The sequence below is a fragment of the Streptomyces sp. NPDC057963 genome, assembly GCF_042887155.1.
In the GTDB taxonomy this organism is placed as follows: Bacteria; Actinomycetota; Actinomycetes; order Streptomycetales; family Streptomycetaceae; genus Streptomyces.
The window spans coordinates 338,690-394,638 of sequence record NZ_JBHVPX010000005.1; the positions used below are offsets into that span (position 1 = coordinate 338,690).

The 55,949-nt window shown below is 71.5% G+C and carries 49 protein-coding genes and 1 pseudogene (2 of these 50 running past the window's edge); 23 read left to right on the forward strand and 27 right to left on the reverse strand.

Going from position 1 to position 55,949, the window contains the following annotated elements; all coding sequences use genetic code 11:
- The 4 genes from ACFVT1_RS14635 to ACFVT1_RS14650 form a co-directional block, all read right to left on the reverse strand.
- Positions 1–484, reverse strand: the 5' portion of a protein-coding gene (locus ACFVT1_RS14635; RefSeq protein WP_389795113.1) for a beta-ketoacyl-[acyl-carrier-protein] synthase family protein. 740 nt of this gene lie to the left of the window's left edge; 484 of the gene's 1,224 nt are visible here — the first part of the coding sequence; the start codon lies at positions 482–484; its stop codon lies off the left edge, out of view.
- On the reverse strand, positions 481–759 hold the full coding sequence (locus ACFVT1_RS14640; protein ID WP_389795115.1) for an acyl carrier protein: 279 nt from the start codon (positions 757–759) through the stop codon (positions 481–483). Before ACFVT1_RS14640 ends, ACFVT1_RS14635 begins: the two co-directional genes overlap by 4 nt.
- A 260-nt stretch (positions 760–1,019) precedes the next feature.
- Positions 1,020–2,891: an acyl-CoA dehydrogenase gene (locus ACFVT1_RS14645; protein WP_389795117.1), complete on the reverse strand. Its 1,872-nt coding sequence runs from the start codon at positions 2,889–2,891 to the stop codon at positions 1,020–1,022.
- A 13-nt stretch (positions 2,892–2,904) separates the two neighbouring features.
- Positions 2,905–4,182 (reverse strand): beta-ketoacyl-[acyl-carrier-protein] synthase family protein, encoded by a 1,278-nt coding sequence (locus ACFVT1_RS14650; protein ID WP_389795119.1) that lies wholly within the window; start codon positions 4,180–4,182, stop codon positions 2,905–2,907.
- A 198-nt stretch (positions 4,183–4,380) separates the two neighbouring features.
- Between ACFVT1_RS14650 and ACFVT1_RS14655 the strand changes: the two genes are divergently transcribed.
- Positions 4,381–5,673 carry a hypothetical protein gene (locus tag ACFVT1_RS14655; RefSeq protein WP_389795121.1) on the forward strand — a complete coding sequence of 431 codons (1,293 nt, stop codon included), beginning with the start codon at positions 4,381–4,383 and terminating at the stop codon, positions 5,671–5,673.
- Positions 5,674–6,005: 332 nt separating this feature from the next.
- Here the strand turns inward: ACFVT1_RS14655 and ACFVT1_RS14660 are convergent, their stop codons facing one another.
- The 5 genes from ACFVT1_RS14660 to ACFVT1_RS14680 form a co-directional block, all read right to left on the reverse strand.
- Positions 6,006–6,941: a carbohydrate kinase gene (locus tag ACFVT1_RS14660; protein ID WP_389795123.1), complete on the reverse strand. Its 936-nt coding sequence runs from the start codon at positions 6,939–6,941 to the stop codon at positions 6,006–6,008.
- 676 nt (positions 6,942–7,617) lie between these two features.
- A complete protein-coding gene (locus ACFVT1_RS14665; RefSeq protein WP_266744486.1) occupies positions 7,618–7,881 on the reverse strand; it encodes a type B 50S ribosomal protein L31 in 264 nt (87 codons plus the stop codon).
- A gap of 139 nt (positions 7,882–8,020) precedes the next feature.
- A complete protein-coding gene (locus ACFVT1_RS14670) occupies positions 8,021–8,908 on the reverse strand; it encodes an ABC transporter substrate-binding protein (RefSeq protein WP_389795125.1) in 888 nt (295 codons plus the stop codon).
- Positions 8,909–9,629: 721 nt separating this feature from the next.
- Positions 9,630–10,256 (reverse strand): GNAT family N-acetyltransferase, encoded by a 627-nt coding sequence (locus ACFVT1_RS14675; protein ID WP_389795127.1) that lies wholly within the window; start codon positions 10,254–10,256, stop codon positions 9,630–9,632.
- A gap of 250 nt (positions 10,257–10,506) precedes the next feature.
- Positions 10,507–11,382: a LysR family transcriptional regulator gene (locus tag ACFVT1_RS14680; RefSeq protein WP_389795129.1), complete on the reverse strand. Its 876-nt coding sequence runs from the start codon at positions 11,380–11,382 to the stop codon at positions 10,507–10,509.
- A gap of 80 nt (positions 11,383–11,462) precedes the next feature.
- Between ACFVT1_RS14680 and ACFVT1_RS14685 the strand changes: the two genes are divergently transcribed.
- On the forward strand, positions 11,463–12,728 hold the full coding sequence (locus ACFVT1_RS14685; RefSeq protein ID WP_389795131.1) for an MFS transporter: 1,266 nt from the start codon (positions 11,463–11,465) through the stop codon (positions 12,726–12,728).
- Here the strand turns inward: ACFVT1_RS14685 and ACFVT1_RS14690 are convergent.
- From ACFVT1_RS14690 to ACFVT1_RS14700, 3 genes and pseudogenes are all read right to left on the reverse strand, one after another.
- Positions 12,718–13,035, reverse strand: coding sequence for a cupin (locus ACFVT1_RS14690; protein WP_389795133.1), 318 nt, complete (start codon positions 13,033–13,035; stop codon positions 12,718–12,720). The two genes, ACFVT1_RS14685 and ACFVT1_RS14690, sit on opposite strands and share 11 nt — an antisense overlap.
- Before the next feature lie 233 nt (positions 13,036–13,268).
- Positions 13,269–13,790 (reverse strand): annotated as a pseudogene (locus ACFVT1_RS14695) (alpha-amylase family glycosyl hydrolase); the annotation flags it as partial.
- Between the two features lie 288 nt (positions 13,791–14,078).
- Positions 14,079–14,627 carry a GNAT family N-acetyltransferase gene (locus ACFVT1_RS14700; RefSeq protein ID WP_389795135.1) on the reverse strand — a complete coding sequence of 183 codons (549 nt, stop codon included), beginning with the start codon at positions 14,625–14,627 and terminating at the stop codon, positions 14,079–14,081.
- Between the two features lie 238 nt (positions 14,628–14,865).
- Between ACFVT1_RS14700 and pgm the strand changes: the two genes are divergently transcribed.
- The gene (gene pgm, locus ACFVT1_RS14705; RefSeq protein WP_389795137.1) at positions 14,866–16,506 is read left to right on the forward strand and encodes a phosphoglucomutase (alpha-D-glucose-1,6-bisphosphate-dependent); all 1,641 of its coding nucleotides are present in this window, start codon (positions 14,866–14,868) and stop codon (positions 16,504–16,506) included.
- Between the two features lie 104 nt (positions 16,507–16,610).
- Here pgm and ACFVT1_RS14710 read toward each other — a convergent pair whose 3' ends face one another.
- Complete coding sequence (locus ACFVT1_RS14710) at positions 16,611–18,296, reverse strand: PHP domain-containing protein (protein ID WP_389795139.1); 1,686 nt, start codon at positions 18,294–18,296, stop codon at positions 16,611–16,613.
- 530 nt (positions 18,297–18,826) lie between these two features.
- Between ACFVT1_RS14710 and ACFVT1_RS14715 the strand changes: the two genes are divergently transcribed.
- The 4 genes from ACFVT1_RS14715 (at position 18,827) to ACFVT1_RS14730 (ending at position 24,476) form a co-directional block, all read left to right on the forward strand.
- Entirely contained in the window at positions 18,827–20,932 is a 2,106-nt protein-coding gene (locus ACFVT1_RS14715; RefSeq protein WP_389795141.1) for a SpoIIE family protein phosphatase, read from the forward strand.
- A gap of 152 nt (positions 20,933–21,084) precedes the next feature.
- The gene (locus tag ACFVT1_RS14720; RefSeq protein ID WP_389795142.1) at positions 21,085–21,696 is read left to right on the forward strand and encodes a TetR/AcrR family transcriptional regulator; all 612 of its coding nucleotides are present in this window, start codon (positions 21,085–21,087) and stop codon (positions 21,694–21,696) included.
- Between the two features lie 96 nt (positions 21,697–21,792).
- Complete coding sequence (locus tag ACFVT1_RS14725; RefSeq protein ID WP_389795144.1) at positions 21,793–23,496, forward strand: acyl-CoA dehydrogenase family protein; 1,704 nt, start codon at positions 21,793–21,795, stop codon at positions 23,494–23,496.
- Positions 23,497–23,624: 128 nt separating this feature from the next.
- Entirely contained in the window at positions 23,625–24,476 is an 852-nt protein-coding gene (locus tag ACFVT1_RS14730) for a hypothetical protein (RefSeq protein WP_389795146.1), read from the forward strand.
- Positions 24,477–24,636: 160 nt separating this feature from the next.
- On the opposite strand, the gene ACFVT1_RS14735 is transcribed toward ACFVT1_RS14730, so the two are convergent.
- Genes ACFVT1_RS14735 through ACFVT1_RS14750 form a run of 4 tightly spaced genes read right to left on the reverse strand, consistent with a single transcriptional unit; the run spans position 24,637 to position 26,419 of the window.
- The gene (locus tag ACFVT1_RS14735; RefSeq protein ID WP_389795493.1) at positions 24,637–24,840 is read right to left on the reverse strand and encodes a DUF6629 family protein; all 204 of its coding nucleotides are present in this window, start codon (positions 24,838–24,840) and stop codon (positions 24,637–24,639) included.
- The gene (locus ACFVT1_RS14740; protein WP_389795148.1) at positions 24,768–25,880 is read right to left on the reverse strand and encodes an XdhC family protein; all 1,113 of its coding nucleotides are present in this window, start codon (positions 25,878–25,880) and stop codon (positions 24,768–24,770) included. The genes ACFVT1_RS14735 and ACFVT1_RS14740 overlap by 73 nt, the downstream gene beginning before the upstream one ends.
- Positions 25,873–26,094, reverse strand: coding sequence for a hypothetical protein (locus ACFVT1_RS14745; RefSeq protein WP_389795150.1), 222 nt, complete (start codon positions 26,092–26,094; stop codon positions 25,873–25,875). Before ACFVT1_RS14745 ends, ACFVT1_RS14740 begins: the two co-directional genes overlap by 8 nt.
- A 25-nt stretch (positions 26,095–26,119) precedes the next feature.
- Positions 26,120–26,419 carry a DUF1876 domain-containing protein gene (locus ACFVT1_RS14750; protein WP_389795151.1) on the reverse strand — a complete coding sequence of 100 codons (300 nt, stop codon included), beginning with the start codon at positions 26,417–26,419 and terminating at the stop codon, positions 26,120–26,122.
- Positions 26,420–26,616: 197 nt separating this feature from the next.
- On the opposite strand from ACFVT1_RS14750, the gene ACFVT1_RS14755 reads away from it, so the two are divergent.
- The 3 genes from ACFVT1_RS14755 (at position 26,617) to ACFVT1_RS14765 (ending at position 30,875) form a co-directional block, all read left to right on the forward strand.
- Positions 26,617–27,447, forward strand: a complete 831-nt coding sequence (locus ACFVT1_RS14755; RefSeq protein WP_389795153.1) for a PP2C family protein-serine/threonine phosphatase — start codon at positions 26,617–26,619, stop codon at positions 27,445–27,447.
- A gap of 57 nt (positions 27,448–27,504) precedes the next feature.
- A complete protein-coding gene (locus ACFVT1_RS14760; protein WP_389795155.1) occupies positions 27,505–28,524 on the forward strand; it encodes an MASE1 domain-containing protein in 1,020 nt (339 codons plus the stop codon).
- Positions 28,525–29,330: 806 nt separating this feature from the next.
- Positions 29,331–30,875: an exopolysaccharide biosynthesis polyprenyl glycosylphosphotransferase gene (locus tag ACFVT1_RS14765; RefSeq protein ID WP_389795158.1), complete on the forward strand. Its 1,545-nt coding sequence runs from the start codon at positions 29,331–29,333 to the stop codon at positions 30,873–30,875.
- 114 nt (positions 30,876–30,989) lie between these two features.
- On the opposite strand, the gene ACFVT1_RS14770 is transcribed toward ACFVT1_RS14765, so the two are convergent.
- Positions 30,990–31,973, reverse strand: a complete 984-nt coding sequence (locus tag ACFVT1_RS14770) for a GDP-L-fucose synthase family protein (RefSeq protein ID WP_389795160.1) — start codon at positions 31,971–31,973, stop codon at positions 30,990–30,992.
- Positions 31,974–32,087: 114 nt separating this feature from the next.
- Here ACFVT1_RS14770 and gmd point away from each other — a divergent pair, with 114 nt between their 5' ends.
- Genes gmd through ACFVT1_RS14795 form a run of 5 tightly spaced genes read left to right on the forward strand, consistent with a single transcriptional unit; the run spans position 32,088 to position 37,183 of the window.
- Complete coding sequence (gmd, locus tag ACFVT1_RS14775; RefSeq protein ID WP_389795162.1) at positions 32,088–33,101, forward strand: GDP-mannose 4,6-dehydratase; 1,014 nt, start codon at positions 32,088–32,090, stop codon at positions 33,099–33,101.
- The gene (locus tag ACFVT1_RS14780) at positions 33,098–33,409 is read left to right on the forward strand and encodes a hypothetical protein (protein ID WP_389795164.1); all 312 of its coding nucleotides are present in this window, start codon (positions 33,098–33,100) and stop codon (positions 33,407–33,409) included. The genes gmd and ACFVT1_RS14780 overlap by 4 nt, the downstream gene beginning before the upstream one ends.
- Entirely contained in the window at positions 33,406–35,667 is a 2,262-nt protein-coding gene (locus ACFVT1_RS14785) for a LamG-like jellyroll fold domain-containing protein (protein WP_389795166.1), read from the forward strand. The genes ACFVT1_RS14780 and ACFVT1_RS14785 overlap by 4 nt, the downstream gene beginning before the upstream one ends.
- Complete coding sequence (locus ACFVT1_RS14790) at positions 35,664–36,359, forward strand: hypothetical protein (RefSeq protein ID WP_389795168.1); 696 nt, start codon at positions 35,664–35,666, stop codon at positions 36,357–36,359. Before ACFVT1_RS14785 ends, ACFVT1_RS14790 begins: the two co-directional genes overlap by 4 nt.
- Positions 36,356–37,183, forward strand: a complete 828-nt coding sequence (locus ACFVT1_RS14795; protein ID WP_389795170.1) for a glycosyltransferase family 2 protein — start codon at positions 36,356–36,358, stop codon at positions 37,181–37,183. The genes ACFVT1_RS14790 and ACFVT1_RS14795 overlap by 4 nt, the downstream gene beginning before the upstream one ends.
- Here ACFVT1_RS14795 and ACFVT1_RS14800 read toward each other — a convergent pair.
- Positions 37,155–38,342: a glycosyltransferase gene (locus tag ACFVT1_RS14800; RefSeq protein WP_389795172.1), complete on the reverse strand. Its 1,188-nt coding sequence runs from the start codon at positions 38,340–38,342 to the stop codon at positions 37,155–37,157. The two genes, ACFVT1_RS14795 and ACFVT1_RS14800, sit on opposite strands and share 29 nt — an antisense overlap.
- A gap of 105 nt (positions 38,343–38,447) precedes the next feature.
- Between ACFVT1_RS14800 and ACFVT1_RS14805 the strand changes: the two genes are divergently transcribed.
- Positions 38,448–39,962 (forward strand): hypothetical protein, encoded by a 1,515-nt coding sequence (locus tag ACFVT1_RS14805; protein WP_389795174.1) that lies wholly within the window; start codon positions 38,448–38,450, stop codon positions 39,960–39,962.
- Here the strand turns inward: ACFVT1_RS14805 and ACFVT1_RS14810 are convergent.
- From ACFVT1_RS14810 to ACFVT1_RS14820, 3 genes are read right to left on the reverse strand one after another with little or no spacing between them, the layout of a single operon-like run.
- Complete coding sequence (locus tag ACFVT1_RS14810) at positions 39,931–41,175, reverse strand: hypothetical protein (RefSeq protein WP_389795176.1); 1,245 nt, start codon at positions 41,173–41,175, stop codon at positions 39,931–39,933. The genes ACFVT1_RS14805 and ACFVT1_RS14810 overlap by 32 nt on opposite strands.
- Positions 41,172–42,845, reverse strand: coding sequence for a lipopolysaccharide biosynthesis protein (locus ACFVT1_RS14815; RefSeq protein WP_389795178.1), 1,674 nt, complete (start codon positions 42,843–42,845; stop codon positions 41,172–41,174). Before ACFVT1_RS14815 ends, ACFVT1_RS14810 begins: the two co-directional genes overlap by 4 nt.
- Complete coding sequence (locus ACFVT1_RS14820; RefSeq protein ID WP_389795180.1) at positions 42,842–44,107, reverse strand: glycosyltransferase; 1,266 nt, start codon at positions 44,105–44,107, stop codon at positions 42,842–42,844. The genes ACFVT1_RS14815 and ACFVT1_RS14820 overlap by 4 nt, the downstream gene beginning before the upstream one ends.
- Before the next feature lie 210 nt (positions 44,108–44,317).
- Here ACFVT1_RS14820 and ACFVT1_RS14825 point away from each other — a divergent pair, with 210 nt between their 5' ends.
- Entirely contained in the window at positions 44,318–44,767 is a 450-nt protein-coding gene (locus ACFVT1_RS14825) for an adenylyltransferase/cytidyltransferase family protein (RefSeq protein WP_389795182.1), read from the forward strand.
- On the opposite strand, the gene ACFVT1_RS14830 is transcribed toward ACFVT1_RS14825, so the two are convergent.
- Complete coding sequence (locus ACFVT1_RS14830) at positions 44,733–45,464, reverse strand: CDP-alcohol phosphatidyltransferase family protein (RefSeq protein ID WP_389795184.1); 732 nt, start codon at positions 45,462–45,464, stop codon at positions 44,733–44,735. The genes ACFVT1_RS14825 and ACFVT1_RS14830 overlap by 35 nt on opposite strands.
- Before the next feature lie 175 nt (positions 45,465–45,639).
- Entirely contained in the window at positions 45,640–46,332 is a 693-nt protein-coding gene (locus ACFVT1_RS14835) for a ribonuclease H (protein WP_389795186.1), read from the reverse strand.
- Between the two features lie 132 nt (positions 46,333–46,464).
- Between ACFVT1_RS14835 and ACFVT1_RS14840 the strand changes: the two genes are divergently transcribed.
- The 4 genes from ACFVT1_RS14840 to ACFVT1_RS14855 all read left to right on the forward strand — a co-directional run bounded on the left by ACFVT1_RS14840 (position 46,465) and on the right by ACFVT1_RS14855 (position 51,828).
- A complete protein-coding gene (locus ACFVT1_RS14840; protein ID WP_362198436.1) occupies positions 46,465–46,656 on the forward strand; it encodes a DUF6381 family protein in 192 nt (63 codons plus the stop codon).
- Positions 46,657–47,433: 777 nt separating this feature from the next.
- On the forward strand, positions 47,434–48,600 hold the full coding sequence (locus tag ACFVT1_RS14845) for an acyltransferase family protein (protein WP_389795188.1): 1,167 nt from the start codon (positions 47,434–47,436) through the stop codon (positions 48,598–48,600).
- A gap of 268 nt (positions 48,601–48,868) precedes the next feature.
- Positions 48,869–50,086: a cytochrome P450 gene (locus ACFVT1_RS14850; RefSeq protein ID WP_389795190.1), complete on the forward strand. Its 1,218-nt coding sequence runs from the start codon at positions 48,869–48,871 to the stop codon at positions 50,084–50,086.
- Between the two features lie 437 nt (positions 50,087–50,523).
- Complete coding sequence (locus ACFVT1_RS14855; protein ID WP_389795192.1) at positions 50,524–51,828, forward strand: alpha/beta hydrolase family protein; 1,305 nt, start codon at positions 50,524–50,526, stop codon at positions 51,826–51,828.
- Positions 51,829–51,917: 89 nt separating this feature from the next.
- Here ACFVT1_RS14855 and ACFVT1_RS14860 read toward each other — a convergent pair whose 3' ends face one another.
- Complete coding sequence (locus tag ACFVT1_RS14860; RefSeq protein ID WP_389795194.1) at positions 51,918–52,352, reverse strand: VOC family protein; 435 nt, start codon at positions 52,350–52,352, stop codon at positions 51,918–51,920.
- 563 nt (positions 52,353–52,915) lie between these two features.
- Between ACFVT1_RS14860 and ACFVT1_RS14865 the strand changes: the two genes are divergently transcribed.
- Positions 52,916–53,872, forward strand: coding sequence for a PmoA family protein (locus ACFVT1_RS14865; protein WP_389795196.1), 957 nt, complete (start codon positions 52,916–52,918; stop codon positions 53,870–53,872).
- 371 nt (positions 53,873–54,243) lie between these two features.
- On the opposite strand, the gene ACFVT1_RS14870 is transcribed toward ACFVT1_RS14865, so the two are convergent.
- On the reverse strand, positions 54,244–55,002 hold the full coding sequence (locus ACFVT1_RS14870) for an SDR family NAD(P)-dependent oxidoreductase (RefSeq protein ID WP_389795198.1): 759 nt from the start codon (positions 55,000–55,002) through the stop codon (positions 54,244–54,246).
- A gap of 151 nt (positions 55,003–55,153) precedes the next feature.
- Here ACFVT1_RS14870 and ACFVT1_RS14875 point away from each other — a divergent pair, with 151 nt between their 5' ends.
- The gene (locus ACFVT1_RS14875) at positions 55,154–55,801 is read left to right on the forward strand and encodes a TetR/AcrR family transcriptional regulator (RefSeq protein WP_389795200.1); all 648 of its coding nucleotides are present in this window, start codon (positions 55,154–55,156) and stop codon (positions 55,799–55,801) included.
- Positions 55,802–55,888: 87 nt separating this feature from the next.
- Here ACFVT1_RS14875 and ACFVT1_RS14880 read toward each other — a convergent pair whose 3' ends face one another.
- Positions 55,889–55,949 carry the final stretch of a hypothetical protein gene (locus ACFVT1_RS14880; protein WP_389795201.1) on the reverse strand. Its footprint extends 1,241 nt past the window's final position, so 61 of the gene's 1,302 nt are visible here — the last part of the coding sequence; the start codon falls outside the window, past its right edge; the stop codon is at positions 55,889–55,891.

The following is a 55,949-nucleotide window of genomic DNA, read 5'->3' on the forward strand; positions in this document are numbered from 1 at the left end:
ACGCGGTGCACGGTGCCATGCTGGGGCCGGTGGCCCGCAGTTGGATCGCGATCTCGGCCGCCGGCATGTTCGGGATGGTGAGCAGGATGCCCGACGGCGAGATGGCATCCGGTCCGAACCGGTCGAGTACGACGGCCTGTTCGGTCAGTGAGGCGGAGCCTCCGCTGCTGGTGCCGACGACCACCGCGACCCTGCTTTCCTCCCACCGCGCCGGGTCGAGTCCGGCGTCGGCGACCGCCTCCCGGGCGGCGAGGACGGCGAACTTGACGTACCTCCCCATCCGGAAGGAGGTGCGGCCGCCGATCGCGGCGTCCAGGTCGATCCCGTCGACCGTGCAGGCGAAATCGATCGCGCACCCTTCGAGTGCCGCGACGGTACGCACCGGCGAGACTCCGGCGCACACGCCTTTCCAGGTGGATTCGGTGTCGTTGCCGACCGGGGTGATCATTCCCAGGCCGGTGACGGCGATGGCGGGCTTGTTCATCGGGCGTTGCTCATCGGTGCCTCGCCGCCCGCCTGCGCCCCGCCGTCGGCAGCCGCGTCGATGAACCGCGTGATGTCGGCCAGGGTGGCTCCCTTGGGAAGCCTGTCGAAGTCCCCGTCGCCGCCCACCGCCTCCCTGATGAGGACGGCGAACTCCGCGACGGCGAGGGAGTCCATCTCCAGGCTGTCCATCGTGGAATCCGGCCGGATCTCGGCGGCGGGCACTTTGAAGGTGTGTGTCAGCACCTCGGTGATCTTTGGATGAATCGTACTCATGGGCTTCCTCTCCCTCGTTCGGTACGGCTGCCGGGGACGGTGGGCGCATCGTCCCGACGCCGAATCAACTGGGTGACGTGCCTCCAGTTACGCCTTGTGGCGAACCGATTCGGCACCGTTCTTCCGCGGCTGTGCGCCCCATCGGGCCAGAACGGCCCCGGTACCCCAGAAGGCGAGCAGCACGGCACGGACGCCGAGGGTCCCCGCCACCTCCCGTACCCGGCGGGTCCGCGGGGCCGTTCCTGCCCTGGTCACGGCCCTCACAGCTGCCCCGGAGCCGTTGTCCCCGCGGCGTGCGATTGCCAGGAGGCCGCCGGGTCGTCGTACGCGTCGACGTAATCGGCCCCCGCGATGGGCCAGTCGGCCAGCAGTTCCCGGGGAAGCGCGAAGGAGTCGGCGAGGGTGGGCAGTCGGGGGGCCACGACGGCGATGAGCCGATCCACCATGTCCGGCAGACCGCTGACCTGTTCGGCCGTCAGATGTCCTGCCGCCAGCAGGTCACCGCTGTTCCTGGTGATCCGGTCGAGGGCGAACAGCCGGTGCAGTGCGACCAGTTGTTCACGGGCGGGTCCGTCCGGCAGGCCGGCCACCGCGTCCGTGTACGCCTCGGCCGCCTGCCGGTGGGCGTGGGCCTCGACGCCGCGCAGGGCGGGCCCGGACGCGGCGTTCCACCGTCCCAGCGGATCGCCGTGGGGGGCGCGGCCCATCCGCTCCCTGGCCCGGCCGAACCAGATCGCCTCCAGGGCCGCCAGGAGCCTGCCGAGGAACCGCGTGTCCGCGAGATCACCGGATTCGCCGGCGGAGGGGATTGCGTTCCCCGCCGGTTCGGTGGCGAAGAGCATTTCGGCGGCCGCCTTGGCGTGGATGGCCAGGTTGTCGCCCTCGGCGGTGATGGCGCCCTCCACTCCGGTGATGAGTTCGCTCATGCCGTTGTTCTCCAGGAGTGCCTGGGCACCGCATCGTTCGCGGCATTCGACGATCACGGACCTGGCCTGCCAGGTGATCCAGCCCTTGGCCACGGCGACCAGCCGTTCCGCCTCCTCCGGCCCCGCGCCCGAGCCGTCCTCCCGCCGCTCCCAGCGGTCCAGCGCCCTGCGGTGCAGCAGGCTCATCGCGAAGACGGTGGCCATGGCCAGGGCGAGCGGGCCGTGGTGGCTGCGGTGGGCGATCACCGGTACCTGCCGTGAGCCGCGCGGCCCGGAGATGTACCGGTGGCCGCCGTAGCGGACGGCGACGGCGAGCGTCGCGCGCGCACAGCCGACCGCACAGGCGCTCATCGAGATCTTGCCGGACGTGACGCGCCCGATCGACGCAAGGAGGCGACGCCTCCGGTTGCCGACGGCGCTGCTGAACCCGCCGTCGCCGCCGATCCGTCCATGGTCCCCGCCGAGCAGCGCGTCGCGCCCCACGAAGACCCGGTCGAACGAGGTCAGGCAGTGGTCCACCGGGCTCCCCGTGCGTGCGGGAAGCCTGCGGACCCCTACACCGGGCAGGGCCCGTACGGCGTCGGTGAGGGGGACGAGAAAGAGGAAGACCCCGTGATCGGTGCCGTCGACGAGCAGGCGGGCGGCCACGAGTCCCGTCTTGGGGCCGCCCGCCGGACTGGTGTTGGGCATGAACTTCTGGGCACCCGCGTGCGGGGTGTGCAGCACGAACCCGTCGCGTGCGCGGTCGTAGGCGGCCACGGTCTCGACGGCCGCCGCGTCGTTGCCGTGGGCCACCTCCGTACAGAGGAAGGTGCCGATGCTCCGCAGCCCGAGGAAGTCCGACAGGTCGCGCCGGGTGCCGTCCTCGTGGTCGAGGAGGCTGCCGAGAAAGAGGTTGTAGTGGATGCCCGCCACCGTGGCGAGTGCCGGGTCGACCGGGCCGAGCCATTCGTGCAGGGCCGCGAGGGAGCGGGGATCGGCGGCGAGCCGGGCGCCGCTGTCGAGGCGGTCGTTGAGGACGCGCAGCCGCTCGTACGTGAGGCTCAGGCGCTCCTCGGGGGTGCGGTGCTCCGGGCGGCGGAACGGTTCCGTGCTGATGAGTCGCTGCCAGAAGCCGTGCTCCCGGCGGTAGTTGTCGCCGAGGAGCACAGCGGTGAGGAGGTCCGTGGACGGTTCGGTGGAGGGGCTGTGGGTCGTTGCGGTCATGCGACAAGAACGATCAGTCAACGGCGAGGACACCGGGGGCCGTCCGCCGCGGACCGTCCGGTTCGGCACGTTGGAAGGCGAGTACGACGTTGTGCCCGCCGAAGCCGAAGGAGTGGCTGAGTGCCCGCTCGGCATCTTGCATGCGGGGTTCCTTGACCACACAGTCGAGGTCGAACCCGTCCGGCAGCGAGTCCAGGTTCGCGATCGGCGGGACGAGCCCCTGCTCCAGGGTCAGTACCGTGGCCACCGCTTCGATCGCCCCGCCCGCGGCGAGGGTGTGACCGAGCACGCCCTTCGGCGCCGTCACCGACGGCCGGTGGGGGAACAGTTCCGAGATGAGCGCGGTCTCCATCGCGTCGTTCAGCCGGGTCGAGGTGCCGTGCGCGTTGATGTGATCGATCTGGCGGGCCGCCCAGCCCGCATCGCGCAGTGCCGCCTCCACGGCCCTGCGCGCCCCGGCTCCGTCCGGGGCCGGGGCCGTGGGGTGGTGGGCGTCGGTACCGGAACCCGTACCGGCCAGCAGGGCGCGGGGCCGACCGCCGCGGGCGTAGGCGTCGGGCGTCCGCTCCAGCACCAGCACGGCGGCGCCCTCGCCGATCACGAATCCGTCCCGGTCGGCGGCGAACGGCCGCGATGCCCCCACCGGGTCCCCGGTCCGCCGGGAGAGCGCTCCCATGCCCGCGAAGGCGCTCACCACCAGCGGCGTCACCACGGACTCCGCGCCGCCCGCCACCACCACATCGCACTGGCCGCTCATCAGCAGGTCGCGGGCGACGGCGATCGCGGTGGCGCCGGACGCGCACGCCGTGGCCGGTGCCAGGCTCGGGCCGTGCGCCCGCAGCGCGATGGCCACTTCCCCCGCGGCCGCGTTGGGCATCATCATCGGGACCAGGAGCGGCGACACCGCCTCCGGTCCCCCGTCGTCCAGCCTGCGCAGATTGTCGACGAGCACGGACACCCCGCCCACGCCGACCCCCAGCACCACGCCCACCCGGTCGCCGTTCCACCGCTTTGGCGACAGCCCGGCGTCCGCCACCGCCTGCCGGGCGGCGATCAGCGCCATCTTCACGAACCGTGCCATCCGCCACACCGCGCGTCCACCGACGGCCTCGTCCAGGTCGACACCGTCCACCGCACAGGCGAAGTCGACCGGCAGTCCGGCCAGTTCGTCGCATCGCCGGGCCATGGACACGCCGGCGCACAGTCCTGCCCAGAACGCGTGCTCGTCCGCGCCCGCGGGAGTCACCAGCCCCACTCCCGTCACCGCGACACCCATCTCGGCCCGCCCCATGTTCCGCCCCCTCCTCCGTAATCGATCATGCCTACCGGTTGTCGAACGGCAGTAGCCCCGCCGAGGATGCGCCCACTGGGCTGAACGGGTGACCGATGGGCCGAGTGGACCGATCCGTGTGGCACGTCCGGTATGCGCTTTCACCCGTCCGCAGCAGCCCACCGCGCTGTGCGCAGCGGTGGGGCATCCCCTGGGGAAATGGAAGCGGAAGGTAACCGGCCGGAGTCCCCGCAGGCGCGTGCGGAACTGGAGGCGCTGCGCGCCAGGGTGGCGGCACTGGAGGAAGGCGACCCGGACCGCCACCGGCCGCGGGCCCGTTCGCTGCTCGCCGTGCTGCTCGTCCTCGCCGCGGCCGTCCTCACGCCGCTGAGCATCGTGTCCACCTGGGCGAGGAACGAGATCGGCGACACCGGCAACTACGTCGCGATGATGGCTCCCCTCGCGTCCGACGCCGATGTGCAGGCCGCGGTGACCGACCGTGTCACCGGCGCCGTCGTGAAGCACCTCGATCTGAAGGCTCTGCTGGCCGATGTCGCCCCCGCGGACCGTCCGGTGGTCGACAAGGCACTCGCGCGCCTGAGCGGCCCCCTCACCACGGGAGTCTCGGACTTCGTCCACCAGACGGTGGAGAGGTTCGTCGCCAGCGACGCCTTCGCGACGATCTGGACCGACCTCAACCGGACCGCCCAGTCCGCGGCGCTGAAGGCTCTGACCGGGAGCGGTGGCGGTGCGGTGAAGCTCACCGGCAACGCCGTCACCATCGACCTGGCGCCCGTGATCGACCGGGTGAAACACCGCCTGGTCGACGACGGACTGACGATCGCCGCGAAGATCCCCGCGATCCACACCGACTTCACCGTGCTGACCTCCGACTCGGTCGGCCGGGCGAAGAAGGGGTTCCGGGCCCTCCAGATCATCGGCTTCTGGCTGCCGCCGGTCACTCTGGTCCTGGCCGCGGGCGGGGTGCTCCTCGCGGTGCGCCGCCGCCGCGCACTGGTGACGACGGCGCTCGCGGTCGCGGCGGGTGCCGCGGTGCTCGGGCTGGCCGTGTGGCTGGGCCGCGCGTTCTATCTCGACAGCCTCCCGCCCGAGGTGTCGCAGCCGGCAGCCGGTTCCGTCTTCGACGCCCTGGCCGGCCCGGTACGCACCCTGGTCCGGCTGGTGATCACGCTGGGCATCGTGGTGGCCCTCGCCGCGTGGCTCACGGGTGACGGCCGCGCCGCCACCCGTGTCAAGGCCATGTGGAACGATGGTATCGGTGCCGTACGGGACGCGGCCGGTGTCACCGGTGGCCCGGCCGGCAGGTGGGTGCACCGGGCCAGGCCCTGGCTGAACTGGACGGTGGTCGTGGTGGCCGCGGCGGTCCTGGTCGCGTGGGACCGGCCGACGGTCCTGGTCACCGTGTGCGTAACTCTGTGCGCGCTGTTCGCCCTCGCCGTCGTCGAATTCCTCGACGACGACAGCGGACCGCGTGCGTCGGTGCCCGGATGACGGACGGGCAAGGAGCCTCTCCCGCCGTTCCCCGACGTCATGGCCCGGCGCCTGCCGATCCGCCGGCGGAAGAACCCGGAAGGACGGCGCAGGGCCCGCGCGGGGTGCGCCGTGGGCCGGCCCCGGTCTGCCGGCACCCGCACCTCTGCGGCCCGCCGCTCACCTCCTGGTGGCGTTCCGCCCGCGCCCGCCCCCACGAGCCCCCGACCGGAACATGGCCGGCCGGTATCGGGAGGACGAGCCCCCGTCCTCGCCGTCCGGCCGGCCGAATCCGCACCGTCGTGTTCAGCTCCGGGCGGAGGGCTGTCCCGTAATCCCACGCCCGCCGGGGATTACGGGACAGCCCTGAGGGCCGCCTTCAGCTCCGCCTCGTCCGGCGGGTTGGCGCCGGCCCGTGCGACGGTCACGGCGGCGCAGGCCGCGGCGTGGCGCAGGACATCGGTCACGGTGGCCCGGTCCAGCGAGCGCAGCCGTTCGCGGCCGTCCGGGCCGAGCAGTCCGTGGGCGGTGAGGGCGTGCAGCGTGCCCGACATGAAGGCGTCGCCCGCCCCCACCGTGTCGACCACGTGGGTGGGCAGCGCACCGACCGTCACCTGCCCGCCGGGAAGGACCGCCAGGGCGCCGTCGCCTCCCCTGGTGACGAGGACGACGGCCGGGCCGGTGGCGAGCCATCGCTCGGCGGCCTCCTGCGGATCCAGGTCCGGGTAGAGCCATTCGAGGTCCTCGTCGCTGGCCTTGACCACGTCGCTGAGCGCGACGCATCGCTCGGCCTTCCGTACGGCCGCGTCGTGGTCCCCCATCAGTTCGGGTCGCACATTGGGGTCGTAGCTGACGGTCGCGGACGTCCGCAGCGACTCCACGGCGGCGAGGACGGTGGCCGCGCCGGGTTCCATCACCGTGGCGAGGGAACCGGTGTGGACGTGCCGGGGCGGCCGGTCCAGGGTCACCGGGGCGAGCGTCCACGTGATCTCGAAGGTGTACGAGGCCCGGCCGCCGCTGTCCAGGGTCACGGCGGCGGACGGGGTGGGCGCCGCGGCACCGTCCGTGCGGACCTCGACCCCGGCACCGGCCAGGTGGTCCCTGAGCAGCCGTCCGTTGTCGTCCGGGCCGAGCTGGGTGAGCAGGGTGGCACCGTGCCCGAGCCTGGCCAGGCCGTACGCCACATTGGCCGGGCTGCCTCCCGGGTGGACCCGGTCGGCCGCACCCGGCAGCCGGACGATGTCGGCGACGCATTCGCCGATGACCAGCGGGTCGAGTCTGTCGAGCATGAGGGTGGGGTCTCCTGGTGAGCGGTGGCGAAGATGTCCGGGCAGGCGGTGCGGCCGCCGGACACATTGAGCCCGATCCTGCCGCGTGCGTGGCGGGTGCCGGTCACCTCGATGGCCGTCCAGTCGTCGTCGGCGACGGCGGCGGCGGCGGCGAAGTGGGAAGCGGGGCCGGCGGGTCGGCGGGCCGATGCCGGATCGTGGGGGCCGTACGGCATGGAGACGCCGTGCTCGTCCCGGCGACCGCCGCGTCAGGTTGAGGTTGCCGACGCGTACGGAGACATCGGGCATCGAGGTGGGTGCGTCGGCGGGGACGAGGCGTCGGGGTCGACGGCGAGCGCCGTTGGGCCGGTGGGCGCGCTCCTCGGCCGAGGCCCGGATGCGGACCCGGGCCTCCTCGGGGGTGCCGGCGACGGCGCGCTCGTCGAAGGCGAAGGAGACGGTGGTGCGCGAGATCTCGAAAGGGCGGGCGGCATCGCACGCCGTCACACGTCGTGCCTTGTCCGTGGCCATTTCCTTCACCCCTGTGTGCCGCGACGGCGGGCCCTGTTCTGGCTGCGCGCCACAGCAAGGCGTGTCCGTACGATAATGCGGGCGGTTGCGAGGGGTTGGCGGAGGGTGTGGACGGCCGAGCCCCAGCCTTGCGGGCAGGACCGGGGGACTCGGATCGGCAGGCAGGTCAGGAGGCGTCCTTGCGCCCCTCCTCCCCGTACCGGCGCTCGAACTTGGCGACCTGCCCCTCGGAGTCGACCACGCGGGCCTTCCCGGTGAAGAACGGGTGGCTCTCCGCGGAGATCTCCACGTCGATGACGGGGTAGCTGTTGCCGTCGTCCCAGTCGATCGTCTGCTCGCTGGACGCGGTGGACCGGGTCAGAAAGGCGTAGCCCGCCGAACGGTCGCGGAAGACCACGGGACGGTAGGGCGGGTGCTTGTCCTGCTGCATGCCTGCTCCTGGGGACGTGCGGGGTCGGCTCGGGGCGCTCCTGGCCAGCCTTGCGAACCGGGGCGCCCGGCGCGATCGCTGGCGTCCGTACGGGGCACGGCCACGCGGGGCGGGGCGTACGCGCCCCGGGCCGCATACGTCACCGCCGGTGGGCGGCGGCCTCCAGTGCGTCGGCCACGAGCGTGAGGAAGCGTGCGTGGGCCTGCGGGCTGCAGACCGGCTCGGGGTTCCAGGGCAGCACCCGGGCGGCGCGGGTGATCGCCGACCACGCCTCGTTCGTCCGGAGTTCGCCGAGGGGGGTGGCGTTGGCCCGGATGTCGGCGAGCACGACGGCGGGCCGCAGGGCCGCGGCGTCCGCCCAGTCGACCGTCGACCAGTTCGCGCCGGGCCCCTGGGCCGGTTCCACGAGGTCGACGCCGAGCTCGGCCAGCACCCGCAGCTCGGGCCACATGCGGGGGCGGGCGAGGTGTGTCCGGTCCTGTCCGGCCGGGGAGAGGGCGACCACCCGGGGCCGGTCCGGTCCGGCGGCGAGCGTGCGCAGCCGGTCCCGGGCGGCGTCCAGGTCCTGGGTCGCCGTCGTGGGCTCGTCGGCACCGAGCGACCGGGCGAGCTGGGCGAACCGTTCGCCGATCTCCCCGAGAGTGCGGGCCTGGCCGACGTCGATGACGACGACGGGGACGTGCTCCTCCAGATGCTTGGCGGTCTCCGGGGCGAGCCCGTAGACATGGCCACCGCCGTAGCTGACGGCCACGACGAGGTCCGGCCCACCGCTCAGCAGGGTGTCCACGTCCAGAGCGCTGCCCGCACCGAGGTAGCGGACCTCGGTCAACGGCAGCGATCCGGTCTTTGCCCTGTCCGGCTCGGCGTGGTCGTCGTGATCGGAGCCGAATATCGCGCTCGGACGTATCCCGCGGTCCCACAGGGTCGCTCCGGCCTGGACATAGGCCAGTACCCGTTCCGGGCGCCTCGCAGCGGTCGACGCCTGTCCACGATCGTCCGAGAACTGCCACATGGTCTGCTCCCTCACGTCACACGCCCCTCGCCGCTGGCCGCTGCGCCCCTTTTTTTCCGGGTCGTACATCTGTACCTGCCCAGCGAACCCCCGGGGCACCCCCGGTGCGGCCCGTCCGGCGCGGATGGCGCGGATGGCGTGGATGGCGCGAAGACACCCGCGCATGGCCGGGGCCGACGCGTCCGGCACGGAAGCCGTTGGGGTTTGGTGGCAGCCCCGGCGGCAGCATGGCGGTGGCCTGGTCTTTCCACTCCCTCCCCGGAGGAAAGACCAGGCCCGTATCGCGCGGGGCGCCGCGCGCGGCCCGGCACTGGCCACGCCCTGGCGGCCGCGCACCCACGGCCCCGGACCAGCGGGCCGGCCAGGGCCCACGGCAGAGCAGCGATCAACGACCGCGGCGCAGCGGTTCTGCCGGGCGCCATGGCCTCTTTGGCGGGGCGAAAGCCCCTGGGCCGGGGGCAACCGGACGGGTGTGACTGGGCAGGGAGCTCGGCACCGCTGGCCAGCGTCGTTGCTCAGGACCGGCTCGGTGGTCGGTCGCGGCCGGTGTCGGGGTCGGCGTGCACGAGAGCGGCGGTCAGCCGGGGCACGGCGTTCAGGAGGGCGCGTTCGGCGTCGACAGCGACCTGGTGGGCCTCGCGGCCGCTGAACCGTGGGACCCGCGGGACGGGTTGGTGTGCAGGGAGCGCACCGTGCGAGCGGACGCCGGGCGCCGTCCGGCCGATGGCGACGGACGCTACAGGTCCGCTTCGGTGGTGCGCCCCAGGTAGGTGACGGGGCCGGGGTCCGGCACCCGGATCTCGCCGAAGCCGAGGCGGTCGTAGAAGGCCCTGGCCGGAGTGTTGGCCGTGAGCATGGACAGATGCACGGCCGCGACTCCCCTGGCCCGCAGCGCAGCCAGGAACGTACGCATCAGCGCTCTGCCGTACCCCTTCCGCTGCCATGCGGGCAGCAGATCGATGTGCAAGTGCGCGGGATGGGCCGCCAGTTCGGGGAGGGCCATCCGCTCCGGATCGTGCAGGAGGGCGGTCATCTCCTCGCTGGGGGTACGCGGCGGGCCGTCGGGCACCGGGAAGCGCTCCTCGACCATCGGCAGCCATTCCTCGCGGAACGCCTCGACGAACCGCGCCGTGTTCGCGGTGCCGAGGATGTAGCCGACCGCTCGGCCCGTGCCGTCGTCGATCACGAAGGCCAGATCGGGTTCGAGGTATGCGTACGGTGCGGCAAAGATCGACGGCATCAGCTCCTGGTCCGGGTAGAGATGCCGGGAGTCGCCACCGTTGTCGGCCGTCCGGACGCAGATGTCCGCGAGGGCCGCGCGGTCGTCGGGGTGGTAGGGCCGTGGCCCGGCAAGCTGGGTCATCGCCTCATCCTGCCGAAATTGGGAGCGCTCCCACAAGCCTCGGGAAGCAAAATCCCCGAGGCTGTGTACCCTGCCGCGTGCCCGCCGGTGCCGATCTTCCCGAGCGGGTCCGCTCCGTGCTCGCCGCCGTGCGTCTCCCTTCGACGAGGGGTGCGCGGCGAGTCCGGGCGATCGGCCGGTGCGCACCGGCCGATCGGGACTTCCCGCGGAGCCGCCGCCGACCGCTGCCGGAAGGCCGGAGGGGGAGTTGTCAGTCGGCGTCGACGCCGAGTCCGGTCAGGAACGCCGCGGCAGCCGGGGTCGGGCGGAAGCGGCTCCAGACCAGCCGCTCCGTGCGGGCGGGCGCATCGCGCACGGACAGCACGTGTACGCCGGTCAGTTCCGCCGCGAAGGCGGCCGGCAGCAGGGCGATGCCGAGCCCGCTGCGGACCAGCCGGACGATGAAGTCCGTCCCGCTGACCTCGAACGCCACCTCACGGGTGAGTCCCGTCGCCGCGAACGCCTCCTCCGACTGCGCTCGGGCGGCGGTGCCGTCCGGATGGTCGACGAACGTTTCCTCCGCCAGCCGTTCCAGGCCCACTTCGGCCGTCCCGGCCAAGGGGTGGGCCGGGGCGACGACGGCGACCAGTTCGCCCGTGGCGAGTTCGTGATCGCTCACGCCCTTCGGCCGGTAGCTCGGCAGTACGCCCAGGAACGCCACGTCGAGCGTGCCGTCCCGTACTTCCTGGACCAGGTCCTTGCTCGCGCCGTCCCGCAGCACGATGTGCACCCTCGGGTAGCGGAGGTGGAATGCCCGCAGCGCGGCCGGGATGTCCACCGAGGCGACGGTCGGGACGGCTCCGACCGCGAGGCGTCCGCGGACCTCCCCCGCCGTGGCCGCCACCTCGGCGCGGGCCCGCTCCGCCGCGTCCAGCGCCTGTCTGGCCGCCGGAAGGAACGCCTCGCCCGCCGCGGTGAGCCGCACCTGACGGCTGGTGCGGTCGAAGAGCCGGGCACCCAGCTCCTTCTCCAGCCGGGCGATCTGATGACTCAGGGCGGACTGGACGACCAGGCACCTCTTCGCGGCGCGGGTGAAGTTGCCCAGTTCCGCCACCGCGACGACGTACCGCATCTGCTGTAGTTCCATCCATCCATCGTGAACCACGATCGATGGAATGAAAAACATGTGTTGGACTCATGGATGGTGGGTCCCCGAGGCTGAGGGACATGGCACATTCCACCTGCGGGGCCCGCAACCGGGCCGTCCCGCGCACGCTTCCCCGATCGCCCGAGCTCGGTCGCGGCCTGATCCTGCTGATGGCCCTCGCGGCCGGGCTCTCGGCCGCCGGCAACTACTTCGCCCAGCCGCTGCTCGACGTCATCGAAGTGAATCTCCACATCGGTGTCACCGCGGCGGGGCTGATCGTGACCGCCGCCCAGGCCGGGTACGCGCTGGGCCTGATCCTGCTCGTCCCCCTCGGGGACGCCATGGACCGCCGGCGGCTTGCCGTGAGCCTGTTCGCGCTCACCGCCTTCTTCCTCCTGCTGACGGCCGCCGCGCCCACCGGCCCCCTGCTGATCGCGGGGACCCTGCTCACCGCGCTGACCTCCGTCGGGGCGCAGGTCGTGGTGCCGTTCGCGGCGACCCTGGCGGCTCCGGCGGAACGCAGCAGAGTCGTCGGTGCCGTCATGTCCGGCGTCCTGCTCGGCGGGCTGTTCGGACGGCTGGCCGCCGGTGCGCTGTCCGAGTTGGGCGGCTGGCGGACCGCGTACTGGGTGAACGCGCTGCTCATGGCCGTCATGGCGGTACTTCTGCACCACCGGCTCCCCCGGCTGCCCCGGCCGCGCGACGCGGCCCCGATGCCGTACACCGGCCTCCTGCGCTCCACGCTGGTCCTGCTGCGACAGGAGCCTCTGCTGCGGTGGCGGGCGGCCATCGGCGCGTTCTCCATGGCCTCGTACAGCGTGCAACTGACCGCGCTGACGTTTCTGCTGACCCGGCCCCCGTTCGGCTGGAACGCGGCCGCCATCGGACTTTTCGGGCTGGTGGGCGTCATCGGCGTGGTGGGCATGAACATCGCAGCGCGGCTGAGCGACCGCGGCCGGGTGCAGGCGGTGTCGGGAACGGCTGCCGCACTCCTCACGCTCTCCTGGATTCCGCTGCTGGCCGGCGAGTCCTCGCTGCTCTGGCTGGCGATCGGGGTGATCTCGCTGAACATCGCCCAGCAGGCGGGGCTCAACAGCGCTCAGAACGTGATCTACACGCTCCGCCCGGAGGCCCGCAACCGGATCAACTCCGGCTTCATGACGCTGTTCTTCACGGGCGGTGCGGCCGGGGCCGCGCTGGCTTCGGTGGTCTGGTCGCGGGCGGGCTGGAGCGGAGTCTGCCTCCTGGGGGGCTCGCTGGCCGCCGGAAGCCTCGTGCTGTGGGTCCTGGAACGCGTCCGGATGACCTCCGCCGCACGTCCCGGGACCGCCGCCGTCACTCGTTGACAGCGGTCAGCAGCACCACGGCGTCCTCCAGGGCCAGCAGACCGTGCCGCTCCCGCGGGATCGGGTGGAGCATCCCGGCGCCGAGCTCCGCGTCGCCCGAGGCCGCCGTGAGGCGCACCCTGCCTCGGAGCACCTGGAGGGAGGCCGCGGCCGGTGCGTTGTGCTCGTCGAGGGCGAAGCCCGAGGCGAGGGCAATGACGGTCTGGCGCAGGGGTTCCTGATGCAGCAGGCGGTGGGCGCTGCGGCCGTGCGCGGAGGCGCGGGCCACGGCCAGATGCTCGTCGGCGAGGGCATTCAGATCGTCCATATGCCCACTGTGCCGCAGCCCTCGTGCCCCCGCGATCCTGCCGGGGCCCGGCAGGCGGACGGCCGGGTCGCCCCCAGGAGCTCCCCCGCGGTCAGTTCCGCAGCCAGGCGGCCGTGTCCTGCGGAAGCCTCCCCTCCTCGTCGAGCGGGCCGCTGAGGAGGAGGACGTCCGCGTACGCGGGCAGTTCGACGGGTTCCGCGCCCAGGTCGGCGACGCACACCGGTCCGCCGGTCGAACAAGTGCAGGTACCACTTGCCGTCCTCCGCCCGGGTCCACGGCACACCGCCGAACTCGGACACCCAGTCGTTGGGCGGTACCTCGCCGTCCGTTCCTCGTCCGGTGCGGAAGTGGAAGAGGTCCCGCTCGGGGCTGCCCGGTCCGGCGGCGAGGGCCGCGCGGAACCACGCGTGCCGGTCGGAGACATGGTGGGGAACGATGTCGACGATCGCACGGAGGCCCAGTTCCCGGGCCTCCGCGATCAGTTGCTCGGCATCGGCGAGGCTGCCGAAGGCGGGGTCGACGGTGCGGTAGCCGGCCACGTCGTATCCGCCGTCGGCGAGCGGCGACAGGTATCAGGGGGTGAACCAGAGCGCGTCCACGCCCAGCTCGGCGAGGTAGGGCAGCCTGGCCCGTACTCCCGCGAGATCGCCGGTTCCGTCACCGTCGCCGTCGGCGAAGCTGCATACGCAGATCTGGTGGATGACGGCGTCGCGCCACCAGTTCGCGGTGTCTTCGGGCGGAAGGCCGGCTGCCACGTCGAATTCCTTTCGGGCAGGGGCGCGGAGGGTTTCGGCCGGCACGGAGCCGGGGCTCGGCACCCTCAGCCACCGCGAACAGCGGAGAGCAATAACACGCGTGATCATCGTAAATAATTGACAGCCAGACGCATGAACCCCGCAAGGACGGCAGAGGTGCGCCGGCGGGCAACGGGCGTGCGGCTGCGGCCCCGCACGTCCCGCGTGGCCGGCCGGCCACGACGGCGGAGGCCGGCGACCCACGAACACCCGTCCTCCGCCCGTGAATCCGCCGGCCCGCGAGCCCGATCAGCCCGGCAGCTCACCCGGGTGACGCGGAGGTACCGGCGCGCTCGTCCCGGACGGCGGACAGGACGGGCCGGCCGCGGTCCACCGGTATCTCGCGTCCGGTTCCTTCTCCTCGTTGCGGCTGCCGTCGTCGAACCCGACCGCGGTGAATCCGTACCGCTCGTAGAAGGCCCTGGCGGCGGTGTTGCGCTGGAAGACGTACAGGGTCAGCTCGTCGGGGGCGGCCTCGCGCACCTTGGCCAGGAGCAGTGAGCCGATGCCCCGACGCCGTACGTCGGGTCGCAGATACAGGTGTTCCAGCTCGGTTCCGTCGAGCGAGGCGAATCCCAGCACCTCCCCGGTCCCGGTCTCGGCGATCCACACCGTTGTTCCGGGCAGGACGACATGGGTCATCCAGGCGAGCGTGTCCTCGTCGCTGTGCACCTTCGGCAGGTAGGGCATGGCCGCGGCGCGGGAGTCGAGGAAGAGCCGGGTGAGCGGCCCCGCGTCCCCGGCGGCGGCCTCGCGCAGCAGGACGCGGCCGGCCGGTGCGGAATCGTTCGGTGCCATCGTGTGTCTCCCTGTTCGTTCAGAACCCGCCATGTGTTGCGGTCGGCGGTACACCGCTCGTCGTCGTGGACGAACATATGCCGGGCCTCGCGGCGTCTCCACAGGTTTCGCGCCGGGCCTCCGGGACGGCCGGTCCCGGCCGGGCCGACGCGGCGGGGCGGTCGCGGACCGGTGCGGGCCACCCGCGAAAATGGCGCGGGGGAAAGCACAACGACCGACCGATACGGAGGAGTGGCAGATGCCGCACGAACGAGCTGGACAACCGGCCCGGCCGGAGGATCTCACCGATGTGGCCCGGCTGGTGACCGCGTATTACACGCTGCACCCGGATCCGGCCGTCCCCGGTCAGCGGGTCGCGTTCGGCACCTCCGGCCATCGCGGGTCGTCCACGGCGACCGCGTTCAACGAGGACCACATCGCGGCCACCAGCCAGGCCATCAGCGAGTACCGGGCGCGGCAGGGCACGGACGGGCCGCTCTTCCTCGGCGCCGACACCCACGCCCTGTCGGAGCCGGCGCGGATCACCGCCGTCGAGGTGTTCGCCGCCAATGACGTGACCGTGCTCATCGACCCGGCCGACGGCTACACCCCGACCCCGGCGGTGTCGCACGCCGTCCTCACCCACAACCGGGGACGGACCTCGCGGCTCGCCGACGGTGTGGTGGTCACCCCGTCCCACAACCCGCCCGGCGACGGAGGGTTCAAGTACAACCCGCCGAACGGTGGCCCGGCCGGGTCCGAGGCCACCGGCTGGATCCAGGAACGGGCCAACGAGATCATCGCGGCCGGCATGAAGGAGGTACGCCGGCTGCCCTACGCCCGCGCACGGGCGGCGTCGACCACCGGGACGTACGACTTCCTCGGCAGCTACGTCACGGATCTGCCGTCCGTGCTCGACCTGGACGCGATCCGCTCGGCGGGGGTGCGGATCGGCGCCGATCCGCTCGGCGGCGCCTCGGTCGCGTACTGGGGACGGATCGCGGAACAGCACCGGCTCGATCTGACCGTCGTCAACCCCCTGACCGACCCCACCTGGCGGTTCATGACGCTGGACTGGGACGGGAAGATCCGGATGGACTGCTCCTCGCCGTACGCCATGGCCTCACTGATCGGGCAGCGCGACCGCTATGGGATCGCGACCGGGAACGACGCCGACGCCGACCGGCACGGCATCGTGACGCCCGACGCCGGTCTGATGAACCCGAACCACTACCTCGCCGTAGCCATCGACTACCTGTACTCCCACCGCGAGCGGTGGCCGGCCGCCGCGGGCATCGGCAAGACGCTGGTCTCCTCGGGAATGATCGACCGGGTGGCCGTCGGTCTCGGCCGTGAACTGGTCGAGGTGCCGGTCGGCTTCAAGTGGTTCGTCGACGGACTGGCCGACGGGTCGCTCGGATTCGGCGGCGAGGAGTCTGCCGGGGCCTCGTTCCTGCGCCGCGACGGATCGGTGTGGACGACCGACAAGGACGGCATCGTCCTGGCCTTGCTCGCCTCGGAGATCCTCGCGGTGACGGGCAGTTCCCCGTCGGAGCGCTACACCGCGCTCACCGCCCGGTTCGGCGAGCCGGCGTACGCCCGGATCGACGCGCCCGCCGACCGCGCGCAGAAGGCGGTTCTCGCACGGCTCTCCCCCGAGCAGGTCACGGCCGACACCCTGGCCGGCGAACCGGTCACGGCCGTGCTGACGGAGGCGCCCGGCAACGGCGCACCGATCGGCGGCATCAAGGTGACGACGGAGAACGCCTGGTTCGCCGCCCGCCCCTCGGGCACCGAGGACGTCTACAAGATCTACGCCGAGTCGTTCCTGGGCAGCGATCACCTCGGCCGGGTCCAGGAGGAGGCCAGGGCCGTGGTCTCCGCGGCCCTGGACGCCTGAGCCCGGCCGGGCCGCCCGGCACCCGTCCGATGCCCGCGCACGCCGGAGCCGCCCGGAGCCCGTCCGACGACAGGTGCCGGGCGGCTTCCGGCCGTTCGGCGGGGTCAGCGCACGACGTCCACGAAGACCGGGTTGGTGTAGAACCAGGTGTCGAGCCACGGGTTGCCCTTGCCGGGCTCGTGCGGCAGCGGGCCGTGCGGGTCGATCGACGCGCCGAGGAATCCCTTTCCGTGCCGCTTGCCGTCGCTGCCGCGCAGGCGCAGGTAGAACGGCTCGTCAGCACGCCCGACCGGGATGCGCAGGGTGTACGTGCCACGGCGGCCCGAGACGTCGGCGGTGTGCGCGAGCCGGGTGTCCGGTGCGCGCCAGCCGTCGCGGTCGGCGGCCGGGCCGCGGACCGCGCCGCGGATGACGTCGACGTGCTCCAGACGCGGCAGCACGCCGTACGGATTGCGGCGCGAGGCGGCGGTCACCGTGACGGTGAGGGTGAGCTTCTCGCCGCGCCGGGCGCGGAGCCGGCCGCCGAGTGTCGCGCTGTTGCCGTGCTCGCCGCGGACCTTGACGTCGATGCCGTCGATGAGATGTCCGTGGTCGACCCAGACCCGGCCGGCCCGCAGCCCCTCCATCACGTTCCGGTAGCCGTAGCGGGTGACGCCGACATGGGTACGGCTGAACTGGCCCGGCCAGAAGTCGCCGCCGGGCTGCGGCTCGGTGGTGTTGTACGGGTCGGGGAGGTGGCCCGTGTTGTCGAAGTCCCGGCCGGGCGGCCAGGCGCCGTTGACCCAGGTGTCCTGGGCGACGCGGTGGACGTCGGAGTTGGACGTGATCGTGAAGAGCTTGCCCTCCGCCAGCATCGCGTCCCACAGGCCGCCGACGGTCGCGGTCGCCCAGTCGAAGCCGCCGTAGGTGACATATGCCTCGCGCGGGTAGCCGGGCCAGGAGTCGGCGGAGGGTGAATTCGTGTACTCGCCGCGGATGTTGGTGTCCGGGTGCCAGCCCGGGATCGCCCCGGCCTGGGCGCCCGGGGCGCCCTCCATGCCGATCATTATCTCGGGGGCCGCGTCACGCCAGCCGCGCATCTCGTGCGGGGAGTCGATGCCGAGCCGCATGGGGTGGTTGGCGAGGACGAGGACGTCGTCGACGTACCGGGTGCGGCGCTGTTCGGCCAGCCACTTCAGGGCCTTGAGCGCGTGGGCCTCGTTCCGCGGGGTGTCGGGGTGCGTCGGGGCACCGGCGGTGTAGCCGAGCAGCTTGCCGTCGAAGGCCTCCTCGAATCGGGTGAGGAGGTCGACCTCGTGCCGTCCGGGCGGCGAGAAGACGGTGCAGTGCTCGGCGCCGGGGATGTACCACTCCAGGCCCTGGAAGATCAGCATGCGCTTGTTGTCGGCGCGGGCCTTGAGGATCTCCCGGTGCTCCTGCGCGGCGCCGAACTCCGCGTGGCCGATGTTGCTGTGCTCGGTGAAGACCATCCAGTCGAGACCGAACTTCTGCCCTGCCGAAGCAAGTTGGGAGAAGGTGTACTTGGCGTCATGGCTGTAGACGGAGTGGTTGTGGTGATCACCGACCAGGTAGACCAGGTCGGGGGCCTTTCCGTGACCATGCCCTTGGCCGTGCCCCTGGAGCCGGCCTCCCCTGCTGTCGGCCAGCGCGGGCAGTGGCAGCGACGCGGCGGCGAAGGCCGCGCCGAACAGACCGGCACGGCGCATCAGCCCTCGGCGGCTGAGGCCCTGGGGGTCGAGCGACTCCGCGGGAACCTGGGGGTCGGCCCATTCGGGCACGGGGTGGGACATGACGCGACGTTCTCCTTCGTGCGGGGCGGCAACGGTCCGGGGCCCGGATCGCATGGGCCGCCGCCAAGAGGATTTCTTGATTCCGGAACCGTCGGGTGAACCCGGCCTGAAATACGGGGGACGCATCCGTGTCGCACCGGTGGGAGCGGCTGCGGAACGACCGCAGAACGACTGCGGGCCGGTCGCGGACGGTCGCCCGGAGGCCGAGCGGTTCGACCTGCCGGGCACACAGCACTGCGATCGGCCCGAAGCACCCTTCCGCAGAGCCCCTTCCGAAGAGCCCTTCCGACCTGCCCGGGAGGCCGGTCGCGGGCCCGGTGCCGAAGAGCGAGACCGGTCCCGGCGCCGGGGCGATGGCCCACCGGACCCCCGGGAGGGGGCCGCCGAGCGGCACGGGCCGTCGTTCCTCCGTGCTCCGTGCGGCGGATCACCCGTCTGCCACGGCCCGGTGGCGGAGCACGCGGGGTGCCTCGACGCTTGTCCCTACCCGCCGATCCACAAGGCGGGCGGAGCCTGATGGGGGTGAATCCGTGGCAGACGCCGGTGCACCGGACCCCGCGTCACGGGCGGTCGGCGGCATGGGGGCCGCGGTCCTCAGCACCTTGTTCGCCCAGTCGGCGGTGGGCCTGCACGTCCTGGACACAGACCTGCGGGTGGTGCGGGCGAACACCCTTTCCGGCGTCGTCCCCGACGAGCGCCTCGTGGGGCGCTACTTCACCGATGCGTACCACGTCGAAAGACCCGACGAGGCGGAGCACTTGCTGCGCCAGGTGCTGGACACCGGCGTGGCCGTGCGCGAGCGGGTGATCCGCGGTCGGGCCGTCGACTCCTCCGGCCCCAGTCGCCGCCTCATGGTGTCCGTCCACCGTCTGAACGATACGGACGGCCGTGCCCTCGGGCTGCTGGCCACCGTCGTGGACGTCAACGAGCGGGAGAAGGCGCGCGTCCGGACGGCCTGCCTCACCGCGGTGCGCACGCGGGTGGGCAGGTCACTCGACGTGGCGGCGACCTGCGAGGGGCTCGTCGAGGCCGCCGTTCCGGCATTCGCCGACCTCGCCGTGGTCGAGGTGGTGGACGACGTCCTGCGGGGTTCGGATCCGCCGCCCGGCCCCCTGGGGCCCGATGTCCCACTGCGCCGCGCGGCCGTCCGCGGTCTCGGTACGGACGGCCACCGGAGCGGCCTCGTCGGAGAGATGCGCCGGCTGCCCGACCGTACGCCGTACTCCCTGGCCGCGTCGGACCTGCGGCCCCGCCTCGTCCGGATCGACGCCCGGACGCCGTGGCTCGACGCGGACCCCGACAGCGCCCGGCTGATCGAAACGACCCGGGCCCACTCCTTGATCGTGGCCCCGCTGAAGCTGCACGGCACGGTCCTGGGCCTGGTGAGTCTCTACCGGTGCCGGGGTACGGAACCCTACGAGGAGAACGATCTCCCCCTCGCTCTGACGGCGGCCGCCCATGTCGCCCTGAGCATCGACAACGCACGGCGCTACGAGCGCGACCACGTGATCGCGTCGACGGTGCAGCGCCGGCTCCTTCCCCAGGCCGACGGCGGCCGCATCGCCGTGGAGACGGCACACGCCCTGCTGCCCGGACGCAACAGCGGCTGCTGGTTCGACACCATCGGCCTCTCGGGCGCGCGCACCGCCCTGATGGTCGGCAGTGTCGAGGCGCCCGGCCTCCAGGCGGCCATCACCATGGGACAGTTGCGCACCGTCATCCACGCGCTGGCCGGTCTCGACCTGGAGCCGGACGAAGTGCTGGCCAGGCTGACCGACACCGCCGGGCGGCTGGCCGTCGAGCGGGCCGCGCTGCCGCCCGGCGACTGGCTGCACAGACAGTCACCCACGGCGACCTGCATGTACGCCGTCTACGACCCGTTCTCCCGTACCTGCACCTTGGCGCGGGCGGGGCATCCGTCGCCCGTCCTCGTCTCACCCGACGGCACCACGACCACCCTCGATGTCCCCGAGGGGCCCTCGCTGTTCTCCAGCGACAGTTCACCGTTCGCCACCGCCGCCTACGAGCTCGACGAAGGCAGCGTCCTGGCGTTCTTCACCGGATCCCTCCTGACCGGAGACGGGTCCGCGCATCGGGTCCGGGAGGTGCTCGCGCGGCCCGGCCGGAATCTGCAGGACCTGTGCGACAACGTGGTCTACAACCTGCCGGCCGAGACCCACCCGGAGGGCGCCGCGCTCCTCCTCGCCCGTACCGGCGTCGTTCCCGCCGACCGGGTCGCGACCTGGGAACTGGCGCACGACCGGACCAGCCCCGCCGTCGCCCGCACACTCGTGCGCGACCGGCTCGACGGCTGGGGCGTCGAGGAGGAGACGATCGACGCGACCGAACTCATCGTGAGCGAACTGATCACCAACGCCGTCCGCTACGGCACCCCTCCCCTGCACCTGCGGCTGATCCTGGACCGCACACTCACCTGCGAAGTACACGACAGCAGCCGGGTGTCGCCCCATCTACGCCATGCGCGCACCGTCGACGAGGGCGGCCGGGGGCTGTTCATCGTCTCCCGGCTCGCCACGCACTGGGGCACCCGGTACAGCGGCAACGGCAAGGCCCTGTGGACCGAACAGGAGCTCCCGCTCCCGGCAGACGACCCGGCCGTGGCCGACGGGTCCTGACCACGCTGTACGGCACCCGCCGCGCACGACCGCATCCCCCACGGCCACCGTGTGCCCGCTGGTGACGGCCGTGACCGCGACGGGCCCGTTGCACGGCGGGAACAACAGTGGTTCAGTGGCAGAGGAAGATATGAATCGAGGTTCAGATCATCATGGCCTACCGATCCACCGCCCGCACGGAGGCGACCCGGCGCGCTCACCGCGAGCGGATGCTGGACGCCGCACGGCAACTGCTGGCCGAGGGCGGGTACGCGGCGGCCGGCATCTCGGCGATCGCCGACCGCGCCGGCGTCGCCACCGGCAGCGTCTACAACCACTTCGCCTCCAAGCAGGAGTTGCTCGCGGCGGTCTTCCGCCATGTCGCGGGCCATGAGCTCAGCACGGTGCAGGAGGCGGTGCGGGCGCGCGGCGGGGCCGCCGAGCAGCTGCGCGCCTTGGTCGAGGTCTTCGCGTACCGCGCGCTGCGCAACCCTCGTACGGCCTGGGCGCTGCTGGCCGAACCGGTCGATCCGCTCGTCGAGCAGGAGCGGCTGACCTACCGGCGCGGCTACCACGCCCTCGCCGAGTCGGTCATCGCCGACGGTATCGCCACGGAGGAACTCCCCATACAGAACGCCCAGTTGTCGGCCGCCGCCGTGATCGGGGCGGTCGGCGAGGCTCTGCTCGGCCCGCTGTCGCCGGTCGGTGAGCGGACCGAACCGGGCCCGGTCGTGGCGGGCATCACCGCGCTGTGCCTGAGAGCGGTCGGAGCCGACGGCACCTGATCACAGCCCCCGCACGGCCACGCCGGCTCCCCGCCCCACCCGCATCCCGACGCCCCGCGCCCCGCCCCACCCATCGACCCAGGACAGGAAACCGCGATGACCATCGCCCCGCACCGGACCGGCCCGCGGCCCGGCGCCCCCGCACCGCGTCCCACCCATGAGGTCACCAACCAGGCCCCGCCGAGGAAGGATCTCGACGAGTACGGCACCAATCTGCCGCTCACGGAGGCCGTCCGGGCCTTCGGTGCGGCCTGGCACGAGCCCGAGCTGCACGAGATCGGCGCCCTGGTCGGCTCCGAGCGGTTCCAGACCGCCGCGGAGCTCGCCCACACCTTCCCGCCCGTCCTGCGCACCCATGACCGCTACGGCAACCGCGTCGACGAGATCGACTTCCATCCCGCCTACCACGAGGTCATCGGCGCGGCGGTGAGTCACGGCACGCACACCGCGGGCTGGGCCGACCCGAAGCCCGGAGCGGCCGTGGCACGGGCGTCGTCGTTCATGCTGTTCGCCCAGATCGAGCCCGGCCATGCCTGCCCGATGTCCATGTCGCATGCCGTGGTCCCGGTCCTGCAGCGCGATCCGGACGTGGGACGGGACTGGCTGCCGGGCCTGCTCAGCCGGTCGTACGACCCCCGGCTGATCGCCCCGGGCCGCAAGTCCGGGCTGACGTTCGGCATGGGGATGACGGAGAAGCAGGGCGGCTCCGACGTCCGCGCCAATACCACCCGGGCCGTCCCGCTGGCCTCGGACCCCGAGGACCGGGCCCATCTGCTGACCGGCCACAAGTGGTTCTTCTCGGCCCCGCAGTCGGACGCCTTCCTGGTCCTGGCCCAGGCCGAGGCCGGGCTCACCTGCTTCCTCGTGCCGCGCGTACTGGCCGACGGCACCCGCAACACGGTCCGCATCCAGCGCCTGAAGAACAAGCTCGGCAACAAGTCGAACGCCTCCTCCGAGGTGGAGTTCGACGGCACCTGGGCGGTACGGGTCGGCGAGCCCGGCCGCGGCGTCCCCACCATCATCGAGATGGTCAACCACACCCGGCTCGACTGCGTGCTCGGCACCACCGCGGGCATGCGCCAGTCGGTGTCCGAGGCGATCTGGCACGCCCGGCACCGCAGCGCGTTCGGTGCCCGGCTGGTCGACCAGCCGGCCATGACGGCGGTCCTCGCCGATCTGGCGCTGGAGACGGAGGCCGCGACCTGGACCGCACTGCGCCTGGCCCACGCGTACGAGGACGGCAGCGGCGAGTCCGAGGCGGTGTTCCGGCGGCTGGCGACGGCCGTGGCCAAGTACTGGATCTGCAAGCGCGGTCCGCACCACGCCTACGAGGCGCTGGAGTGCCTGGGCGGCAACGGCTACACCGAGGACTGGCCGCTGGCCCGGCGCTACCGCGAGCAGCCGGTGATGGCGGTGTGGGAGGGCTCCGGCAACGTCATCGCCCTCGATGTGCTGCGGGGCATCGCCAGGACCCCGCAGTCGCTGGACGCCTTCTGGGCGGAGCTGGAGACCACCGCCGGCGCGAATCCCGTACTGGACGCGCACATCCGCCGGGTGCGCCAGGATCTGGCCGCGGATCTGCGCGACCCGCTCGCCGCGCAGACCCGCGCGCGGGCGACGGTCGAGGGCATGGCACTGGCTCTGCAGTCCTCACTGATGCTGCGTCATGCCCCCGCGGCGGCGGCCGAGGCGTTCGTCGCCGCCCGGCTCGGCGAGGACCGCGGCCATCAGTACGGCATCCTGCCGCGCGGCACCGATGCGGCGGCGATCATGGAGCGGCACTCCGGCCTGGCCGGCTGAGACGGTCCCCGCCGGCGCTCCCCGGGTGTGCGGTGCGGACGGGCCGGGGCGGGCAGCGGTCGGAGAAAGACCCTGCCCGCCCGCCGTCGAGCTGCGCATCCGGTGCCATGGGCGTTAGGTTGGCCCCCATGGAGTCGAGACCCCGGACACTGTGGCTGCGCACCGAGCCCCTCCACGCGGTGATCTACTTCGACGAGGAGTGCCGGGGCCTCGGCAGGTCCGTCGGCCTCAAGGGCTTCTGGATGGGTTACTTCGCCACCCGCACGGCCCCCATGGGACCGGTCCGCCCCGAGGCCGCGACCGCTGTCCTGGCCGTTTTCGCCCCGGGCATGGTGGCCCGGGCGCTGCCCGCAGCGTGGCGGATCGTCGCCCCCGAAACGCTCATCGAGCTCCGCGCACGGCTGGCCGCGCGGGCACTGCGCAGGCTGGTCCCCGGCATCGACACCCTCGCCGGACAGCTCGCCCCGCCGCTCACGGCGATGGTGGAGGACGCCTCCGCCCTCGCACGTCCGCTGTTCGCCGCGAACCGCCCGCTGTGCGACCGCGCCGACCCGGTGGAACGCCTGTGGCAACTCACCACCGCGCTGCGGGAGTTCAGGGGAGACGCACACGCCGCCGCACTCGCCGACCACGGCCTGGACGCCCCCGAGGCGCTCGTTCTCGCCGCCGCCACCGGCCGTGTTCCGCGCGAGGGCATCCAGCTCGACCGGGGGGTGAGCGACACGCAGTGGCTGGACGCCGAGGAACGGCTGCGCTCCCGCGGGATGATCGACGCGGAGTCGGCTGCCACGGCGCGCGGTCGTGAGGAACGGGACCTGGTCGAGGACACCACGGACCGGCTGGCCGCCCGGCTGCTGCGCCCCCTCGCCGACAGCACGGCGGACGCCCTGCTCGCCGCCCTGGAGGTGCCGGCCCGGCAGGTGGTGGCGGCAAAGCTGCTGCCGTTCCCGAACCCGATCGGCCTGCCCCGGTCCGGCTGAAGGCGTCCCGCAATCCCCGGTGGACGAGCGCGGGGCGTCGGATGCGGCGCGTCGCCAGGCGGAGGAACGTCCGCATGCGTGGGTGTACTCGGGCGTTCCGACAACGCGGCGAGGTTCCGCAGCTGCCGTCGTGTGCCCGCCGGGGATGACGGGGCGGCCCTCAGCGCCTGTCCATGGGACGTCGGGAGACCCAGCCGAGCAGGACCACCGAGCACACTGCCGCGAAGGCGCACCAGGTCGCGGCCCGTTCGCCGGCCGGGGCGGGCGGAGTGGCGGTGTCCGGCGGCCGAGTCAGCCGGTCGCGGGGCGCGGCCGGTGGATCGCCCCGGACGTTTCCGCGAGCGGGCTGCCGGTGCCGCCCCAGCGCAGTGCGACGATCTCCGCCGCGATCGAAACGGCCACCTCCTCGGGGGTACGCGCGCCGAGGTCGAGGCCGATGGGCGAGCGCAGCCGCGCCAGTTCCGTCCCGTCGAGACCGGCCTCGCGCAGCCGGGCCAGGCGGTCCTCGTGGGTTCGCCGACTGCCCATCACCCCGATGTACGCGGCCGGGGTGCGCAGGGCCACCTCCAGCAGCGGTACGTCGAACTTCGGGTCATGGGTGAGGACGCACATCACGGTCCGCCCGTCGATTTCGGTGGCGCGCAGATACCGGTGCGGCCAGTCGACGACCACCTCCGCACCGTCCGGGAAACGCCGGGGGTCGGCGAAGACGGGGCGGGCGTCGCAGACGGTGACGCGGTAGCCGAGGAACACGCCGATCCTCGCCACCGCCGCGGCGAAGTCGATCGCGCCGAAGACCAGCATCCTGGGCGGCGGGGCGAACGACTGGAGGAACACGGTGACGTCGTCCTCGCGGCGTTCGCCGTCGGGGCCGTAGTGCCGCAAGCCGGTTGCGCCCTGGGCGAGTTCGCCTCGCGCGTCGGCGGTGACGGCGGCGTCGAGCCCGCTCGCGCCCAGCGAGCCGGAGACGGTGTCCGGCCGGACGGCGAGGGCGGCCCCGCGCGGGGCGGGGCCGTCGGTCACGGTGGCGACCACCACCGGACGGTGCGCGGCGACCGACGCGGCGGCCTCGCCGAAGGCGGCGTCGTGCGCGGGCGTCACCGGACGTACGAGGAGTGTGATCTCGCCGCCGCAGGTGAGGCCGACGGCGAAGGCGTCCTCGTCGCTGTAGCCGAAGGTGCGGAGCTGGGCACGGCCGGTCTCCACCACCTCCTTGGCCAGTTCGAAGACCGCGCCCTCGACGCAACCGCCGGAGACGCTGCCCACGACCTCGTCGTCCGGGCCCACGGCCATCGCCGCGCCCGGGCCGCGCGGTGCGCTGCGGCTGACCGCGACGACGGTGGCGAGCCCGAACGGCTGCCCGGCGGCGTACCAGCGGCTGAGCGCCGGAAGGATCTCACGCATCGGCCGCCTCCGGGAGGGCCGGGATGGGCGCGGTCCGGCCCACGTGCAGTTCGCCCCTGCGGAGCGGCGGCCGGTGCGGTGCCGATGGCGGGAAGCGGGCCGGGGCGGGGCGCTCGCCGACGACGCACCCCGTCCGCTCCGGGCGGGCGCCCCGCTCGCCCCGTCCGTCCTGCGGCCCGTCCACGCCGATCGTCCCGGTCGCCGGGTCCCTCATCCGTCGCTCCTCCCGGCCCCGGAGCTCAGGCCGTGGTGTCGGACCACGCGTACGGCGGTGCGACGGGCCCGGTCGCGGGTCCGGCTCCGACCGATTCCAGTTCCTGGTCGGCGGCCCTCATCAGCTGCGCGGCGATGTCCTTCATGGCGCGGCTCGCCGCGAGTTCGTCGCCGATGGCGGGGACGTCCACGTCCTGCGGATTGCAGCGGGCGACCCCTCGTCCCACGAGCGTGTCCGAGCCGGTGTCCAGCACCGCCTCCGCCCTGGTCGTACCGTCCTCCTCGGACAGGCCGACACGGACCTTCCATTCCAACGTGCGCGTCATCGCCCACCTCCTGCGGCCGCGCGCGGTCTGTCGGTACGCCGCCACGACGCGGTCCTGCCCCCAGCATCCCTCCGGCCGGGCCCGTCCGCGCGTTCCGGCCCGTCCCGCCCGGGTCACGGCACCGGAACTCGTCCTGCGGGGATCGCAGCGCCGAAATAGGATGCGGGAAGTCATTTCCCCCCAGTGCGGAGCCGCCCATGAACCGGCGTCGTCCTCCCCGTGCGGCGAGCGCCGGCGAACTGCTCACCACCCTTCAACAGCTCACCTCGCGGGCGCGCCGAGAGGTGGAGCTGCAGCGGGCGCGGGTGGAACTGGCGGAGGCGCTGCAGCGGGAGATGCTCCCTTCGGCGCTGCCCGCCCTCCCGGGTCTGCAGACAGCCGCCCGGTACACGCCGGCCCGCAGCGGACTGGACATCGGCGGCGACTGGTACGACGGATTCGTGCTGCCGGACGGCGCGCTGGCGTTCGCCATCGGGGACGTGCAGGGCCACGATGTCGAGGCCGCCGCTTTCATGGGCCAGATCCGCATCGCCATGCGGGCGATAGCCGCGACCGCCGCGGACCCCGGCGAGGTCGTGGGCCGGACCAACGACCTGCTGCTCTCGGTGGACTCCGGCCTCTTCGCGACCTGCACCTTCGCCCGCCTCGACCCGGTCACCCGGGAGCTCCACAGTGCCCGGGCCGGGCACGTCGCCGCCGTGTGGGCCACCGCCGACGGGCGCTCCGGTCTCACCGACGACGAAGGGGGCCTGCCCCTGGGGATCCGGGCGGGTGAGCACTACCCGGTCACCCGGCGGCGCCTGACGAGCCCCGGCGCGTTCGTCCTGGTCACCGACGGGGTGGTCGAGGGGCCCTCGTTCCCGATCGACGAAGGGCTGGACGCGGTGACGCGGCTGGTGGTCTCCCAGGTCGCCGCCGGCGCCGACGAGCTGGCCGACGCGGTCCTGCGGGCGGCGGAGCGGACCGGGCACGAGGACGACGCCGCCGTTCTCGTGCTGCGCCACGGAGCGGCCCCCGGCGGGGAGTGACGGCCGGGTCCGGGCCCAGCGTGTCAAACAGCCGCCACCCGTCCGGGTCGGTGTCTGATGAGATGTGTGATCCGCAGCAAGGGAAGCAGCAGCGAGAGAACCATACGGGCGGTCTCGGCCGCACTGCCCGTCCTGGCCGTAGCCGCCGTCTACTACCTGGCCGGCGGGCTCGGCCTGATCCGCGGGGTGTACGTCCAGGGGGCGGTCGTCACCCCGCTCTGGCCGCCGACCGGCATCGCGCTGGGCGCCCTGATCTACCTGGGGCCGCGTGCCTGGCCCGGTATCGCGCTCGGCTCCCTGTTCGTCATCGCCACACTGAGCGACTCGGTCTCGCTGCTCACCGCCGTCGTCGTGGCGGGCAACACCCTGGCTCCCGTCTGTTCGTACCTGATACTCCGCAGGGCCGGGTTCCGCAGGGAGCTGGACCGGCTGCGCGACGGCGTCGTGCTGGTCTTCCTCGGCGCGCTGGGGGGCATGGCCATCAGTGCGACCGTGGGCACCTGCATGCTGGTGGTCGACGACCATCTTCCGCTGAGCGGCTTCTGGCCGGTCTGGACGGCCTGGTGGTCGGGGGACGCGATGGGTGTGCTCGTGGTCACTCCACTGCTGCTGGTGCTGCGCAGGGTGCGGATGCCGCGGGCCACCGACCGGTGGATCGAGGCGAGTGCGCTGGCAGTCGCCTCCGTGGCGGTCTCCCTGGTGGCCACCAGGACCTCACTGGCGATGATCTACCTGGTGTTCCCGCTGATCATCTGGGCGGCGCTGCGCTTCCAGCTGGCGGGGAGCGCGCCGTGTGCCTTTCTGGTGTCGGTCCTGGCGGTCGTCGCGGGTACGCAGGGCGTGGGGCCGTTCGAGGGCCACACCATCCTCCATGTGATGGTGAACCTCGCCGTGTTCAACGGCTCCGTCGCCCTGACGGCGCTGCTGCTCGCGGCCGTCGTCACCGAGCAGAGCGACATCCGCCGCAGAATCCAGCGTGCCTGCGAGGAACTGGCCGATGTGGTGGACCGGCTGGCGCCGCACAGAACGCCGGGCAGCTGGCCGCCCCGGCCCGAGGACGAGCTCGACGGCCTCTGACCCACTCCCCCGGAGGCGGGCCTCCGTCGCGGAGACGACCGCGGATCGCGGGGCACCTCTCCGGCGGCGGGGCGGACCACCTCCGGAAGCGGCGCGCCAGGACGTCGTTGCGGGACACGCCCTCCGGGTCGAACCGGGCGGCGGGCCGTTCGATGTGCGGCAGCCGGCCCGGGTTGTGCGGTGCGTAGCCGTGCGCGTGCGGTACGTCGCCGGGCTCCCCGAAGCGCGGCCCCGCGGCGACGGTGGCGGTCCCGGTCTTCCGGTCGATCTCGATCCTGCTCGGCAGCCCGGCCACGGACACCCGATCGCCCCGGCACCGGCGACGGTGCGGAAGGACTGCCGGGGGCCGGGCGCGTGCACCGCGGTCGAGGCGGACGCCGTTTCCCGCAGCTCGGCCTCGGGACGGGGCACGCTCAGCCGTCGCGCTCCGAAGGTGATGTCTGCGGCCCGGTTCCTCTCCGCGGGAGTCACCGCGCGTCCCCTCTTTCGCTCCTGGCCGACTGTCCTGATCCCGATGGTGCGTCCTCCCGGACGAACCTGTTGGTGGAACCATGCAACTGGTGACCTACATGTCCGCACACCATCCGATTCCGGAACCCTCCAAATGTGAACAGTCACCCACAGACCGAGCGATCCAGCGCGGAACGGGACGAGTTCCGAGTCAGTGCGCATGTCTGAACTTCACTGGAACTCCAGCGAAATGGCACGTGTGTGGATATCGTGCACCGAGCGAGGGCGCATCCGTCAGTCCATGGGATCGGCGGATGCGCCCCGTTTGTGGCGATGCAACTGTGACTGGGGGGTTCATGGGGCATGTCGAGCTACCCGATTCGGACAGATCAGAACCTGTGGGACTGGCGGGGGCGCCGCGTCCACGCACTGTTTCACATCGGCCTCGCGGCAAGGCACTTGACGACCCGTGGAGGGCGCCGACCGTACAGCGTGAACGCTCGGAACCGGTCGCGGCGAAGAGAAGGGCGGGGTGGCGTCTGCCGGCTGTCATCGGCGCCGAGCTTCTCTGCCTGGGGCTTCCGGCGTGGCTCGTCCTGCTGGCCGGTGGACAGCCGCGGGCCGCGGTCGCCGCGGCGGTGGCCGCACTGGTGTGGTCCGGCGTGCGGGCCGCGCGCGGCCGGTACGCGGACCTGCCTCCGGACGATCCACCGGGGGTACTGAGCACGGCCGGCGACTGGCTGCTGCTGGTCGGTGTGCTCGCGGTGCTGCGGACCATGACGGGTGATGCGGTCGATCCCGCGACGGCTGCCGTGGCATTGCTGCCCGGCCTGCTGGCGGGCGTAGCGGCCCTGGGGGTACGGCGGTTGCCGTGGCCCGGACGGCGGCGGACCGTCCGGCGGGTACTGGTGGTCGGGGAGGCCTCGAAGGTGGAACGCGCGGTGCGGGTGCTGGGTTCCCGCGCGGACCATCCTTACCAGGTCGTGGCCGCCATACCGGTGGGGACCGCCCCGCTGGAGTGCGAGGTCCAGGTGCCGGGCCGGCTCGCACCGGCACCGGCCGACGACGACGCGTCGACGGTGCTGGGCGGGGCGTTCGCCCATGACGCGGACCTGGCCCTGGTGGTACCCGGGCCGCAGCTCTCCGAGGATCGGCTGCACCGGCTCTCCCGGGGGCTGCACGACGGCGGGCTCGCCCTGTCCGTGCTGACGGAGCTCTCGGGCATCGCGGCCGGCCGGGTTCGGCCTGCCGCCGCTGCCGGGCTGACGCTGCTGCACATCGCACCCCCGCTGCGAGGGGGGCCGCAGATGGCCGTGAAGGCCGCGGTGGACCGCATCGGCGCCGCACTCGGTCTGCTGGTTCTGGCACCCCTGCTGCTGCTGATCGGGGCGGCGGTGCGGCTCGGCTCCCGCGGGCCGGCGTTCCACCGCCAGATCCGCCACGGGCGGCACAACCGGCCGTTCACGATGTGGAAGTTCAGGACGATGGTGGTGGACGCCGAGAGCCGCAAGCAGCAACTGACCGCCGCGAACGAGAACGACGGTCCGATGTTCAAGATGCGCCGCGACCCCCGGGTGACCGGTATCGGCCGTCTGCTGCGACGGACGTCGCTCGACGAGCTGCCACAACTGCTCAATGTGCTCCGGGGCGACATGTCACTGGTCGGTCCACGGCCTCCGCTTCCGGAGGAAGTGTCCCGCTACGACGAACGCGAACTGAGACGGCTGGCGGTCAGGCCGGGGCTGACCGGTCTGTGGCAGGTCAGCGGGCGTTCGGACCTGTCCTGGCAGGAGACCGTCTCGCTCGACCTGTGGTACGTCGACAACTGGTCGGTGCTCACGGACATGGGGCTCATGGCCCGGACGCTGCGTGCCGTCGCCGACGGCCGTGGGGCGTACTGAGAGCGGCGGCCGTCGATGCGAGGAGCGCGGGGCAACCGGCCGTGCGGGGCCGGAGGGACGGGCGGCCGTCGCGTTGCGGCGGCCGGCCCGCGCCGGTGGATCCGCCGGGTCCGCTCAGACCTGTGCGGTCCGCCGCTCCAGCCACCACGCGTACGTGCGGGCGATCCCGTCGTGCAGCGCGATCCGAGGTGCGAAGCCGAGAGAAGTGAGCCGGGAGACGTCGAGCAGTTTGCGCGGGGTGCCGTCGGGCTTCGCCGTGTCCCATTCGATGGCTCCCTGATATCCCGTCACCTTCCGTACGATTTCGGCGAGTTCGCGGATCGTCAGGTCTTCGCCACAGCCGATGTTGACGGGCTCGTCGCCGTCGTAGCGCTCCAGCAGCAGCAGGCACGCGGCGGCCAGATCGTCGACGTGCAGGAACTCGCGGCGCGGGCTGCCGGAGCCCCAGAGCGTGACCGCGGGCGCCCCGTCCCGCCGCGCCTCGTGGAAGCGGCGGATCAGCGCGGGCAGCACGTGCGAGGACTCCAGGTCGAAGTTGTCGCCCGGACCGTAGAGATTGGTCGGCATGGCACTGATGTACGCGACGCCGTACTGCCGGCGGTAGGACTGGATCTGCACGATTCCGGCGATCTTGGCCAACGCGTACGCCTCGTTGGTCGGCTCCAACGGACCGGTGAGCAGGGCGCTTTCGGGGATCGGCTGCGGGGAACGCCTGGGGTAGATGCAGGACGAGCCGAGGAAGAGCAACCGCTCGACACCGGCGGCGTGCGCTCCGGCGACGACACTCAGCTGGATGCGCAGGTTGTCCTCCAGGAACTGCACCGGGTACGTGTTGTTGGCCATGATTCCGCCGACCTTGGCGGCGGCCAGCACCACGGCGTCCGGTCGGACCTCCCGGAGAAATTCCCCGGTCCGTGCGGCGTCGCGCAGATCGAGGTGGTCACGATCGCGGGTGATCACCTCGTGTCCGGCGGCGGTGAGGCGGCGCACCACCGCCGAGCCGACCAGACCGCGGTGGCCCGCGACGAATACGCGGGCGCCGGGCCGTAGGAAGGGGCGGACGGATTCCTGGGGAGGGCCGGGGAGATCAGTCGTCATGGCTCGGATTGTGCCAGCAGCCACAGATCGCGGTGACGTTTTGCCGCAGATCGCTCAATTCCGATATTTCGGTGGGAATCAACAGCCTTTCAGGCGAACACAGAGGGGGTAGTCGTGGCGAAGACCGCGCTCATCACCGGCGTGACCGGACAGGACGGTTCGTACCTGTCCGAGCTGCTGCTCGACAAGGGGTACACGGTCCATGGACTGATACGCCGCTCGTCGAGCTTCAACACCGAGCGGATCGACCACATCTACCAGGGCCCGGAGGAAGAGAACCGTTCGTTCGTCCTGCATCACGCCGATCTCGCCGACGGGGTCGCGCTGGTGAATCTGCTGCGAGACATCCGGCCGGACGAGGTCTACAACCTCGGCGCGCAGTCGCACGTCCGTGTCTCGTTCGACGCCCCGCTGTACACCGGTGACATCACAGGTCTCGGCACCATCCGGTTGCTGGAGGCCGTCCGCGCGAGCGGTATCGACACCCGGATCTACCAGGCGTCGTCGTCGGAGATGTTCGGCGCGAGCCCGCCGCCACAGAATGAGAAGACGCCGTTCCATCCGCGGAGCCCGTACAGCGTCGCCAAGGTGTACTCCTACTGGGCGACCGTCAACTACCGTGAGGCGTATGGGATGTTCGCGGTGAACGGGATTCTCTTCAACCATGAGTCCCCGCGCCGCGGCGAGACCTTCGTGACCCGGAAGATCACGCGCGGGGTGGCCAGGATCAAGGCGGGTCTGCAGACCCGCCTCCACCTGGGCAACCTCGACGCGGTGCGCGACTGGGGCTACGCCCCCGAGTATGTCGACGCGATGTGGCGGATGCTGCAGTGCGACGGTCCGGACGACTATGTGGTGGCCACCGGGGAGGGGGTCAGCGTCCGGCAGTTCCTGGAGTACGCCTTCGCCCACGCGGACCTGGACTGGCGGGAGCACGTCCGCTACGACGCCAAGTACGAGCGGCCCAGCGAGGTCGACGCGCTGATCGGTGACGCCGCCAAGGCCGAGGAACTGCTCGGCTGGAAACCGGCGGTGAGGTCGCAGGAGCTCGCCAGGATCATGGTCGAGGCCGATATCCGCCAGCTCTCCGATCAACTCGCCGGAGCAGCCGTGCGGGTGGACCGATGAGACGTCCGGACCCCGCACGCGGGGGGACCGTCGTGCCGGTCACCGGCGCGCGGACCGCTCCGTCACTTCCCCACGAGACCCGGCCGTCGCCACCGGCCGCGGCCCCGCCGGGGACCGCCCCGGGCGCGCTCTCCGGCTCCACCGGCCTCCCGGTGGACCCGTGCGTGCCCGCACCGGTCCAGGCCCCCGGCCCGGACCACTCACTCGCCCTCACCGGCAGCGGGGCGGACCGTCTCCGCCGCCGGTCGGACGAGGCAGGAACCGCGGCCTTCCGGCCGCAGCTCGTTCTCACCTTCGGAGCTGAATGATGAACGGAAGTACGGGGCGCAGGCGCATCGGACGCGTCCGGGCACGGGCCGCGGCCGCCGCGCTCTGCCTGCTCGCCGGAGCGCTGACCGCCACCGCGTCCGGGGGATCCCCGGCCGCGGCTCTCACCCCGCCGGTCTCGCTGACCGCGGACGATCTCACCACCTGGCAGACCAACGGCATCGTCTGGTCGATGGCCGCGTCGGACGCCGGTGTCGTCTACACGGGCGGCACCTTCTCCACCGTCCGGCCCCCGGACGCGGCCGCCGGCACCTCCGAACAGCCCTCGGTGAACTTCGCCGCGTTCGACGCGGCGACCGGTGCGCCGACCGACTGCAAGCTGTCGTTCACCCTCTCGTCGGGGACCGCGACCGTACGTGCGCTGGCGCTTTCGCCCGACCAGAAGACCCTTTATGTCGGCGGGCAGTTCGGAGCGGTGAGCGGGGTCGGAGTGAGCAACATCGCCGCCATCGACACCGCGACCTGCACCCCGCGCCAGGATTTCAAGTTCTCCGTCTCCGCGACCGTGCGGGCCCTGGCTGTCACGAACGACACCGTCTATCTGGGCGGTGACTTCAACAACGTGGCGGGGCAGACCCGGAACAAGTTCGCCGCGGTCACCACCGGCGCCGCGCTGAAGCCGTGGAAGGCCAACACCGACGAGGTGGGCCGGGCCGTGGAGCTGACGCCCGACGGCAAGCACGTACTGATCGGCGGTGACTTCTTCACCGTCAACGGCACCACCTCGCACGCGCTGGCCGTGGTGGACGCCACCACCGGGGCCGTCGCCAAGAGCTATCCTGCCGGGTTCATTCCGAACACCTCCACGGTGCAGGACCTGACGACGGACGCCACCGGCTTCTACACCGCCAACGAGGGCACCGGAGGGGGTGTCTTCGACGGTCGGATCGCGCTGAACCTCAGCAATTTCGAGCAGCGCTGGCGGGACACCTGCCTGGGCGCCACACAGGCCGTCCTCGTCCACAACGGCGTTCTGTACAGCGGGAGTCACGCGCACGACTGCGCGAGCATGGGCGAGTTCCCGGACCAGCCGCGCAAGCACCTGCTGGCCCAGTCCGTCGACGACCCGAAGCTGCTCCCCTGGTTCCCCGACACCAACGACGGCATCGGGGAGCCGGTCGGGCCCCGGGTGATGGCGCAGACCGACAAGGGGGGCCACCACTATCTGTGGGTGGGCGGCGAGTTCACCACCGTCAACGGCTCCGCGCAGCAGGGCCTGACCCGGTTCGCCGACGGTCCCGACACCGGGGCGCCGTGGGTTCCGAACGTCAGCCTGTCCACGGTCGCCCCGGGCAAGGTGGAGGTCAACTGGCAGACGAGCTACGACGCCGACGACGGGGAACTCACGTACCGGATCTACAAGGACGGCGCGAGCACTCCGGTGTACACCACGACGGGCCACTCGCTGTTCTGGGACCGGCCGCAGCTGAGGTGGACCGATACCGACGTCGCCCCGGGTGAGAGCCACTCGTACCGGATCAGTGCCGGCGACGGCACCAACACCAGCGCCAAGTCGCCCGCCCTGTCCGCCACCGTGACGTCCGCCGCCGAGAAGTACCCCGCGAAGGTGCTGGCCGACGGCGCCTCGCTGTACTGGCGGTACGACGAAGGCACGTCGACGTTCGCCGGTGACACCGGCAAGGGGCTGGACAACGGGTTCCTCCGCAACTCCCCGGCCTACCGGCGGACTCCGGCCGCCGTCTCGGGTCCGTCGACCGCGATCGGCTTCAACGGGACGAACCAGTACGCGTACAGCAACAGGCGTCACCCGCAGCCGGTCAGGTTCTCGGTCGAGACCTGGATCAAGACGACGACCACCAAGGGAGGGAAGATCATCGGCTTTGGCAATGTGACCATGCAGAACAGCACGCAGTTCGACAAGCATATGTACATGCGCGACGACGGGCGGCTGGTCTTCGGGGTCTACAGCGGCGGCACCAGGACCGTCACCACGCCGGCGGCCTACAACAACGGCGCCTGGCACCATGTCGTCGCGACGCAGGGCACCGGCGGCATGGCGCTGTACGTCGACGGGCAGCTGCGCGCCTCCAGCACCCAGTACACCGGCAACGAGAACTACAGCGGATACTGGCGGGTCGGCGGGGACAACCTGAACAACTGGCCGAGCAAGCCGACGAGCAACTTCTTCGCCGGGCAGATCGACGAGACCGCCGTCTACCCGACCGCTCTGGGCGGCTCGCAGGTCAGCGCCCACTACGCCCTGAGGACGGGTGGATGAGGAACCCGTTCCGGGCCGGTGCCGCCGTCGTCGTACTGACGGCGGCACTGGCCGCCTGCGGCTCGTCCTCCGACGGGCACCGGGGGGCGAGCGGTGCCGGGCCGTCGGCCACGCGGGCCCCCGCCACCACTCCGCCGGCCGGTCCCGGCACCGCCGCGTCCAGCGGCCCGCCGGCTCCGCGGGCGAGCGAACCGCCGAAACTGCCCACCGATGAACTCACCCCGGCCACGGGCTCGTTCACCAAGAAGCAGAAGGAGTACCTGGTCGACCGGGTGCCCAGGGGCATCGACCCGGCGGCCGTGCTCCAGACCGGCCAGGAGACCTGCGACAGGCTCACCTATCTCGTGAAGGCCGACCGCGATGTGGCGGTCGGCGCGATCGTGACCGGCGAGATCGCCGACGCGAAACCCGCCGTCGAGCATCTCTGCACCCAGCACCGGGAGTTGGCGAAGGAAGCGGCGCGGGGATACGCGGACGGCACCTACGGCAACAAGCAGATCCGGCCGGGCCGCTACCACGACGTCTCCCCCACCGCGAACTGCACCTGGCAGATCACCGGGGCGAACGGCAGGAGTCTGGGATCGGGCTCCGCCGCCGCCGGGAAGCGGGCCGCGATCACCCTCCCGGAGGCGGCCCGCGCCTTCACCTCCACAGGCTGCTACGCCTGGCTGCCCGAAGGAGGGCACGGATGAGCAAGCTGCCGATAGCCGTGGCGATCCCCACCAAGAACGAGGGGCTCAACATCGCCGAGGCGGTGAAGTCCGTACTCGGCCACTTCGAAGCGGTCGTCGTCGTCGACTCGCACAGTACGGACGACACGGCGAAGATCGCCGAGGAGTGCGGAGCCGAGGTGGTCACGTACACCTGGGACGGCGGTCACCCGCGCAAGAAGCAGTGGTGTCTGGACCATGTCCGCACGGATCTGGACTGGATTCTGCTGCTCGACGGGGACGAGCGGCTCAGCCCCGGGCTGCTGGCCGAGCTGCGGCAGATCTTCGCCGGTCCCGGCACGCCGAAACCCGCCGCGTACGACATACCGCTGGGTTACTGGTTCTCCGGGAAGCGGCTCCGGCACGGCTACACCATCCGCAAGCGGTCGCTGACCGACCGCACACGCTGCCGGTACCCGGAGGTGGGGGATCTCGAAGCGCCGGGCATCGGCGAGGTCGAGGGGCACTACCAGCCGGTCGCCGAGTCGGCCGGCTCGCTCCGCAATCCGATCGAGCACCAGGATCTCGACCCGGTCACGGCCTGGTTCGAGCGGCACAACCGCTACTCGGACTGGGAGGCGTGGCTGGAGCACCATCCCGAGGTCAAGGAGCAGGTGCGGAGGGTGAAGTCCCGCCAGGGGCAGCTGTTCCACAAGGCGCCCTTCAAGCCCCTGGTGTCGTTCGCGTACATGTATCTGTACCGGCGGGGCTTTCTCGACGGGCGTGCGGGGTTCGACTTCGCGCTGGCGATGAGCTTCTACCGCTGGCAGATCGCGCTCAAGTCCCGTGAGGGGAAGACCGTGTGACGCGGTGGCCCCTCCGGCGGACCACGTCCTCGTAGGTCCGCCGGAGGGTCCGGGTCACGGTCTCGATGGTGAAGTCCTCGTTGACCAGGTCCCAAGCGGCCTTGCCGGCCCGCGCGTTGGCCTCGGGATCGAGGAGTTCCAGGACGGCACGGGCCACCTTGAGCGCGTTCATTCCGTCCTCGCCGACCCGGCTGTCGATCACCCGGCCCGCTCCGGCCCGTGCCACATCGGGGCCGAGCCCGCAGGTACGGGTGATGACGACCGGGGTGCCGACCGACATCGCTTCGAGGACGGATACGCCCAGGGGTTCCTCGATCGACGGCAGTACGTACACATCGGCCTGCCGGCCCGCCGCCAGAACCTCTTCACGGCCGAGCGGTCCCACATGGTCGAGGGAGTCCCTCACCCCGAGTCTGCGGGCGAGTTCGAGGGTTGCGGGCAGCGCTCCGGTGTCGGGTCCGGCCAGCACGAACCGGGCGTCCGGGTGCTCGGCGAGGACCGCCGGCATCGCGGCGACGAAGTCCTCGGGGCGTTTGCGCTCCTGGATCCGGGCCAGGAAGAGGACCGTCGGCGGCCGCCCCGGTTCGCGGGCCGGCTTGCGTTCCTGCGGGCGTACGCCGTTGACCAGCCGCACGGTCCTCAACGGCACCGGTGCGGCGACGGCGTGCACATCGAGGCGTTCCCTCTCGGTGAGGTGCAGCACGGCGTCGGCTCTGCGCAGCACCTTGCGCACTCCGAGCAGATCGGTCAGCTGGGCGACCCGCTTCCCGGTGGGGTCGACCATGCCGTGCGTCTGGACGACCAGGGGCGTACGGGAGGCCAGCGCGAGCAGCGCGGCGGGCAGCGTCACCAGATCGCGCATCAGGTGGACATGGACGAGGTCGGCGCCGCGCATCATGCGACGGGCGGCGAGCAGGAGCGCACCGGAGGTGATGCCGCTGACCTCGAACACGGGAAGCAGATGGCGGGCCTGGAAGAGGTGGACCGGCACCCCCTCGACCGTGCGCGGCAGCCGGCCCGCGAAGCCGTCGCCCAGTGCCATGACGCGGGCGTCGTCGCCCCCGTCCCGCTGGACCTTCGACAGGTTGAGCGCCACCCTTGTCGGGCCGCCGAACGCGTGGTCCGGGGTGTGCAGTGTGACGACGTGCAGGATCTTCACCAGGGTTCCCCTCAACCTCGGCCGGCCTTTCAGAGACTAGTCATCCAAACCTCTCAAGTGGGTTGATTCGTTAGAGTGTTCACAGGTCCACGGAACGGGGAGCACATGACGTCCGCGCGTGAGGCGGCGTCGTCCGCACCCGTACCGGAGCACGGCCCGCAGGACCCGGTCCAGCCTCCGGCGAAGCCCATGTCGTGGGCCATGCTGTCGCGTGCCCTGGCCGTGCCCCTCATCCTCGGGCTGGTCTGCTTCCTGCCCGCGGTGATCGCCGCGCAGCCGGGAGCGGGGGTCCGGGACACCGCGTACTGGCTACAGCTCGTGCTGACCTGCTATGCGGGGGCCCGGCTCGCCACGATGGTTCTTTCCACGCGGCGGCGTCTGCTGCAGGGCGTGTTCTGGATGTTCGTGTACATCGCGATGGGGGTGGCGCCGTTCGCGCAGGCGGTCATCGGGCAGACCCCCACCCCGGTGGTCGGGCCGCGGTCGGATCTGGTGACGGCCGTCGCGCTGATCCTGGTGGGGTGTGCCGCGTTCGACCTCGGGGCGCTGCTGGCTTCCCGGCGCCCGCTGCGCCGCCGGCCCTCCGCGCGCACCGGGAGCGGCCCGGCCACCGCGCACCGGGTGCGGCTCAGGCTGCTGGTGGTGCTGGCCTTCGCGGCGAGCGGCTACTACATCCTGAAGCTCGGCGGGCCCGCCGTCTTCTTCACCAGCAGGCAGGAGATCAGCGCCTCGGTCGCGGTCAGCGGAGTGGCGTCGGGCCAGTCCAATGTGGGCTCGGCCTTCCTCAAGGGCTTCGGTACGGTACCCGCGCTGCTGGGGCTGCTCTTCTACACGCGTCGGCTGGTGACCTCGCGCAGGGCCCGGCGCTCGCCCTCGACGGCACTGGTCTGGTGTGCGCTGCTGGTCCTCAACGCCATCGTGAACAACCCTTTCTCCAACGCCCGTTACTGGTTCCTGACCGTACTGGTCTCGCTCCTCTTCACCGCGTTTCCGAGCAGTGCGGCGATGTACCGGTCGGTGCTCGCCATGGGAGTGGTCGGGGCACTGGTGCTGTTCCCGTACGCGGACCGGTTCCGCTACGACAGCGCCGGGTACCGGCCGGTGGATTCGTCGTCGGTCTTCGAGCCGCTCGCCACCAAGGACTACGACCAGACGGTGATGTTCGCCAACACGATCACCTGGGTCGACACCCGCGGCCACACCTACGGTCGCCAACTGGCGGGCTCCGCGCTCTTCTTCGTGCCCCGGTCGGTGTGGAGCGGCAAGCCGGAGGACACGGGGGTGCGCGTCGGTCAGTGGATGGGGATGAAGATGACCAACCTGTCGGCGCCGCTGTGGACCGAGCTCTGGGTCGACTTCGGAACACCGGGCATGGTCGGCGCGTTCGCCCTGATCGGATACGCCGCCGCACGCACCGACCGGCGCTACGCGCGCGCGGTCTCCCGGGACGGCCCCGGCCCCGGCAGCGTTCTGGCCGTCGCCGCTCCGCTGATCGCCGGGTACACCTTCATTCTGTTGCGCGGACCGCTGTTGCAGGCCGTCGGGAAGCTGGCGATCGCGGCCCTCTGCCTGCTGCTGATCACCAGTTTCAGAAGCCGGAGCGGACGGCCTTCGCACTGACGGGTGGCCGCTCCGCCGTGGTGCGGCGTCTCAGCCGGGCCACCCTGGTCCAGGTGGCCACCGCCTTGCAGACGGACCCCAGACACAGGCCCCAGGCCGCGCCCGGCACCCCGCCGAGCACATAGCCGCCGGTGAGGAAGGCCACGGCGGCGAGCGAGAAGACCACCTGGATGGAGAGGGTGGTACGGGGGTCGAGCATCCGCAGGGCCAGCAGTCCGCAGGTGCCCACGGCCATGGCCGCGTACTGGCTGCCGGTCGCCGGGAGCAGGGCGGACGCCGTCGGCCAGGTGTCGCCGAGCAGACCGCGGCCGATTCCGTCGGGCAGCAGGGCGAGTGCGGTGGCCCAGGCGGCGGCCGTGGCGGCCAGGACCGCGGCGAGCGTCGCCGTGGCGCGTACCCTGCGCCGTTCGGAGGCGAGCCGTCCGAGGAGCGGCGGGCCGAAACCGGTGGCCGAGGTGAACAGCACGTTCAGCGGTCCGAAGAGGGTCGTCGCGCCGCGCAGCGCCCCGACCACCAGGGGGTTGCCGACCGCGCCGAGCCCGAGTACGGAGAGCTGGCTGGTGGCGTTGCCCACGCCGAACTCCACCACGAAGCGCCGCCCCAGATGCCCTCGTCGCAGGAGGACCATGAGCCGCAGGGGCGTTCCGGCCACTCTGCGGTGCAGCAGGACGGCCGACAGCAGCAGGGCCGGCAGCGCGGACAGCCCCCAGGCCGCGACGAGCCGGGCAGCCGGGGCGCCATGGGGCTGCACGGCCAGCGCGCCCAGCACACAGGCCAGTCTGAGCAGGTCGCCCACCAGTGCCAGGTGCGGCAGGTGCAGGGTGGAGAAGGCGTAGCGCATCGTGTCCTGGCCCAGGACCGCCGGCAGGACGAGTCCCAGCATCATCAGGGCACGTGCCGTGGCACCCGGCAGCGCCAGGCAGACGGCGGCGAGCGGGGCGCCGAGCCCGGCCGCGGCGAGCAGGGTGAAGGCGACCGCCGACCGGCAGGCGCCGCGTATCTCGTCGCTCCCGCCGCGCCGCAGGACGAGCGGCTGACCGGTGTAGGCGCCGAAGACCCCGAGCAGCACGGTGAAGACGAGGTAGACCGCAGAGAAGCGGGCGAAGCCGGCCACGGTGGAGAGCCGGGCGGCGGCCACCAGCACCAGGATGTTGGTGAGCGCCGCCACGCCCTGGTCCGCGACCGAGCAGACGATCGCGGTACCTGCCTTCATCTGTGTCCCGCGGTGGAGTCGAAGGGACGCAGGCCGAGGGTCTCGGCGGGGTCACCGGTGCGCTCCGGGCCGCTGCCCGCGTCGTCGCGGCCGGGCCGGCCACCGCGTGCGCGGCGCCTGGCGGCCTTCTTCCGGGCCCGGCGCTCGTGGCGGTTTCGGCCGGGGTGGAGCAGGGCGCCGAGCACGGTGCCGCCGGCCGCTCCGATGATCTCCCGGATCCGTTCCAGGTCGCTGCGGTGCACCTCGCGCGGGTCGCAGACCACCACGACGCCTTCCACCCGGTCGATCAGCGCGACGGCGTCGGCGTACGACAGCACGGGCGGGGCCAGCACGATGACGACGGCGCCCGGCCGGTCGCCCTCGGCCACGATCCGTCCGACGGACGCGGACGTCAGGGTGCGCGGCACGTTGTCCGTGCGCCGGCCCGCTATCAGGGTGAAGGCGCCCGAACCGGGTACGTCGACATTCATCCGGCTGTCCGACGGCCAGGCCCGTTCGCCCTCCGCCGCCCAGCGCCGCCGGGCGCCCTGCCCGGCCGGGCCGAGGTCTCTGGCCAGGGAAGGGGTGCGCAGATCGGCCTCGACCAGGAGTACGTCGCGCCCCATCTCGGCGAAGGCCGCGGCCAGGTTGACCGCGGCGGCGGCAGCCGTGTCGCCGGCTCCGCGCGGGGCCGTGACCAGGAGTCTGCGGCGTTGGGCGAACGACGGGTCGTAGGCGAGCCGGAAGGCGACCGCCCGGTACTCCTCGGCGAGCCGGCTGCCGCTCCGTCCGATGGCGAGCAGTGCGCCCGCGGACGCCCGCTCCCTGGGCAGGGTCCCGAGCAGCGGGGCCCCGAGCGAGCGGACCAGCTCCCGGGTGGAGCGCACGGCCGGGTCGAAGACGAGGCGCACCCAGGACAGCAGCAGTCCGAGCGCGAGTCCGACGGCACCACCGAGTCCCAGCAGCAGGGGAAGCCCCGCGCCGGTGGGCTCCGTGGGCGCGACGGGCTTCTTCGTCAGATAGCCGGGGGTCGTGTCCAGGGCGCGCAACTCGGAGATCTTCCGGTTCAGTTCGGAGATCGAGACCACGAGGTTGGCCCGCGCGCTGGTCACATCGTTGCCTCCGCCGGTCTGCTCCGCGAGTTGGTCGCGCTGTTCGGTGAGCGGCGCCAGCTGGGCACGGTAGCCGTCGACCATGTTGGCGATGCTGTCCTCGGTGCGCTGTCTGCGGATCTCCAGATAGGCGTCGGCCAGCGCCTGTGCCCGCCCCCTCGCCAGGGCGGGGGTGCGGCCGGTGTACGCGAAGCGGAGCACGAGGGTGTTCGGCGGGTTGGTGACCTGGAGGCCGGACATCAGCGTCCCGAGCTCCACCCGGTCGCCGGCCCTGGCCAGGGAGCCGACGGCGAGAGTACCCACGGTGTCGCTGACGGCGGTCTGCCGCTCGGAGCCGATGTTGATCCCCTTGTCGGCGGAGGCGCCCGCGGCGAAGGGGTCGGACGCGGCCGAACGTACGACGACCTCGCCCGTCGAGGTGTAGCTCTCCTCGCCGCTGAGGGCGAGCCAGCCGCCGCCGAGCAGTCCGAGGACCACGCCGCAGGCGAGCAGTGCCCGATAGCGCAGGAGCTGGCGGAACTGGTCCCTCAGCAGCGCGGGTTCGTCCTGGTCCTCCAGGGCGCGGATCGGGTGGGTCATCGGCGTGGTCTCCCTTGTGCGTCCGCGAGGACCTCGGTGAGCAGTGCGTCGAAGCGGGCCAGGCCCGCCTCCCTGCTCAGGTGGCGTGCGACGTACCGCGGTCCGTTGGCGCCGAGCCGGGCCGCCTCGGCCGGCGCCTCGACCAGTTTGCGTACGGCTGACAGCAGCGCCGCGGGGTCCTCCGGTGTGACGAGGATCCCGGCGCCGGACCGGTGGATCTCCTGCGCGGTGCCTCCCCCGTCGGCCACCGAGGCGACGACCGGACGGCCCGAGACGAAGTACGAGGTGAGCTTGGACGGGACGCTCATGTCGAGCACGGACGCCCGCTGGGTCACCGCGAGCACATCGGCGGCGGCGAGGATGTCGGTGAACTCCTCGGATCCGGCCGGCGGCAGGAAGTCGAGGTTGCGCAGGCCCGGCGCACGCGCCAGCAGCGCCTCGCGCTGGTTTCCGTCCCCCATCAGGACGAAGCGTATCCCCGGGGCGATCCGGGCCGCGTCGACGAGGACCTCCAGGCCCTGCTTGAGTCCCATGTTCCCGGAGTGCAGGACCACGGGAATGCCCTCGCTCCAGCCGAGCCGCGCCCGGGTCCGGGCGCGGTCGGCCGAAGACGCCCGCACATGTGACCAGTTGGGGACGAGGCGAATGCGTCCCGGGTCCACGCCGTACGCAGTGACGCGCGGAACGAAGGTCTCGTGGATGACGCCGACGAGGGCGGCGCCGAGCAGCGCGTACCGTTCGGCCCAGGAGGCGGCGGCCGCCGCCCGTCCCCCGCCCCGGATACCGCTCTGCGCGGCGGCCGCGCCCATCAGATCCTGCACGACCGGTATGTACGGGACGCGGTGGCGGCGGGCCAGCCGGGCCCCCAGGACACCGCCCGCGAGGCTGGGTATCTGGGAGACCACCGCGTCGGGCGGGGGCGAGACGGGCGGCGACAGCAGGCCGTGTCCGAGGACCGTCGCCTCGAACGCGGCTCTGCGCAAGGCACTCTGACGGGGCGGCACATAGTGCCTGCGTCGATGGACGCTGACCCCGGCCCGCTTCTCGGTGACCCGCCACACGCCCCGGTATTCTGCCTCGGTCCGCCAGGACGGGTAGTGCGGCATGCCGGTCAGTACGTGGGTCTCGGCCCCCGACGCCGCCCAGTGCTCGGCGAGCTGCGCGGCGTACGGGCCGATGCCCGTCAGCTCCGGCGCGTAGTTCGTCGAGACGACCAGCAGCGTGCGGCCCTCGAACGGTTCGTGACGGTCGGCATCGGACATGGACGCTCGCCTTCCCCCCCGGAACATCTGCGTTCCCCCAAGGAACAGCCCCAAAAGCGAGCTTATCCGTTCACGTGATGCGCAAGTGGCCTTCACAGTAAGGTCGTTGCACCATCAACACCGATACCGATATCCCGCTCCACCGGACGCCATGTCCGGACAACTGACGCGGGACACGGACATCACGTTCACCGTGGGGGGAGAGAACGGATGGTGCACAGGGTCGGCTACGCGCCGGGGGTCTACGACCTGTTCCACATAGGGCATCTCAATATCCTGCGGCATGCCCGCAGTCAGTGCGACTACCTCGTCGCCGGGGTCGTCTCGGACGAGATGGCCGCGCTCGCCAAGGGCCACAAGCCGGTGATTCCGCTGCCGGAGCGGCTGGAGATCGTCCGCAGTGTCCGCTACGTGGACGCGGCGTTCGTCGAGACGGTCCCCGACAAGATCGAGACCTGGCAACAGGTCAGGTTCGACGTCATCTTCAAGGGGGACGACTGGCGGGACACGGAGAAGGGCGAGCGCCTGGAGCGCGACTTCGCCGAGGTCGGCGTGGAGGTGGTCTACTTCCCGTACACCGTGCACACCTCCAGCACCCAGCTGCGCCGGGTGCTGGACACGCTCGTCAGTCCGCAGTCCGGAGCGCTTTCAGCTCCCTGAACCACTTGGCGAGAAACGCCATCAGGAACAGTGCGTGCACGACGCCGAGCACCGCGTAGCCGATACGGAAGGCGGTCGGGTCGCCGAGCAGCAGGAACACCAGGCAGAACACCCCGTAGTCGGCGGGCAGCAGCGCCACGGCCCGCACCCGGGACACCGGGCCCGGACCGGCGGCCCCCGCCGCGGGCCGGACCGCCGCCCTGCCCAGCTGCTCGCGCAACAGCCCGGCGCAGAAGGTCAGTACGGCGGTGAACAGGAAGCCCAGCGGCAGGAGCAGCCAGCCCTCGGACGGCAGAGCGAAGAACCGCTGGAACGCGATCAGCACGGCGGTGTGTACGAGGATCATCTTGGCGCAGTCCACGACATGGTCCAGCCATTCGCCGTCCGGGCCGCCCCGCCCGGTGAGCCTGGCCAGCTGCCCGTCGGCCGAATCGAGGGCGAAGCCGACGGCGAGGCCCGCGTACACGGCAACCGCGAGCCCCCAGGACGGCCGGACGAACGCCACCGAGGCGATGGCCGCGAAGGTGAACGCCGCGCTGATCAAAGTGACTTGATTGGGTGTCATCCCGAGGCGGTACGCGCCCGCCGCGAAGAACCGGCCGGCCGGGCGATTCACGTACCGCGAGTAGAGCGACACCCCCTTGGCCGTCTTCTGCGCACCGCGCAACTCGCGCAGAACCGTGCCCGTGCTTCCCATACGCCCCCCAGCGTGCCGCGGTCTCCCCCGCGGCATCGGCGGAACGCCGCGGACGCCGCCGGTCGGAGCCGCATCATGGCACGCGGACCATGTTTCGCGCGGCCACTCCCCCACTCCGGCCGACGGGCGGTGTGCGTCGGACCCGCACCGTGCGCGGGCCCGACGGAGCAGCGCCTCAGGCGGACGCGGTGCGGCACTCCGGGTGGCCCCAGCCGTTCGGGGTCTTGGCGATCATCTCCTGTGCCGCATACGGCTTTCCGCAGGGGCAGCGACCGGCGAACCTGGCCCGGATCGTGGCGCCGGAGCGCGCCGGGCGCGCCACTCCCGCCGCCTTCTTCGGCGAAGCGCTCTTGCTCCGGCCCTCCGTGGCCCGCGCGGGAGCGGGCGTCCGCAGCTGCGAACCGTGGGCGGTGCCGGCCGGTCGCTGCGCCACCGCCGCCTCACTCGCCGCCTGATCGGCGAGGGCGTTGAGCGGGTCCCCGTCCACCTGGTGGGCGGGGACGTAGACGAAGTTCACGGCCCGGCCCGTCAGCAGCGCGTCGATGCGGGTCACCAGGTCGCGGTTGGCCACCGGCTTTCCGGCCGATGTCTTCCAGCCGTTGCGCTTCCACCCCGGCAGCCACTTCGTCACCGCGTTCATCGCGTACTGCGAATCCATCCGCACCTCGATCGGCACGGCCGGGTCCGTGGACTCCAACAGCTCCTGCAGCGCCGTGAGTTCGGCGACGTTGTTGGTGGCGGACCCGAGCGGCCCCGCCTCCCAGCGCTCCGGTCGCCCCTGCGCGTCGGCCACGACCCATGCCCAGGCCGCAGGCCCCGGATTGCCCTTCGATGCCCCGTCACACGCGGCGATGATGCTTTCGTTCATGCCCCCGATCATGCCAGCGCCGCACCACCCCCACGGCACACCGTGACGCTCAGTGACGATTCGAGGTGCGGTGAACCGGCGGCGCTGGTTCTCTGATGGAGCCCGCTCTTCCCAACCGCACAAGGAGCGATGATGAGCGTTGCACGTGAATCCGGTGACCGTGCGCAGCAGCTGCGCGACAAGGCCCGGCAGATGAACGAGGCCGCAGAGCGCACCACCGACCCTGAGCAGCGCCAGCGGCTCCAGGACAAGGCCCGGAAGCTGCAGGAGCAGATCGAGCAGCAGGGCAACATGGGCAGCGGGAACACCCGTCCGCCCAAGTAGTACCGGCCTCACGTAGTACCTGTCTCACGCGAACGGCCGACGTCCTGCCGCTCTTCCATGAGTGAGTGGCAACGCCGTCGGCCGCTTCGCTGCGTTCTGTCGCGACTTGAAGCCGGCCCCGCTCCCGCGCGGCCCTCTCGACGCCGGCCGAGCCACCATCCTGCGCCCATGGGCTGTCCAGGAACCACCGAATCCACCTGCACGCCGCCCGGTGAACGGCCCGACATGACCCGATCAAGTCCAGCACACCCATGCCCGCCCCGCCGTCTCCGCTGCGCGATCACGCAGGCAACCACATGGTTCCGGATCAATAGCGGCCTTGCCGGTCACCGTGTCCGGTCCACTGGATCGCATCATGCGATTCGGTAAATCGAAATAATCAGCTTGACCGTGCCAGCTGGATCGTCAATAGTGGTCCTGGAATTTCCGCGCCGACACCATCAGTTGGAGTGGAACTCCCCTTTTGGGGCGCAGCAGGAGAATCGCTTTTCGTCGCCGATACGCGTCGCGGATTTTGTTGAGCCTTTCAAAGCGGGCGGACAGTGAGAACCGCCGGCAGTCGACGAGGAACATCAACTTTCCCGTTGCCGTCCGGATCGATTCCACACCCTTGCCGCACCCGTGCACGAGTGATGGCGGCCTGGTTATTGCTCACGGCTCGCCGGATATCCATCATTTCTCCTCACCCGATGGTCCTGCACCATATCGCCGCCAAGTCCGCACCCAAGGTGTACTGCAAGGCGCTCGTGGTCGATTCGGCGCCGAAGGGGAACGGTCATGCAGACGCTGGAACCGCCCGCCCGTTCGAGCCGTCTGCCGTCATTGACCGGTATGCGGTTCATCGCGGCCTTCGCCGTGCTGGTCTCTCACATGGCCGGTCAGATCACAGGAACAATGCATCCCGGCCTGCCGTATCTGCTCACAACCCTCGGACCGGTCGGAGTTGCTTTCTTCTTCGTGCTCAGCGGATTCATTCTCACCTGGGTCGCCGACCCGGACGACACCGCGATGCTGTTCTGGCGTCGACGTCTGGTGAAGATATTTCCCAACCATGTGACGACCTTTGCGGCCACCTTGGTTCTGATGTTCGCCGCCGGCGTGCCGATCATGGTGATAAACACGATTCCGCCGCTGTTGCTGATCGAGCCCTGGATTCCCAACTTTGACGCCCTCGGCGGGTTGACCGGTATCAACGTGCCGAGTTGGACCCTCGGCTGCGAGATGGTGTTCTACTTCGCGTTTCCTTGGCTGATCCGCCACATCGAGCGTATCCGCCCACCACGGTTGTGGTCGTGGGTGGTGGTCGTTGCCACGGCGATCGTCGCTGTTCCGTTCGCCGCTCTGCTCCTGCCGGCCCAGCCGGCCACGTCATGGGACCCGACGGTTCCGGAGTTGCAGTCCTGGTTCGCGTACAGCCTGCCCTTCACCAGGATGCTCGAATTCGTTCTCGGCATCCTGATGGCACGAATCGTGATCACAGGGAAATGGATCCGCCTGGGCATGGCACCGACGTTTCTCCTGGCGATCACTTGTGTGGTGATCCAGTCCTACCTGCCCGGCATATTCCGTCTCTGCGCGGGGCCGACCGCGTTTGCACTCGCCCTGGTGATCGCAGCAGGCGCCGGCGCCGACATCCGCGCTGCACGCACGCCTTTCAGCGGCCGAATCATGGTGTGGCTGGGAGAGATCTCGTTCGCCCTCTATCTCGTGCACTACCTCGTCATCCAGTACGGCCCGATCGATGCGCTGCACGCCACGGGCGAAGCAGTGACCGCCTCCCCGTCGACGAGGCTGATCCATATTCTGCTTACCGTCGCGATCAGCATCGCTCTCGCGGCGGCCCTCTACATGACGGTCGAACGTCCCTCGGTTCGACGCTTCAGCCGCCCGACCAGAAAGCAGGGGAGGCCGATCGCGGTCCCTGACATGGTGGAAAGACAGTGACGTTCCGCCACTCCGCACGCTGCCGCAAGCAACCCGACCGACCCTCATCGAAGATCGAGGTTGAATTGCACAAGGTGATCCAGTGCATCGACACAATCAGCTTGACTGATCGACGTGACCATCGACAGTGGTTCCAACGATTCCGTGGAGCGGACATCGCCGTCAACAAGCCTATTTGATCTCACGCATGAGATTCAGATTGTTGATTTCCGTGTTGTGACTCATTGGTGCGACGCGCGTCTCTCCCGCCGGCCTGGAGATGTCCCCCATGGCGAACACCGGCCTTGCCTCCGGTACCGAAGTCCCCGAATTTCCGGTCACCCGGCCGGATTCCTGCCCCTTCGACCCCGACGAGACCTACACCCGGCTGCGCGCCGACCGACCCGTGTCGCCGGTGCGCTGCCCGGCCGGGATGAACGCGTGGCTGGTCAGCCGGTACGAAGACATCCGGGACGTGCTCACAGATCCGCGGCTGAGCTCCCGCGGCGCAGGTTCGATGCACATGCTGCCGTCCTACGACCTGCGCGACCCGTTGCCGGGATCGATGATCCAGTTGGACGGCGCGGAGCACGCGCGGCTGCGGCGGCTGCTGATCGGCGAGTTCACCGTACGGCGGATGGAGGCACTGCGGCCGTACATCCAGATGATCGCCGACGAGCACATCGACGCGATGCTCGCCGGGCCGAGCGCCGACTTGGTGCAGGACTTCGCGTTGCCGATCCCGTCGCTGGTGATCTGCGAGATGCTCGGCGTGCCCTACGAGGACCACGAGGTGTTCCAGCGCGACAGCGAGCTGCTGATGGGCTTCGAGGCGGACGAGGCCGCCCGCGACGCGGCCGGCCGGCGGCTGGAGGGCTACCTCGGTGAGCTGATCGGGCAACGGCTCACCGAGCCGCAGGACGACCTGCTGAGCCGGCTGATCGCCCGCGGCAACGAGACCGACCGGCCGCTGGCCGTCGAGGAGTTGGCCACGCTCGGCGTGCTGCTGCTGGTCGCCGGTCACGAGACGACCGCCAACATGATCGCCCTGAGCACGTTGGTGCTGTTGGAGGATCCGGCTCGGATGGCCGCGTTGCAGGCCGCGCCGGACACGGTCGGCACCGCCGTGGAAGAGCTGCTGCGCTATCTGTCGGTGATCCAGTTCGGGCTGTTCCGGTACGCCACCGAGGACGTCACCGTCGGCGGCACCGCGGTGAAGGCAGGAGAGTGGCTGGTCGCCGCGATCCCCTCCGGCAACCGGGACGAGAGCGTGTTCCCGGCCCCCGACACCGTCGATCTCGGCCGACAGGCCCGCACACACCTGGCATTGGGCTTCGGCGCGCACCAGTGCATCGGCCAGCAGCTGGCCCGGATCGAGCTACAGGTCGCGCTGACCACGCTGCTGCGCCGCATGCCGGGGCTTCGGCTGGCGATGCCGTTGGCGCAGTCCGAGTTCAAGCGCAACGACATCGTCTACGGCCTGCGGAGCATGCCGGTCGTCTGGTGACGCCCGAGCCGGGCCGGCGCGTCGGTGCGATGCGGGCCCGGCACGTGGACGCTCCGGAACCGATGGTGTCCCGGCCGCCGCGGGCGCGCGGCGAGGCGCTGGTCCGCGCGCTCGCGTGCGGCCGGTGCGGCCATGCCGGACCGATGCGCACCTGTCGCGGGGCGACCCGGACACGCACCGGTCCGGCGTGCCGCAACGCCACGCGAGCCGCATCGGGCGACCTGCAGCTTCCCTCAGGTGGCGGGTGGTGCTGGCCCCCTTCCCAGCTGGCGGGCCTGCCGGATGGGACGCCGCCGCCCATGGAAGCAAAATCGACGAGGGCCTGCCCGAAGTCTTCGGACAGGGGATCCTTGAGACCGGGGAGCGGTATGCGGGCGCGACGGGTCATCTGTCTGGTTGCGGCGCTGGCCGCCCTTGTGGGGACATGCGGGACGGCCATGGCGAAGCCGGCCGGACAGGGCAGCGAGCAGGGCGTGGAATTCCGCAGTGGGGACGTAACGCTGCGCGGCACGGTGACGGTGCCCACCGGGCCGACCGGACGACGGCCCGGGATCGTGCTGGTGCACGGCGCAGGCCCGGAGACACGGGCGAAATACCAGGCCGAGGCCCAGGCGATGGCGCGCGCCGGATTCGTGGTGCTCAGCTACGACAAACGCACCGCGGGCTATTCGCTCACCCAGCGGTCCTACGCCCAACTCGCCGACGATGCCCTGGCAGGTGTCCGGGTGCTGGCCGGGCGCGCCGATGTGGACCCCGGCAAGATCGGGCTCTGGGGATTCAGCGAGGGCGGCTGGGTCGCTCCGCTGGCCGCCTCGCGCTCGGCGCAGGTCTCCTACGTGGTGCTGGTCGGTGCGTCCGGAGTGCCCCCGGCCCGGCAGCAAGCGTGGTACCTGGACAACAAGCTCCGGTATGAAGGTACTTCGGGATCACTGCTGCGGACCGTACCGGTCACCGGTACGCGTCTCCTCAGGGACGCCGGTCTGTTCCCCGAGGCGGACTACGACCCGCTGCCGACACTGCGGCGGCTGCGCCAGCCCGTGCTCGCCATGTGGGGCAACGACCAGCAGTCACCTCCCGCGGAGAGCGCCGGTGCCATCGAGACGGCACTGCGCGACGGCGGCAATACCGACGTGACCCTCCGATTCTTCCCGCGCGCGGATCACAAGCTGCACGCCTCAGCCGACGGCTTCGGACGGGGCGAGCAACTCGTACCCGGCTACGTCGAGACCATGGCGTCCTGGGTAGCAGGACAAGGCCACCGGACCAACGACGTCCTGCCGCGCCAGGCCCGGCAGAGCCATGCTCTGGCCCCGCTCCCCGGATATGAGGCATCCGGGGTGCAGGCCGCAGTCTTCTTGTTCATGGCCGCCTCGTTCGCCGCATACCTGCTGGTGGAACTGGCACGGCGACTGCGCGGGCGCCCCTGTGCTCCCGGTGCGGGCCGGGCACCGCGATGGCTGGCCGCGACAGGACTCGCCACCGTGCTCGGCTTCCTGGGCTACTTCGGATTTGTGACGATGACGCTGACCACCGGCCCGGTCCTCGGTGGCCGCCCGGTGTTCTGGCTTGGCCTGCAACTCCTCGCGGTCGGGGTGGTGCCGGCGGCCGCGGCCACAGGAATGGGCTGGTGGCAGGCCCGGTCTTCGGTAACGGGCCGGACCCGCGCCCGCCTCGGGCTGCTGGGTCTCACCAGCGCGGTGTTCGCTCCCTGGGCACTGTTCTGGGGCCTGCTGATGCCGTAGTCAGGAGTTCTCACTCCCGCCCCCTACAGGGCCACCTTGAAGAGAGGTCCAAGGGAGTCGGCTCCCCACCTCGCCGTCCCGGAGGACGCTCAGTCGAGACAGAACTCGTTGCCCTCGATGTCCTGCATCGCGATGCAGAACTCGTTGACGCCATCGGCACGCAGCAGCTGCACACGCACCGCGCCGAGCGCGACCAGGCGTGCGCACTCGGCCTCGAGTACGGCGAGGCGCTCTTCACCCACGAGCCCGGTGCCGTCCCGCACGTCGAGATGCACCCGGTTCTTGGCGGCCTTGCCCTCGGGAACACGCTGGAAGTACATGCGCGGGCCCACGCCCGAGGGATCCTTGCAGACGGACCATGAACCCTGGTCCTCAGGCGGCAGCGAGCGATTGAAATCGTCCCAAGTGGTGAAGCCCTCCGGTGGAGGAGGTACGACGTACCCCAACACCTCGCTCCAGAAACGAGCGACGCGCTCAGGTTCTGCGCAGTCGAAGGTGACTTGGAGCTGCTTGATCGATGACATCGGCGCACCGTAGCAGGAGGACTCCGTCGCTCATCTCCCGGTATGGATGCGCATGTTGCCGGGAGGGCGGCCTCTGCCGACCCCTCCTGCGTCGTGCGGTCGCAGGGGGTGAACCGATGTCGATGCCTCCAAGGGGTTGCCCGTCGTTCCGGACCGGACCGCGGCCACGGCTCTCGCCGCGTTTCCCGACGGCAGCCTGCCGACCCGGGTCCACACCTACGGAGAAGGCGCCTCCCGACTGAGGGCCGGAACCGCACCCCACCCCGAGCCATGACCGCCGTCAGAACCGGGCCGTCGGCCCCCGGCCCACCGGCCGCACAAGCATCGCCGACGGCTTCTGCCACCACGCCCGCAACCCCGCCGGACCCTTGGCCGCCCTGGCCACCTTCGGCTTGGCCCCCAGGAGTGGTTCGCACCGGGGATTTCGCGGGTTTCGCGGGTGGAGAGCGCGCGGCGGGTGTGCGCGTGGGACATCGGTCCGTTCGCCCTCTTGTTGACGGTCGCCCAGCGTAGGCCCTACGTTTCGGTAAGCGCTTTCCAGACGCACTCGGGAGACTGGGGACATGAGCGGTCCACTGCGCACCACGCACGCCCACGGAGACCGGATCACGATCACGGAGGAGCGGGGCGGCATCGAGCTGATCAGCTACGTCTACCGCCCGGAAGCGGCGTGGGAGGCCCCGAAGCCCTACGTCCATCCCCTGCGCACGCTGGCCGATAACGTTGTCAGCGACTATCGGCCCAACGACCACCGCTGGCACAAGGGCCTCCAGATGACGGCCTCCCATCTCTCCGGGCAGAACCTGTGGGGAGGCAACACCTATGTGCACGGCCAGGACTACCGGCCGCTGCCCGAACGCGTCGGATCGATGGCGCACATCGGCTTCGACCAGGTGGCGGCGGAGGCCGGACGAGCGGTGATCACGGAGCGGCTGAGCTGGCGCCACCACGACGGCACACACTGGGCGGACGAGCTGCGGCGCATCGTGCTCCACGACGTGGAGCACGCCGCTTCTGGCCCCGACACGGCGAGCGCCGGCGGCAGCTGGACGCTGACCTGGTCGAGCGCGATCACCAATCGGCGCACCGGGCCACTGCGCTTCGGCAGCCCCACGACACACGGCCGGGAGGCAGCGGGCTACACCGGTCTCTTCTGGCGCGGACCACGCGCCTTCCGGGGCGGGCAGATCCTCGGGCCGGACGGCGCGGGCCCCGGGCTGATGGGAACGCAGGCACCCTGGCTCGCCTACGGCGGTGAGCACGACGGCGCCGACGGGCACGCCACGCTGATCTTCCAGCACGCCCCGGAGAACGATCACACCGGGGAGGGCGGCACCCATCCGGCTCACTGGTTCGTCCGCAATGAGCCCTTCGCGGCCGTCGCCCCCTCCTTCGCCTTCTACGACGAACTGGAGCTCGCCCCGGGTGACACCCTGGCCCGGCGCTACCGGATCACCGTCGCGGACGGGGCCTGGGACCGGGAGCGGATCGCCGAGTACCTCGCGGCGCACCCGTGGTGAACGGGGGCACGGACGGCCTCCGGCCCTGGGACTGGTAAGCCCGCATGTTGAGGTGTCGCGTATTCCTCGACGAGGCGGGACGAGGCGGGACGAACGTCACCGTGTGTGGTCGCCCGGAGGGAACCGTCCGTGCGGGGATCCGACCCCGGCCCACCAGGAACGCCTCGCTCATAGATCTGGCCGCCGAGCTTCCCGCGCTCGTTTTCAGTCGTCTGCCCGGTCTCTGCGAGCAGACCACCGCGTACTGGATGGCGAGAGCGGCGACGACGAAGCCCGCTATGCCGCCCGCCGGGCCCGCGGGGCGGACCACGTCTGATGCATCTCCCGGTTCTGCCAGGTAAGGGGCGGGGCACACGGCGTGGGCGGGGGCCCTACAACAGGGCGCCGCCGGACACCTCGAGTCGCTGGGCGGTGACCCAGCGCAGGTCGTCGGAGGCGAGCGCGGCGATGGCGTCGCCGATCTCCTGCGGTTCGCCGACGCGGCCGAGCGCGGTCTGCGCGCCCAGGCCCTCGCGCATCTGCGCGTCGTCCCGCATGGCGCCGCCGTTGAAGTCGGTGGCTGTCGGCCCCGGCGCGATGGCGTTGACGCGGATCTTGCGCGCCCCCAGCTCCACGGCCAAGGTTCGGCTGAGGACCTCGACCGCAGCCTTGGAGGCCGAGTAGACCGAGGTGCCGGCACTGGTGTGGCGGCTGAGGGAGGAGGAGACGTTGATGATCCGCCCCCCGTCGGCCAGCACGGGCGCAAGCGCCTGGGTGAGGAAGAACGTGCCGCGCACGTTGGTGTCCATCACCGCGTCGAAGTCGTCGACCGTGACCGCTTCCAACGGTCCGAACAGCCCGATCCCGGCATTGTTGACCAGGACATCCAGCCGGGTCGCGTCCCAGCACTCCAGTTGCGTAGCCAGGTGGGAGACGAAAACAGGAAGGGAGGCCACATCGCTGATGTCCAGCCGCAGCGCGGCAGCCGCGGCGCCGGTTTCCTGGATGTTCCTGACCGTCTCCTCGGCCTCCTGTGCGTCGCCGCGGTAGGTGACGATGACGCGCAGCCCGTGCCGGGCCAGCGCCTGGGCCGTGGCCCGGCCCAGCCCGCGATTGCCGCCGGTCACCAATGCGATCTTGCCTGATTCCATGAGTGCTTCTCCCTGCGGGAACGGAACGACGCCGACGGGGGAGTGCTCCCGCCTGCCGAATGCGAGTCGTGCGACTCGCCTCCCTGGCCACGTAAACATCCGCACGGTGGCGAGTCAAGTGACTCGCCTCGTGATGAGTCATACTGTCCACATGACCGCAGGACTCTCCGCGCACCATCAACGACTCGCTCGGCGCAAGCGCGAGGCGATCACCGCCGCGGCCACGAAGCTGTTCCTGGAGCGGGGCTATGACGGGACCTCGCTGGCGAAGATCGCGCAGGAAGCGGTCGTCTCGAAGTCCACGCTGTTCAAGCAGTTCCCCACCAAGGCGGCGCTCTTCGAGGCCATCGTCACCGAGTACTGGAAGGACGGGCCGGACCCGGCGGCGCCCGCGACGCAGCCCGGTGACCTGCGCACCGGCCTGAGCGCGATCGGCCGCCAGTACGCCGACCTGATCGGCCGGCCGGCGATGGCGGCCCTCTTCCGTATCGTCATCGCCGAACTGCCGCGCTTCCCGGAACTGGGACGGGCTCAGTTCGAGCTGGGCAAGCTGCCCTACTTCATCTCCGTCCAGGACTACCTGGAGGCCCAGCACGCCGCGGGCACTGCGGTGGTACCGGACGCGGAGAGCGCCACCAACCAGTTCCTCGGAATGATCGCCAACTACGTCCTGTGGCCGCGGATGCTGCTCGCCGACTGGAGTCCCGCACCTGCCGACGTCGGCCACGCCGTCGACGAGGCGGTCACGACGATGCTCGCCCGCTACGGCCGTAGCGCCAACGACCGGCAGCAGCCCTGAGGGCTCCGGGGTGTGAGTAGTTGGCCCTCGGACTGGTAGGCGCGCATGTTGAGGTGTTGCGTATTCCTCGACGAGGCGGGACGGATGTCACCGTGTGTGGTCTCCGGGGGCGTACCGGCTCCAGGTTCCTCCGGCTTCGGTGACCAGG

Bases quoted from the DNA above. Each gene is read 5' to 3' on its own strand.
- ACFVT1_RS14640 (WP_389795115.1), bottom strand. From the start codon at position 759: ATGAGTACGATTCATCCAAAGATCACCGAGGTGCTGACACACACCTTC.
- ACFVT1_RS14645 (WP_389795117.1), bottom strand. From the start codon at position 2,891: ATGACCGCAACGACCCACAGCCCCTCCACCGAACCGTCCACGGACCTC.
- ACFVT1_RS14650 (WP_389795119.1), bottom strand. From the start codon at position 4,182: ATGGGGCGGGCCGAGATGGGTGTCGCGGTGACGGGAGTGGGGCTGGTG.
- ACFVT1_RS14655 (WP_389795121.1), top strand. From the start codon at position 4,381: ATGGAAGCGGAAGGTAACCGGCCGGAGTCCCCGCAGGCGCGTGCGGAA.
- ACFVT1_RS14660 (WP_389795123.1), bottom strand. From the start codon at position 6,941: ATGCTCGACAGACTCGACCCGCTGGTCATCGGCGAATGCGTCGCCGAC.
- ACFVT1_RS14665 (WP_266744486.1), bottom strand. From the start codon at position 7,881: ATGCAGCAGGACAAGCACCCGCCCTACCGTCCCGTGGTCTTCCGCGAC.
- ACFVT1_RS14675 (WP_389795127.1), bottom strand. From the start codon at position 10,256: ATGACCCAGCTTGCCGGGCCACGGCCCTACCACCCCGACGACCGCGCG.
- ACFVT1_RS14680 (WP_389795129.1), bottom strand. From the start codon at position 11,382: ATGGAACTACAGCAGATGCGGTACGTCGTCGCGGTGGCGGAACTGGGC.
- ACFVT1_RS14685 (WP_389795131.1), top strand. From the start codon at position 11,463: ATGGCACATTCCACCTGCGGGGCCCGCAACCGGGCCGTCCCGCGCACG.
- ACFVT1_RS14690 (WP_389795133.1), bottom strand. From the start codon at position 13,035: ATGGACGATCTGAATGCCCTCGCCGACGAGCATCTGGCCGTGGCCCGC.
- ACFVT1_RS14700 (WP_389795135.1), bottom strand. From the start codon at position 14,627: ATGGCACCGAACGATTCCGCACCGGCCGGCCGCGTCCTGCTGCGCGAG.
- pgm (WP_389795137.1), top strand. From the start codon at position 14,866: ATGCCGCACGAACGAGCTGGACAACCGGCCCGGCCGGAGGATCTCACC.
- ACFVT1_RS14710 (WP_389795139.1), bottom strand. From the start codon at position 18,296: ATGTCCCACCCCGTGCCCGAATGGGCCGACCCCCAGGTTCCCGCGGAG.
- ACFVT1_RS14720 (WP_389795142.1), top strand. From the start codon at position 21,085: ATGGCCTACCGATCCACCGCCCGCACGGAGGCGACCCGGCGCGCTCAC.
- ACFVT1_RS14725 (WP_389795144.1), top strand. From the start codon at position 21,793: ATGACCATCGCCCCGCACCGGACCGGCCCGCGGCCCGGCGCCCCCGCA.
- ACFVT1_RS14730 (WP_389795146.1), top strand. From the start codon at position 23,625: ATGGAGTCGAGACCCCGGACACTGTGGCTGCGCACCGAGCCCCTCCAC.
- ACFVT1_RS14740 (WP_389795148.1), bottom strand. From the start codon at position 25,880: ATGCGTGAGATCCTTCCGGCGCTCAGCCGCTGGTACGCCGCCGGGCAG.
- ACFVT1_RS14745 (WP_389795150.1), bottom strand. From the start codon at position 26,094: ATGAGGGACCCGGCGACCGGGACGATCGGCGTGGACGGGCCGCAGGAC.
- ACFVT1_RS14750 (WP_389795151.1), bottom strand. From the start codon at position 26,419: ATGACGCGCACGTTGGAATGGAAGGTCCGTGTCGGCCTGTCCGAGGAG.
- ACFVT1_RS14755 (WP_389795153.1), top strand. From the start codon at position 26,617: ATGAACCGGCGTCGTCCTCCCCGTGCGGCGAGCGCCGGCGAACTGCTC.
- ACFVT1_RS14760 (WP_389795155.1), top strand. From the start codon at position 27,505: ATGAGATGTGTGATCCGCAGCAAGGGAAGCAGCAGCGAGAGAACCATA.
- ACFVT1_RS14765 (WP_389795158.1), top strand. From the start codon at position 29,331: ATGGGGCATGTCGAGCTACCCGATTCGGACAGATCAGAACCTGTGGGA.
- ACFVT1_RS14770 (WP_389795160.1), bottom strand. From the start codon at position 31,973: ATGACGACTGATCTCCCCGGCCCTCCCCAGGAATCCGTCCGCCCCTTC.
- ACFVT1_RS14780 (WP_389795164.1), top strand. From the start codon at position 33,098: ATGAGACGTCCGGACCCCGCACGCGGGGGGACCGTCGTGCCGGTCACC.
- ACFVT1_RS14785 (WP_389795166.1), top strand. From the start codon at position 33,406: ATGATGAACGGAAGTACGGGGCGCAGGCGCATCGGACGCGTCCGGGCA.
- ACFVT1_RS14790 (WP_389795168.1), top strand. From the start codon at position 35,664: ATGAGGAACCCGTTCCGGGCCGGTGCCGCCGTCGTCGTACTGACGGCG.
- ACFVT1_RS14795 (WP_389795170.1), top strand. From the start codon at position 36,356: ATGAGCAAGCTGCCGATAGCCGTGGCGATCCCCACCAAGAACGAGGGG.
- ACFVT1_RS14805 (WP_389795174.1), top strand. From the start codon at position 38,448: ATGACGTCCGCGCGTGAGGCGGCGTCGTCCGCACCCGTACCGGAGCAC.
- ACFVT1_RS14810 (WP_389795176.1), bottom strand. From the start codon at position 41,175: ATGAAGGCAGGTACCGCGATCGTCTGCTCGGTCGCGGACCAGGGCGTG.
- ACFVT1_RS14815 (WP_389795178.1), bottom strand. From the start codon at position 42,845: ATGACCCACCCGATCCGCGCCCTGGAGGACCAGGACGAACCCGCGCTG.
- ACFVT1_RS14820 (WP_389795180.1), bottom strand. From the start codon at position 44,107: ATGTCCGATGCCGACCGTCACGAACCGTTCGAGGGCCGCACGCTGCTG.
- ACFVT1_RS14825 (WP_389795182.1), top strand. From the start codon at position 44,318: ATGGTGCACAGGGTCGGCTACGCGCCGGGGGTCTACGACCTGTTCCAC.
- ACFVT1_RS14830 (WP_389795184.1), bottom strand. From the start codon at position 45,464: ATGGGAAGCACGGGCACGGTTCTGCGCGAGTTGCGCGGTGCGCAGAAG.
- ACFVT1_RS14835 (WP_389795186.1), bottom strand. From the start codon at position 46,332: ATGAACGAAAGCATCATCGCCGCGTGTGACGGGGCATCGAAGGGCAAT.
- ACFVT1_RS14840 (WP_362198436.1), top strand. From the start codon at position 46,465: ATGAGCGTTGCACGTGAATCCGGTGACCGTGCGCAGCAGCTGCGCGAC.
- ACFVT1_RS14845 (WP_389795188.1), top strand. From the start codon at position 47,434: ATGCAGACGCTGGAACCGCCCGCCCGTTCGAGCCGTCTGCCGTCATTG.
- ACFVT1_RS14850 (WP_389795190.1), top strand. From the start codon at position 48,869: ATGGCGAACACCGGCCTTGCCTCCGGTACCGAAGTCCCCGAATTTCCG.
- ACFVT1_RS14855 (WP_389795192.1), top strand. From the start codon at position 50,524: ATGGCGAAGCCGGCCGGACAGGGCAGCGAGCAGGGCGTGGAATTCCGC.
- ACFVT1_RS14860 (WP_389795194.1), bottom strand. From the start codon at position 52,352: ATGTCATCGATCAAGCAGCTCCAAGTCACCTTCGACTGCGCAGAACCT.
- ACFVT1_RS14865 (WP_389795196.1), top strand. From the start codon at position 52,916: ATGAGCGGTCCACTGCGCACCACGCACGCCCACGGAGACCGGATCACG.
- ACFVT1_RS14870 (WP_389795198.1), bottom strand. From the start codon at position 55,002: ATGGAATCAGGCAAGATCGCATTGGTGACCGGCGGCAATCGCGGGCTG.
- ACFVT1_RS14875 (WP_389795200.1), top strand. From the start codon at position 55,154: ATGACCGCAGGACTCTCCGCGCACCATCAACGACTCGCTCGGCGCAAG.